Origin of the sequence: Micromonospora sp. NPDC047620, assembly GCF_043205005.1 — a bacterium.
In the GTDB taxonomy this organism is placed as follows: Bacteria; Actinomycetota; Actinomycetes; order Mycobacteriales; family Micromonosporaceae; genus Micromonospora.
Map to the genome: position 1 here is coordinate 55154 of NZ_JBIDDG010000006.1, position 57671 is coordinate 112824.

Here is a 57671-nt window from a genome sequence, read left to right on the forward strand (position 1 = left end):
TTCGCCGGGCTGCCCAAGGTGGACGTGCACCTGATCGCGTACGACACGCGGGCGCTGGACCTGACGCCGTGGGTGCACGACCCGTTCGAGGTGCTGCTGCGCACCAACCTGGGCGGCGGCAACGACGGCCCGGTCGCGATGGCGCTGGCCCGCCCCAAGATCGTCGAGCCGAGGAACACGGTCATGGTGTGGATCTCGGACTTCTACGAGTTCAACCGCTCCCAGCCGCTGTTCGACGGCATCGAGGCGGTGCACCGCTCCGGGGTGCGGTTCATCCCGGTCGGCTCGGTCAACAGCTCGGGCCAGCAGAGCGTCAACCCCTGGTTCCGGCAACGCTTCAAGGACCTGGGCACGCCGGTGATCTCCGGCCACATCCGCAAACTCGTCTTCGAGCTCAAGAGCTTCCTCACCTAGGAGAACGAACCCCTCATGTCCGAGATGCTGCGTGCCCCCGCCGAGGTCAAGTACGCCGAGGAACTCGACTACCTGGAGTCGGTCGACACCGACCCGAAGCCGTTCTCGTGGCGGCTGAGCCCGCGGATGGTCCGACTGTTCATCCTCGGCTCGGAGCGGGCCGACGGGCTCGACCGGGAGATCCCGCAGAAGTGGTTCGGCGACCGTACGTTCGTCGAACGGAGCATCGTGACCCTGGCGTCGGACCGGGGCCTGCTGCTGATCGGCGACCCGGGCACCGGCAAGAGCTGGCTCGCCGAGCTGCTGGCCGCCGCGGTCTGCCGCAACTCGACGCTGGTGGTGCAGGGCACCGCCGGCACCACCGAGGACCACATCAAGTACTCGTGGAACGTGTCGATGGTGATCGCCAGGGGCCAGTCCCGGGAGTCCATGATCCCGTCGCCGATCATGACGGCGATGGAGCAGGGCGTGGTCGGCCGGTTCGAGGAGCTGACCCGCTCCACCAGCGACGTGCAGGACGCGCTGATCTCGATCCTGTCGGAGAAGTACGTCTCCATCCCGGAGCTGGACCACGACAACATCGTCTTCGCGAAGCCCGGCTTCTCGATCATCGCCACCGCGAACAGCCGGGACCGGGGCGTGAACGACCTCTCGTCCGCGCTCAAACGGCGGTTCAACTTCGTCCGGATCCCCGTGGTGACCAACAAGCGCAGCGAGGCGGAGATCGTCCGCTTCCGCACCGAGGAGCTGCTGCGCCGGCACCAGATCACGCTCGACGTGCCGCCCACCCTGCTGGACATCCTGTTGCAGAGCTTCGCCGACCTGCGCGCCGCCGCCTCCTCGGCGACCAGCGACGACGAGAAGCTGGAGTCGGCGCTGTCCACCGCCGAGCAGATCGGCGTCCTGGAGGACGCCATCCTGCACAGCCAGTTCTTCGGCGACCGCACCCTGCGCGCCGCGACGCTGGCCGGGTCGCTGGTCGGCTCCCTGGCCCGGCGCAGCCCGGAGGATCTGGCGATCCTCAACAAGTACCTGCACGGGGTGGTGGAACCGCGCGCCAAGCAGGACGGCGGCCCCTGGGAGGGCTTCCTCGACGGCGGCCGCCAGGCCATCGCCTCCCTGTCGTGACCGCGCCCACCGAGGCCGGGCCGTTCGGCGAGCTGCGCCAGCAGCTCACCGCCGCCGCCGCCGCCTTCGCCGACAGTCCGGGCGCCGTCGCCGACATCCTCGCCGGCATGGTCGACGACGTCGACCGCGCCCTCGGCGAGGAACTGGAGATCTTCCCGGTCTGCCACCACTCGCCGGCGTCCGCGCTGGCCATGGTCCGACGGCTGCGCGCCAAGCAGCCGAAGGTGATCTACCTGGAGCTCTGCGAGGACCTCCAGCCGCTGTTGGGCGAGCTGCGCAACTGCCGCCTCCCGGTGGCGGTGCAGGCGTTCGCCTCGGAGTTGGAGGGCTTCCCGGCCGACTGGGGGCCGCTCAGCGTGGTCGCGCCGATCACCGAGGCCAGCGCCGAATACCAGGCCATCGCGTACGCGCTGGAGACGCCCGGGGTCGAGCTGGTCCTGGTGGACCGCTCCACCGACCACGTCTTCCAGTGGCTGCCCCGCCCACCCGGCACCGCCGACGACGCCCCGGCGGGCGGGGACGTCGAGCCGACCGCGCCGGTGGAGGAGGAGGCGGCCCTGCACGGGGACGCCGTCGGGGTCGAGATCGGGGACCTGCGGCCCCGCTTCGCGGAACTCGAGGCGTACCTGCTGCACCACGGCAAGGTGCGGCACTGGTCGGAGTGGTGGGACCAGTACGTCGAGCAGCCGCTCGCCGACGCCGACCACGACACCTACCGGCAGGTGATGGTGCTGATCGGCAGCCTGTTCCGGCGGCTGCGCCCGGCCGGGGCGGACCGGCGCGACCGCGACGAGGACCGGGAACGCCACATGTGGACCCGGATCCGGGAGCACCTGGCCAGTTCGGGTGCGGATCCGGCGGAGTGTCTCCACGTCTGCGGGGCGTTCCACGCCGCCAGCCGGGTCGAGCAGTTCGGGCTCCGCGCCGACGCCCCGTTCGAGATCACCCCGCGCACCGGCACCCGGTGGCACTACGGCTTGATCCCCTCCAGCCACTCCGCCATCGAGGCGCAGTTCGGGCTCGCGGCCGGGTCGGTGTCGATCGCCGCGGCCACCTGGACGAAGGCGGTCGCCCGGTCCGGGCTGTCGCCGTTCCAGCTGGAGGGGCAGCGCGGCACCCGCACCCGCACCGGGCGTCGCCGCGCCGCACCGGCCCCCGCGCCCGCCGCCCCGGTCGCCGACCGGCTCTCCGGCTATCTCGCGCGGCCACCGGCGGTGCAGGGCCTCGACGAGGCGGAGCTGCGGGGCTGGTGCGTCGACATCGTCCGGTTGGCCCGGCGCAACGGCTACCTGGCCAGCACCGCCGACGCCATCGCCGTCTTCGAGACCTCGATCCTCCTCGCCGGCCTGCGCAACCGGGCCCGTCCCACGCCGTACGACTTCGCCGACGCGGCGGTCACCTGCATCGAGAAGGACGTCGTCCCGGGGCGCCGGGACGTCCGCCGGCTCTGCGAAATCTTGTTCGGCGGCGACCGGATCGGCCAGGTGGGCTACGAGGCCCTTCCGCCGCTCGCCCGCGACGTCCACGACCGGCTCGCCCCGCTCGGGCTGGACCTGGAGAAGCGCCCGGTCCAGCGGGCGCTGCTGGACCTGCACGCCGACCCCGGGCTGGCGCCCTGCTCCGACCTGCTCTGGCGGCTGCGGCACCTGCTGCCCCCCGACGCGGTACGACCCATCATGGGCGAGCGCCGGTTGGGGCACCGCTCGATCCAGGAGAGCTGGGACCTGGCCCTCGGCCGCCACCAGCGGGCGCTGATCGAGCTGGGCTACGAGGGCGTCACCGTCGAGCAGGTGCTGGAGCAGCGGCTGCGGCGCGCCGTCCGGGGCCCGAACGCCACGGCCTCGGTCGCGCTGGAGGCCGTCGAGGACGCCGTACGACTGCTCGACAGCCCGCGCCTGGTCGACGAACTGGGCAACCGGGCGGTGGAGCTGCTCGCCGCCGAACGCACCGTCGACGACGCCCCCGAGGTGCTGCGCCGGATCCGGCGGCTGCTGGCCCACCATCGCGCCACCGGGCCGCTGCCGGCCTGGTGCGAGGCGTTCGTGACCACCGGGTACGCCCACTACTGCACGCTGCTGCCCACGGCGTTCGTCGACGAGGGGAGCGGGGTCCGGCAGGTCGGCGCCATGCTCGGCTTCCTGTTCGGCATGGAGAGCCTGGCGCTCTCCCTGGGCTGCGACCGGTCCCAGCTCGAACTCGCCGTCGCGCAGTCCCACCCGGAGGCGCCGGCCAAGGTCGCGCTGCTCTGGGTCGCCCGGCACCAGCTCGGCCTGCTGTCCCTGGCCGAGCTGCGCCGGCGGTGCGCCGACCTGCTCGGCAACCCGCTGGTGGTGCCCGCCTTCCCGCAGTACCTCAGCGGCTTCGTACAGGCCCTGGAGTCGGTGCCGGGGCTCGCCCCGTTCGTCGTGGAGGTGATGTCCTCGGCGTTCGCCCGGCTGCCCGACCCGGTCCTGCTGCCCTGGCTGCCCACGCTGATTACCACCCTGCGCGACCACGGCCCGGAACTGGTGCCACTGCTGGTGCGGGAGGCGGGCCGTACCTTCCCCGCGTCGCTGCCCGCGCTGGACGCCTGGGTGCCGCCGTGGTCGGCGTCGGCGTCTCCGCCCGCGCCGGCGGTCCCCGCCGTCGCGTCCGGTCCGGTGGCCACCCTGCTGTCCGGCCACCCGGAGGCCGTCGACGCCGTCGCCGCCCTGCTCGGGTGCGACGGCGGGTGGCGCGAGGAGGCCGCCGCCGCGACCGCCACCCCGCCGGGGCTGGCCGCCCTGCTGGCCGCGCATCCGGCGACCGCCGACGCCGTGACTGCGCTGCTGGCGGGCGCGCCGAGCTGACGGAGAGCCGGCGGGACGTCCGACCTGCACGACGGGCCGAGGGGCTCGTCGGCCGCAGGCCGGGCTACCGCCGGCGAGCTGGGTCGGGCCGGCCCCGGCATCGGCGGCCGAGGACCCGGAGAGCGGGCGTGGCTACCGGAGATCGGGCGTGGCTAGCTGGGGTCGCCGACCGGGGCTGTCCCGGGATCGGTGGTTCCGGCGACCCGTGACTGGTCGGTCTGCGCGGCCGGGTCAGCATGCGACCGACGAAGCGCGACGAGCTCCGGATCGTCGTGTACGTACACCCAGTAGTCGGAGCCGGTGGAGAGCCCGAGAGCCCGCATCTTCCGGCGGACGGCCATCTCGTAGTCGGCGGAGTACGTCGGGTCGGACGGCCGGTCGTCGGCCGGGGCGCTGTCGTCTGTCATGGGACCGATTCTCGCCGCACTGGTGAAATCACCACGCTGACGGTCGTCAGCACATCCACAAACGATGATGTGGCCCCACCGTCGACGGTCGGGTCGCCGAATCGCCCACCGGCTGTCGATCCGGGCTCGCCTCGTTCGTATGGAGGATGAGAGGCCGGCGGTGGCGCCGGCCGTCGACGCGAGGAGAAGCCATGAAGCAGTACCTGCTCAGCATCTACCAGCCCGGCGGCGAGGAACTGGTGGACCCGGAGTTCCTGGCCGGGGTGATGCGCGAGCTGGGCGCGATCCGCGAGGAGCTGGAGGCGTCCGGATGCTGGGTCTTCGGCCAGGGACTGCACGCGCCGGAGACGGCGACCGTGCTGCGGCCGTCCGACGGTGACGTGCTGGTCACCGACGGGCCGTTCGTCGAGGGCAAGGAGTACCTCGGCGGCTTCACCATCATCCGGGCGCCCGACCTGGACGCCGCGCTGACGTGGGGCCGCCGGTACGCGCTGGCCACCACCCTGCCGATCGAGGTGCGCCCCTTCCAGGGCGAGGACTGAGCGTGTCGGACGTGGAGGCGGCGTTCCGCGCGGAGTACGGCCGCGCGGTCGCCGTCCTGGTCCGCCTCCTCGGCGACATCGACCTCGCCGAGGAGGCGGTGCAGGAGGCGTTCACGGTGGCGGTGGCGCGGTGGCCCGAGACGGGGCCGCCGCCCAGCCCGGCCGGCTGGATCATCACCACCGCCCGGAACCGGGCGATCGACCGGCTGCGGCGGGAGGCGTCCCGGGCCGACCGGCACGCCCAGGCCGCTCTGCTGCACACCCACGACGTACCGGCCGGGGAGGGACCCGTGCGCGACGACCGGCTCCGCCTGATCTTCACCTGCTGCCACCCGGCGCTCAACCCGGCCGCCCGGGTCGCGCTGACCCTGCGGCTGCTCGGGGGGCTGACCACCGCCGAGATCGCCCGGGCCTTTCTGGTGCCGGAGGCGACGATGGCCCAGCGGATCGTCCGGGCCAAGGCCAAGATCCGCGATGCCCGCATCCCGTACCGGGTGCCGGGTGACGCCGACCTGCCGGACCGGCTCTCCGCCGTGCTGGCCGTGCTCTACCTGATCTTCACCGAGGGGCACACCGCCAGCTCCGGGGACCGGCTGGTCCGCGACGACCTGTGCGCCGAGGCGATCCGGCTGGGCCGGCTGCTGGTGGAGTTGATGCCGGACGAGCCGGAGGCGCTGGGGCTGCTGGCGCTGATGCTGCTCACCGAGGCGCGCCGCCCCGCCCGCACCACCGCCGACGGCGTGCTGGTCCCGCTGGGCGAGCAGGACCGCCGCCGGTGGGACGCCGGGCTCGTCGCGGAGGGGCAGGCCCTGGTCCGCCGGTGCCTGCGCCGCGACCGGCCCGGTCCGTACCAGATCCAGGCCGCGATCGCCGCCGTGCACAGCGACGCGCCCAGCGCCGCCGGCACCGACTGGGCCCAGATCCTCTTGCTGTACGACCAGCTCACCGCGTGTGCCCCCGGGCCGGTGGTGGCGCTGAACCGGGCCGTCGCGCTGGCTGAGGTGGCCGGGCCGGCGGTGGCGCTGGCCGCCGTCGACCGCCTCGACCTGGCCGGCTACCACGTGTTCCACGCCGTCCGGGCCGATCTGTTGCGCCGACTGGGCCGGGCGGGGGAGGCGGCCGAGGCGTACCGGACGGCCGCGGAGCGGACGGACAACGCGGCCGAACGCGCCTTCCTGGCCGCGCGGGCGGTCGCGGCACGATCCGCCGTATAGCGCCGCCCGCCGGCGGTCGCCTCGGCTCGCCAGCGCGCTTCCGGGCCGCCGGGGCTGCGCTGCGGGGCCGCCGGGCCGTGCTGCGGGCCGCCGGGGCAGCGCTGCGGGGCCGCCGGAGCGTGCAGCGGGCCGCCGGGGCAGCGCTGCCGGGCCGCCGGACAGTGCTGCGGGCCGCCGGCGGTCGCCGGGCACCGCCGGACGGCCGGGCGGCGGTGCCCGGCGTTTGCCCGCTCCCGGGGCCGGGAACGCGGGTTTCCCGGCAGCGCGGCGCCCCGACGCGCCGCCCGACGAACGGACGCCGACGGCCCATGACGTACCGCCCGGCAGTCACCACCGCGGTGCCCGACCTGGCCGCCCTCACCCTCGGGGTCGAGGAGGAGTACCTGCTGCTCGATCCCCGGACGGGGGAGAGTCTTCCGGTCGCCGACCGGGTGCTCGCCGCCCTGTCCGGGACGGCCCGGGACCAGAGCCGCCAGGAGTTCCGGCACAGCATGGTGGAGATGGTCACGCCGGTCACCGCCGACCTGACCGAGCTGCGGGCCTACCTGGTGGCGCTGCGCCGTTCGGCCGCCGACGCGGCCCGTGCCGCCGGGGCCCGGCTCGTCGCGGTCGGTGCCACCCCCGTACACGAGCCGCACCGGACGGTACCGGACAAACCTCGCTACCACGCCATGTCCCGCCGCTTCGGCCCGGTCGCGCACGATCCGGCGGTCTGCGGCTGCCACGTCCACGTCGGGCTGCCCGACCGCGAGCTGGCCGTCCAGGTGTGCAACCACCTGCGCCCGTGGCTGCCGGTGGTGCAGGCCGTCACCGCCAACTCGCCGCTGCACGACGGCCGCGACACCGGGCACGCCAGCTGGCGCTCGATGCAGCTGGAACGCTGGCCCAGCATCGGGCCGACCCCGCATTTCGAGTCGGCCGCCGACTACGACGCGACCGTGGACGACCTGATCCGCGCCGGGATCATGCTCGACGCCGCGATGGTCTACTGGTACGCCCGCCCCTCCACCGCGTACCCCACGGTCGAGATCCGGGTGGGCGACGTCTGCCCGGGCGTGGACGACACGGTGCTCGTCGCCGGCCTGGTCCGGGCGCTCGTCGCGACGCTGGCCGACGACGTCCGCGCCGGGGTTCCCGCGCCCCGGATCCGGGACTGTCTGGTCTCCGCCGCGCACTGGCGGGCCGCCCACGACGGACTGGAGGGCGACCTGATCGACCTGCGTTCCGGCGGCGCCCGCCCCGCGTGGGACCTGGTCGACGACCTCGTCGCCACCGTCGCGCCCGCCCTGGCGCGTCACGGCGACCTCGACCACGTACGTGACCAGGTGGCCCGGGTGCGCCGGGACGGCAACGGTGCCGCCCGGCAGCGCCGGGTGATGGCCCGCACCGACAACGACGTACGGGCCGTCCTGGACCACCTGGCCGCCGAGACCCTCGCCTGCTGAAGCCGCCCGACCCCGGGTGCCGCCCCGCCACCGGGCACCGGCGGCGCAGGGTGGCGCCCCCACACCGAGCGGTGGTGGTGACCGGTGGAACGCCACGGGTGTCACCATCGCCGGGTGACACCCATGGCGTTCCACTCGTGAGGGCACCGGCCGGGCTCGACCCAGGCCGGGTTGGCGGTGTCTACGGTGCTGGCCGCCGGGGTGGCGCCGCCGGGTCGCCTCCACCGAGGCCGGGTCGAGGGGTCGGAGGGGGTGCGGGCCGAGGCGGAGCGGGGCGTGCCGGTCAGCGGATGTCGTGGGACTGGAGCCACAGCTCCAGCAGGCCGAGCTGCCACAGCTTGTTGCTGCCGGCGGTGGCCCGCGCCCGGTCCGGCTCGGCGAGCAACTGGTCGACGTACTCACGGCGGAACAGGCCGCGTTCCCGGGCGGCGGGGGCGGCGAGGGCCTCGGTGACGAGCTGCCGTACGGGGCCGTCGACGTTGCGCAGCGCCGGCACCGGGAAATAGCCCTTCGGCCGGTCGACCACCTCGGCCGGCAGCACCTCCCGGGCGATCTCCTTCAGCACGCCCTTGCCGCCGCCGGCCACCTTGTGCTCGGGCGGGCAGGCCGCCGCGAGGGCGACCAGATCCTGGTCGAGGAAGGGCGTGCGCACCTCCAGGCCCCACGCCATGCTCATGCTGTCCACCCGCTTCACCGGGTCGTCGGGGAGCATCAGGTGGGTGTCCAGGCGCAGCACGGCGTCCAGCGCGGTGTCCGCCCTGCTCGCCGCCAGGTCGGCGGCGAGCAGTTCGCGGCTGGCGTCGCGGTCGCAGGCGTACGCGGGGCTGACCAACCGGCACAGTTCGGCGTGGCCCCGGTCGAAGAACGCGTCGGCGAAGGCGTCCGCCGCGCCGTCGCGGGGCACCCGGGCGAGGGGCTGGTGGTAGCCGTAGCCGGCGAAGACCTCGTCGGCGCCCTGCCCGGACTGGGCCACCTTGACGTGCCGCGCGACCTGCTCGGACAGCAGGTGGAAGGCGACCACGTCGTGGCTGCCCATCGGCTCGGTCATCGCGTGGACGGTCCGGCGTACCGCCGGGACCAGGTCGTCGTCGGCGAGCCGGATGCGGTGGTGGTCGGTGTCGAAGGCGCGGGCGACGAGGTCGGAGTAGTGGAACTCGTCGCCGACCTCGCCGCCGCGGCTGTCGAAGCCGATGCTGAACGTCTGGAGGTGGTGCTGCCCGGCCTCGGCCAGCAGCGCCACGATCATGCTGGAGTCCAGGCCGCCGGAGAGCAGCACGCCGACCGGGACGTCGGCGACGAGCCGCCGTCGGACCGCCGTGCGCAGCGCGCCGCCGATCGCGGCCCGCCAGTCCCGCGCGTCCATCCCGCCGTGGGCGGGGTCCCGGGCGTAGTCGGGCCGCCAGTAGACGTGCTCGCGGCTGCGCCCGTCGGCCTCCACGACCCGTACGGTGGCCGGGGGGAGCTTGCGCACACCGCGCAGCACGGTGCGGGGCGCCGGCACGATCGAGTGCCAGGACAGGTAGTGGTGCAGCGCCACCGCGTCGATCGTGGTGTCCACGTCGCCGGCGCGCAGCAGCGCGGGCAGGGTGGAGGCGAACCGCAGCCGGCCGGGGGACTCGGCCAGGTACAGCGGCTTGATGCCGAGCCGGTCGCGGGCCAGCACCAGCCGCCGCCGCTGCCGGTCCACGAGGACCACGGCGAACATGCCGACCAGGTGGTCGACGAAGCGTTCGCCCCACTGCGCGTACGCCGCCAGGATCACCTCGGTGTCGCCGGTGGAGTGGAAGGTGTGCCCGGCCTCCCGCAGCTCGTCGCGCAGTTGTGGGTAGTTGTAGACGCAGCCGTTGAAGACCAGCCCCAACCCGAGGTCCTCGCGCACCATCGGCTGGCCGCCCGCCTCGGAGAGGTCGATGATGGTGAGGCGGCGGTGCCCGAGGGTCACCCAGCCGTCGTTCCACAGGCCCTCGCCGTCGGGTCCCCGGGACCGCATCGCCTCGGTCATCCGGGTCACCGCGTCGGCGTCGGGCGTCGACCCGTCGAACCTCGCCTCGCCACTGATGCCGCACATCGTCAGCGATCACCGGCCTTCCGGGGGACCGGACCCACCGTCACCACTCCCGTCGGCGTCGCAGGTGGCGGACCACCCGTTCGCAGGGGCCCGGTTCCGTCGCCAGGACGGGCGGCTGGGCTACCCGACCCCGGCCGGGTCAAACGCCGGCGAGTGGCCCGGGCCGGGGCGGCGCCGGGTCCGTCGGCGGCCGGTCAGTCGCGCAGCGTACGCAGGATGCGGGCGAGCTGTGCCCGGTCGGCCGGCGCGAGGCCGCCGAAGAGGTCCTCGGCGGCGGCCCTGCGGGCGGCGTGGATGGCCTTGCCGGCCCGCGTGCCCTCCTCGGTCGGGGCGACCAGGGTGGCGCGCCGGTCCGCGGGGTCGGGTCGGCGTCGCACGAGGCCGCGCGCCTCCAGGTCGTCGACGACCTCGGTGGCCGAGCGCGGGGCGATACGGAGGTGCTCGGCGAGCGCGCCGGGCCGCAGCGCGCCGTGCCGGATGAGCATGCCGAGCGCCCGGGACTGGCCGGGCGTGACGTCCCACGGCGCGAGCGCCTCCCGGGTGCGGTGTCGCAGCCGCCGGGTCACCGCCCAGAACGCCTCGGCGAGGCCGTCCCCGACGTCGTCGGTGTCTCCGGTCACGGGAATACGGTAGCAGGGGGAGCTGTTGTTCCCTCATGTTGAGGTAACCTCAGCATCTCCGACGTGAGGGAGTACCCCTTGGAACCCCACCCCTCCGGCCGCGACCGCGGCCCCCGCAAGGTCAGCGCCGCCGAGAAGGCACAGGCCCGCCAGGTGTCGCTGCGGCGCATCGGCGGGCTGTTCGCCCGGCACCGGGGCGCGCTCGCCACGGTCACCGCGATCATCGTGGTGTCCTCGGTGCTCGCCATGGCCTCCCCCTTCCTGCTCCGCGCCGTGATCGACCGGGCCCTGCCGGAAGGCGACCTAGCGCTGCTCGTCTGGCTGGTGGCCGGCATGGTCGCGGTCGCCGCGGTGACCTCGGTGCTCGGCGTCCTCCAGACCTGGATCTCCACCCGGGTCGGGCAGCAGGTCATGCACCGGCTGCGCACCGACGTCTTCACCCACCTGCAACGGCAGTCGCTGGCGTTCTTCACCCGCACCCGCACCGGCGAGGTGCAGTCGCGGATCACCAACGACATCGGCGGCATGCAGAGCGTGGTCACCTCCACCGCCACCTCGATCGCGTCCAACCTGACCACCGTGGTGGCGACCGCGGCGGCGATGGTCGCGCTCTCCTGGCGGCTCTCGCTGGTCTCCCTCGTCGTGCTGCCGCCGGCCGTCTGGCTGACCCGCCGGGTCGCCCACCTGCGCCGCGAGATCACCGCGCGACGCCAGCGCGAACTCGCCGACCTCAACGTCACCGTCGAGGAGGGGCTGTCGGTCAGCGGCGTACACCTGGCGAAGACCCTCGGCACCGGCCCGGCGCTGGCGGCGCGCTTCGCCGCCTCGTCGGCCCGCCTGGTCGACCTCGAGCTGCGCTCCGAACTCGCCGGCCGCTGGCGGATGGCCTCGATGAGCGTCGTCTTCGCCGCCATCCCGGCGGTCATCTACCTCAGCGCAGGCCTGCCCGGCGCCGCCGGCACGCTCAGCATCGGCACCCTGGTCGCCTTCACCGCGTTGCAGGGCGGGCTGTTCCGGCCGCTGATGGGCCTGCTCAACGTGGGCGTCTCGGTGACCGCCTCGCTGGCGCTGTTCGCCCGGATCTTCGAGTACCTGGACCTGCCGGTCGAGGTCGACGACCCCGCCGAGCCGGTCGACGTCGACCCGCGCCGGGTCCGGGGCGACCTGCGGTTCACCGACGTCACCTTCAGCTACCCCGGCAGCGACACCGCCGCCGTCGCCGGGATCACCCTCGACGTGCCGGCCGGCACCGGCCTCGCCCTGGTCGGCGAGACCGGCTCCGGCAAGAGCACCCTGGCCGCGCTGGTCAGCCGGCTGCACGACCCGACGAGCGGCCGGATCACCGTCGACGGCGTCGACCTGCGCGACCTGCGCCTGGCCGACCTGGCGGCGATCGTCGGCGTGGTCAGCCAGGAGACCTACCTGCTGCACACCACCGTGCGGGAGAACCTGCGCTACGCCCGCCCGGACGCCACCGACGCCGAGATCGAGGCCGCCGCCCGCGCCGCCCGGATCCACGACCTGATCGCCGGCCTGCCCGACGGGTACGACACGGTCGTCGGCTCGCGGGGGCACCGTTTCTCCGGCGGCGAGAAGCAGCGCCTCGCCATCGCCCGCACGCTGCTGCGCGACCCGCGCATCCTGATCCTCGACGAGGCCACCAGCGCGCTGGACACCGAGACCGAACGCGCGGTGCAGCGGGCGTTCGACGAGGTGGCCCGGGGCCGCACCACCATCACCATCGCCCACCGGCTCTCCACCGTGCGGGACGCGGACCGGATCGCCGTGCTCGACCACGGCCGTGTCGTCGAGTCCGGCACCCACGACGACCTGCTGGAGCGCGCCGGCCGCTACGCGACGCTGGCCGCCTGACGGCCGGGGCTGCGGTCGGCGGTGCGCGCCGGCATCCGACCCCGGGCCGCCCGCGCGGCCGCTGGACGATCACAATCAGGCGGTGCAGCGTCGGGGGTGGACATGGGCCCTGCTCGTCCTCGTGGCCGTCGTCGCCGCGGCCGGGACCGCCTGGGTCTGGTTGCGGTACGACTTCGAGAAGGTCAACTGGGCCTGGGGCGTGATCGCCGGTGTCATCGCCGTCTACGTCGTGCTGGACCAGGTCCTCACCAACCGGCAGGCCGGCTCGGCAGCGGCGGCGGTCCACCGCCGGGCGGCCGCGGACGAACTCTTCGAACTGGTCCGGCGCGAGCCGAGCGACGAGGCGCTGCTGCGGGCGGTCGACGAGCCGTACCCGCTCCCGGTGACCTGGCGCACCGCCGCCGAGCGGCTCATGCCGTCCTGGCGGGCCATCGGCCGGTCCAGCGAGGCCGGTCCGATGGACCTGTCCGGCCGCCACGGGACACTGTGGAGCCGCTACCGGAGCATCCCGTCCGGGCGGTTGCTGGTGCTGGGACCGGCCGGATCCGGCAAGTCGGTCATCGCCCTGCGGATGGCGCGTGAGCTGCCGCCGCACCGGGACCCCGAGGCGCCCGTGCCGGTGCTGCTGCCCGTCGCGTCGTGGGACCCGACCGTGGAGACGTTCCGCGACTGGCTGGTGGACCGCCTCGCCCGGCGGTACACGCAGCTCGCACCCCGCCATCCCCGTCGCGTGGCGGTGCTGCGGGACCTGGTCGAGACGGACCTCGTCGTGCCCGTGCTCGACGGCCTGGACGAGGTGCCCGAGGATCAGGTGACCGCCTGCCTCGAGGAACTCAACGAGTTGCCCACGCAGCGTTTCGTCCTGACCTGCCGGACGTCGGTGTACGAGAGGTACCTCGACCAGGGCGAGAAGGTGCGCGGCGCCGCGGTGGTGGTGGTCGAGCCGCTGGTTCCGGACGAGGTGGCGGAGTACCTGGTCGACGCCGCGCCCCTGCACCAGGCCGGCAACTGGTCGACCGTCGCGGCGCGCATCGACGGCGACCCGGAACTGAGCGGGGCGCTGGCCACGCCGTTGATGGTGGCGATGGCCCGCAGCGCGTTCGACCAGCCCGGCACCGACCCCCGGGACCTCGTGCCGCTGGCGGTCAGCCGGGGGCGGGGCGCCGTGGAGGACGAGCTGCTGTCCCGGGCGGTCGACGCCGCGCTGCGGTCGCGCCGGGGCGCCCAGGGGCTACGCCGGTGGGAACCGGACCGGGCCCGGCGTTACCTGACGTTCCTGGCCGCGCACCTGGAATCGCTCGGCGTCCGCGAGTTCCGCTGGTGGCAGCTGCCGGCCGCGCTGCCCCGGTTGTTCTGGGCCGTCGTCGGCGGCCTGCGTACCGGGCTGGCGGTGTGGCTGGTCCTCGCCCTCGCCGGGGAGGCGCTCCGGTCGGTGGCCGGGATGGTCGCCGACCCGGGCACCCGCGAGCTGCTCACTGCTCTCGCCGACCACCCCGCCGACCTGGGGGTGGCGGCCGCCGCGGTGGCCGTGCCGGCCGCCGCGCTGGGCGGTGGCGCCCGCGACCCGGGCAGCCGACCCACCCGGGTGGTGTTCGTCGGCGGCCGGGGCGCGCTCCGCGAGGGGGTGCTCGACGGGCTGCTCCGGGGAGCGTTCTGGGGGTTCCTGACCTGGTTCGTGCTGTGGCTGTTCACCCCGCCACCCGAGCTGGCCGCCGCGACGGGCCGGCTGCCCGGGCTGACCGGATGGCCGGTCGAGCTGCGGGCCGCGGTCGTGCTCGGCGCCGTCTGGTTCGTCCTCGTCGCGGTCCGGTCCGCGCTGCGGGTAGACGTCGCCGCCCCGGCCGCGGAACTCGGGGCCACCGGCGTGGTCGAGACCGTCCGGGCCGACCGCGCGGCGACGATCGCGTCGGTGGTGCCGAGCGTCGCCGCCGGGTTTGTCGGTGTGCTGGCCGGCTCCGCGCTGCTGTGGGTGACCGGCCTGCTGCCCCGGCTGCCCTCGCCGCAGGCCCTCGGCTACGCCGGGCTCGGCGCGGGGCTGGGCTGGTGGGTGCACACGCGCGGGGGCGGCGCGTGGGTCCGGTTCTGTCTGGCCCGGATGGTGCTGGCGGCACGCGGCCGCCTGCCGCACCGGCTGCTGGCGTTCCTCGGCCACGCCGAGACGGTCGGTCTGTTGCGGCACGGCGCCGGGGCGTACCGGTTCCGGCACGGCCGTCTGCAGAGCAGGCTGGCGGCGGGCTCGCTGGCGGGGCGGCGGGGCGGCCGGCCGCGCGAGGAGTTCGGCGTCGAGCTGGCCCGGGCGGGGTTCTGGCCGGAGGCGCTCGGCGTGTTCGCCGCCGTCACGCGGGCCCGCGCGGCGAACGTCGGGCCGGCCGACGACCTCACCCTGGCCGCGCTGCGCAAGGCGCTGCTGGTGGGCGCCGCCGCCGGGGAGTGGAGCCGGCTGGGGGACCTGTTGGCGTCGATGCCGGCGCCGCTCGCACGCACGGGTGCGACGCCACCGGCGGCGCAGCGTCGGCGCGTCTCCGAGCTGGTTGCCGCCGCCGCGCCGCTGGCCGAGCTGCGGGCCGCCGGCGACGCGCTGCTGCGTGGGGAGGACCAGGCGGGCGGGCCCCTGTCCGCCACCTGGGAGTTCCTGGCGGTCGTCCGCTACGCGGAGGGTGACGTCGACGCGGCTCGGCAGCACCTGGAGCGGCTGCTCGCGGCGGAGAGCGACGACGCCCCGCGTCGGTCGACGCCCCTCGGCGCGGGAATGCTGGCCCGGATCATGCTCGACGGGGACGGGGACACCGGCGCGGCCCTCGCCCTCTGCCACGAGCAGCTGTTCCTGGCCGACTGCCCCGACGACTCCGACGACCGCACCGATCCGCTGCTGCTCGTGCAGACCTGGAGCTGGTCGGTGGCGGTGGTCCGGCGCGTCGTCGACGAGCGGGCGGAGGTGCGTGACCGGCTCCGGGCGGTGCTCGCCGAGCGGCGGGCCCGCGGGCGGCGGATGGAGCTGGGCCGACGGGAGCTGGCCGAGATCGGCTTGCAGGCGTGCCACGCGGTGGTCGGCCACCCGACGCTGGGGGCGCCTGCGGTGGCCGCGGCCCGCAGGCTGGTCGACGTGTTGTCCGCCCCGGACATCGCCGCGCGGACCCTGCGCCGGGGCGCCCCGATGTGGCACGACGGCTGACCGGTCGGCGGGCTCCTGCGGCGTCTCAGAACAGTCTCGTAACGTGTTTCATTATTCCGCGACGACCGGGTCCAGGTGGCGGTAGACGGTGGCCCGCGAGACCCCCAGCGCGGCGGCGATCTCGTCCGCCGAGTGGCTGCCGGCGGCGTGCATCCGCCGGGCCGCCTCGACCTGCTCCGGGCTCATCGCCCGCGGCCGGCCGGGCCGGCGTCGGCCGCTCGCCGCGTCGCCACCGTCCCCGGCCGCGCCCGGGTGGTCCCTGGGCGGCGTGCCGTCCAGCAGGCGGTGCACGCCGTCGAGCATGTCCGCCCGCAGCACCTCGTCGGGCACGTCGGTGAAGAAGACGATCGGGTCGCTGCACATGGCGACCGCCTGCACCGCCCGGACCCGCTCCCGCCGCCCGGCGTCGGGCCCGGCGATGAGGTTGTTGGCGCGCATGGCGATCCGCATCAGGCGGTGGTACGTGTCGCCGCGCGTGATGAGGGCGATGTCGTGAAAGAGCATGCCGAGCGGGCGGCGGTGGGTCAGCATGGTGTCCACCCAGCCCTCCAGGACCGTCCGGCGAGCCCGCTCGGCCGGCCCCGCCTCGGCCGTGTCCAGCAGCGTCTCCAGGTCGGCCACCAGCGGCTCGACCAGGGCCGTGAGCAGGTGCTCCTTGGTGGGGAAGTGGTAGAGGATCGCGGCCTTGGTCAGCCGCAGCCGCTCGCCGATCTGGCGCAGCGAGGTGCGCTGGTAGCCGTGCTCGGCGAACAGGTCGAGCGCGGCGCGCAGGATCCGGGTGCGCGTGTCGTCGGGTGCCTCGACGGTCATGCCGGAAAGCGTAGCCGCGTCTGACCGGTGGGTGACACCACCGTTGATGCGGCTGACCGACGGTCAGTACAGTGGGGGCGGTCGGCATCGCCAGTGGCAGGAGGGGTCATGCCCGTCATCTCCATCGACAACCTCGTCAAGACGTTCGGCAGTGTCCGGGCGCTCGACGAACTGGACCTGCGGGTCGAGGCGGGGGAGGTGCACGGCTTCCTCGGCCCCAACGGCTCCGGCAAGTCCACCACCATCCGGATCCTGCTCGGCCTGCTGCGCCGCGACGCGGGCGACGTGCGGGTGTTCGACGCCGACCCGTGGCGGGAGGCGGTCGCCCTGCACCGCCGGCTGGCGTACGTGCCGGGCGACGTGAACCTGTGGCCGAACCTCTCCGGGGGCGAGGCGATCGACCTGTTCGGCAAGCTGCGCGGCGGGCTCGACCGGCGCCGCCGCGACGCCCTGCTGGAACGCTTCGACCTCGACCCGACGCGCAAGTGCCGCACCTACTCCAAGGGCAACCGGCAGAAGGTCGCGATCGTCGCGGCCTTCGCGTCCGACGTCGAGCTCTACGTGCTCGACGAGCCGACCTCCGGGCTGGACCCGCTGATGGAGGCCGTGTTCCAGGACGAGGTCCGCCAGCTCAAGCGCGACGGCGCCACCGTGCTGCTCTCCAGCCACGTGCTGGCCGAGGTCGAGGCGCTCTGCGACCGGGTCAGCATCATCCGCGACGGCCGGGCCGTCGAGTCCGGCACCCTCGCCGAGCTGCGCCACCTCACGCGTACGGCGGTCACGGTCGAGACCGCGCGGCCGGCGACCGGCCTGGCGGCCCTGCCGGGCGTCCACGAGGTGCGCGAGGTCGACGGCCGCATCCACCTGGAGATCGAGCCCGCCCACCTCGACGAGCTGCTCGGACACCTCGTCCGCTTCGGCGTCCGCGCCCTGACCAGCGCCCCGCCCACCCTCGAGGAGCTGTTCCTGCGCCACTACGGCGACGAGCGCGCGGCCGTCGCCGCCAACGGTCACCGGGCCGGCACCGAGCGGCAGGCGGGCGCCCGATGAGCGCGTTCACCGGCACCGGGCGGCTCGCCCGGCTCGTGCTGCGCCGCGACCGGGTCCGGCTCGCCGTCTGGGTGCTCGGCACGCCCCTGCTCGGCTACGCCCTCGCCGGCAGCGTCAAGGAGTTCTACCCGGACGAGGCGTCCCGGGTCGGGTACGCCACCACGTCGGCGTCCAGCCTGGTCGCCCGCGCGTTCAACGGCCCCATCGCCGGCACCGACCTCGGCGCGGTGGTGGTCGCCGAGACGTACGTGACGCTGGCCCTGCTCGCCGCGCTGCTGAGCACCTTCGCGGTGGTCCGGCACACCCGGCAGAACGAGGAGACCGGCCGGGCGGAGCTGCTGGGCGCCTCCGTCGTCGGCCGGTACGCGCTGCTCACCGCCGCCCTGCTGGTCGTCGTCGCGGCGAACGTGCTGGCCGCGGCCCTGCTCGCCGTCGCCCTGGCCGGCGCCGGCCTGCCGCTTGCCGGGTCCGTCGCGGCGGCGGCCGCCGTCGGCGGCGTCGGGGTGTCCTTCACCGGTATCGCCGCGGTCACCGCCCAGGTGTCGGTCACCTCCCGGGGCGCCAACGCGCTCGCCGCCGCGACCGTCGGGGTCGCCTTCCTGCTCCGGGCCGCCGGCGACGTGCTCGGCGAGCAGACCGACGGCGGCGTGCGCGTGGTCAGCGCCTGGCCGTCCTGGCTCTCCCCGATCGGCTGGGGCAACCAGGTCCGCGCGTTCGGCGGCGAACGGTGGTGGGTGCTCGCGCTGCCCGTCGCGCTGCTGGTCGCCGGCGTGGCACTCGCCTACGCCCTCGCCGAGCGGCGGGACGTCGGCGCGGGGCTCGTCGCGCCCCGACGGGGGCCGGCGGCGGCCTCGCCCCGGCTGCTCAGCCCCGCCGGGCTGGCCTGGCGGTTGCAGCGCGGCGCGCTGCTCGGCTGGGCGATCGGGGTGGCGGTGCTCGGGTTGTCGATGGGCATCGCCGGGGACGAGTTCAACGCCATGATCGAGGAGAACCCGGCCGCCGCCGAGGCCATCAGCGCGATGGGCGGCGGCGCGAAACTGATCGACGCGTACCTGGCGGCGATGCTGGGGTTGTTCGCGCTGACCATCGGGGCGTACGTCGTGCAGGCGCTGTTGCGCACGCGCGGCGACGAGGCCGGCGGCCCGCTGGAGGCGATCCTGGCCACGGCGGTCAGCCGCACCCGCTGGCTGACCACCCAGGTGGTCGCCGCCACGCTCGGCGCGCTCGCCCTGGTGCTGCTGGGCGGCCTCACCACCGGGCTCGGCTACGGCCTGGTCACCGGCGACCCGCTCGGGCAGACCGCCCAGCTGGGCGGGGCGGCGCTGGTGCGGCTGCCGGCCCTGCTGGTGGTGGTCGGGGTGGTGACGGCGCTGTTCGGGCTGCTGCCCCGCTGGTCGGTGGCGCTGTCCTGGGCGGCGCTGATCGGGTTCCTGCTGCTCGGGCAGCTCGGCGCGGTGCTCGACCTGCCGCAGGCGGCGCTGAACCTGTCCCCGTACACGCACGTGCCGTCGGTGCCGGCGGTCGACCTGGCGGCGCTGCCGCTGGTCGTGCTGACGGGGGTGGCGGTGGTGCTGCTCGCGGCCGGCCTGGCCGGCTTCCGCCGCCGCGACGTCCCGAGCTGATCCTGTGCGGAGACGCCCCGGGCGCCCTCGAAGGGAGCGGGGCGTCCGGAGGTGCTCCCCGGTTCGGGCGGGCGGGAGTTGGCCGACTGCATGAAGTAACGTATCCGTTACCTGTCGTAGTCAGCGTTGGGTCGGTGCGAGATGCCGGTGCAGAAGCACGATGACCGTCCGGTGGAGCGGCCGTCGGGTCTGGTCCCACCGGCCGTCGCGCTCGACGGCGTGACGGAACTGCGGCTGCACGGGGTCGGTGGCACGACACCGGAGAACCTGCTCGCCGACGTGGCGCCGCAGCTCGTCTCCGGCGACGGGGTGGCCGGCTTCTTCCGCACCGCCGACGTCAAGGGGCGCCACGTCGAGGCGTACTCCTGGGGCGGGCTGACCTCGCGCAGCGCCACCCGCGCGCTGTGGTTGCTGCTGCTGCCGTTCACCCTGGTCAACGTCGCGGGCTGGATGTGCACGCCGACGGCATGGCGTGGTGCCGTGCGGTTCCGGGTGCACCGCGCGGTGGTCCGCTGGGCGGCGCTGGGCCTGACGGTCAACCTGCTGCTGCTCGTCGCGATGACCACGATGGACGTCGTCGCCTACCAGTGCGGCGCCCGGGCCGCCTGCGCCGACCGGTGGTGGCTGCGGTGGCTGCACACCGACGGGTTCGTCGACCATCCGGCGCGCCGGGTCCTCGTCGGCGCCCTGGTGCCGTTGCTGGTCGCGATCGGGCTGCTGGCCCTCAGCGGCCGGTCGCTGTCCCGCTACGAGCAGGTGCCGCCGCCGCAACGGGGCGAGTCGCTGCGGGCGATGAGCGACGTGACGCCGGCCCGGCCCGGGGTGGGCCTGGCCGACCCCGACTTCTGGAACGGCGGCGGCAGCGTCGCCCGGCTCGCGCTGCTGCACCTGGGCGCGGCCTGCGGCTTCGTCGGCTGGATCACCGTGTACACCGCCCGGTCGATCCCCCTGGCGGCGGGTGTGGTGCCGGCGTACGACGGATTGGCGACCCTGGTGACCTGGCTCGCGGCGGCGGCCGGCCTGGGCGCGGTGCTGCTGCTGACGCCGGCCCGGATCGGGCGGGCGGCGGCGCTCTCCGTCACCGGGCTCGGCGTGCTGGCGGTGACCGGGGCGGTGGTCGTCGCGCTGGCACAGCCGGCGGTCGCCCCGCCCGGGGCCGGCCGGTGGGCGCCACTGCCGGGCATGCAGACGGCGGTGGACTGGACGTACGCCCTCTGCCTCGGCGCGACGGCGGCCGTGCTCGCGTCGGCCGCCGTCAACGGGCACCGGCGCGGGGCGTTCCGCTACGCCGGCCCGTTCGCGCTGACCGTGCTGGCGGCGGTGGTGCTCAACGCGGTCGGGGTCGGCACGATGATCCGCGTCGCCGACCTGCTCGGCACGGTGTCCAACCCCGGCACCGGCGACGGCCGCCCCGACCGGCTCTACGTCTACGACATGGTCTACGCCCTCACGCCCTACCTGACGCTGCTGCCGATCGCGATCGTGGTGGGATTCGCGCTGGTGCAGGCGGTGGTGCTGTGGCGGGCGGCCGGGCCCGACCGCCGCCGGCGCATCCACGACGAGTACGCCGCCCTGTCGACACCGGAGCCGCCGAGCGCCTGGGACGCGTCCGCCCTGAACGAGCCGGCGCGCCACACCCGAGCGTGGCCCGGCGGCTGGACCGCCCGGATCGCCCGGGGCCGGCAGTTGGCCGTGCTGGCCCGGGACGTCGACCTGTTGTTCAGCCTCCTGACCGTCGCCGCCCTCGCCGTCTTCGGGTACGTGCTGGTCGTCGCCGCGGTCCACCACTCGCTGCCGTGGGCGCCGCGCGGCGCGCTCACCGTGTCGACCTGGCTCGCCGCCGGGGCGCCGGTGGCGGTGCTGACCCTGATGCTGCGGGGCTGGCGCGGGCTGGCGGACCGCCGCCACCTCGGCGTGCTGTGGGACATCGGCACCTTCTGGCCCCGCGCCTACCATCCGCTCGCCCCACCGTCGTACACCGAGCGCGCCGTGCCGGACCTGCAACGCCGGCTGTGGCGCGTCCACGACCACGGCGGTGCGGTGGTGCTGGCCGCGCACAGCCAGGGCACCGTCATGGCGGTCGCCGCACTCCTGCAGGAGAAGAGCCGGCCGCAGTGCGAGGGCCGGCCCGCCGGCCACGTCGCGCTGGTCACCTTCGGCAGCCCGCTGACCAAGCTGTACGCCTGGGGCTTTCCCGCCTACTTCGCCGACGGCGCGCTGGGCGCGGACCGGCCCACGGTGTGGCGATGGCGGAATTTCTACTACGAGACCGACTTCATCGGCGGCCCGATCTTCCCCGACGACCCGGCGAACGACGTCGACCAGCTGCTCACCGACCCGCCGACCGCCTGGTACGTGCACGGCCAGCAGCCACCCGTCCTCGGCCGTCACTCCGGCTACTGGACCGACCCCCGCCTCTGGGACCTGGTCGACCGCTACGCCGCAGAACTGCCCCTCCCGCCCGCGCGGTCGCGGTAGCCCGGGCCGGCGTCGCCCGTGGCCGCGCCGCCCCGCCGGACCGGCTGACGCGGGGCCGCCGGTGCGCGCACCGGACGTCGGCGGGTCAGGTCAGGTGCACGGTGACACCTGATGCCCGCAGATCCGCCACGATCTTCTCGTCCGCGGCGCCGTCGGTCACCAGCGTGTCCACCGCGGCGGCGTCACAGATCTTCGCGAAGGAGTGGCGGCCGAGCTTCTCGGAGCCGGCGACGACCACCACCTGCCGCGCCCGGTTGACCATCAACGCGTCGATGCCCGCCTCACTCTCGTCATGGCAGGACGTCCCCTCGGTGGAGAACCCGTCCACCCCGAGAAAGAGGACGTCCAACCACAGGGACTGCATCACCATGCTGGTCAGCGGCCCGGTCAGCTCGTACGACTGGGGCAGGGCGACCCCGCCGAGGATGACGGTGCGCAGGTACGGCCGCAGCACCATCTCGGTGGCGATGTTCAGCGCGTTGGTCACCACGGTCAGGGCCGGCCGGTGGGTGGCCTGGGTCAGGTCGGGTCGCGCGGCGAGATGACGGGCGGTCGCCGACGTCGTGGTGCCGCCGTTCAACCCGACGACGCTGCCCGGTTCGACGAGTTCGGCGGCGGCTGCGGCGATGCGTTCCTTGGTGCTGTCGTCGCCGCGGTAGCGGTAGCGGACGGGCAGGTCGTAGGCGACGGAGCTGGCCACGATGCCACCGTGGGTACGGGTCACCAGCTGCTGCTCGGCCAGAGCGGTGAAATCACGGCGGACGGTCGCCTCGGAGACCCGCAGCGCGTTGGCGGCCTCGACGACGGAGAGCCGCCCGCCCTGCGCGGCCAGGATCTCCAGCAACGCCTGCAGCCGGCGGGAGCGGTCCGCCATCCCGCCCGACGCGGTGGCCCCCGTCGTGGTGTCGGTGGAGGTCACTTGACGGCTCCCGCCGTGAGACCGGCGACCAGGCGCTTCTCGACCGCGGCGAAGAGGAGGACCACGGGAATGATGCTGACGACCGAGACGCCGAAGACGTAGTGCCAGGCGGAGTCGTACTGGCCGACGAACTTCGTGATCGCCACCGACAGGGGCTGGTTCTCCGCCGTGGTCAGGACGACCAGGCTCGCCGCGAACTCGTTCCAGCAGGCGACGAAGGTGAAGATGATGGCGGTGACGATGCCGGGCCACACCAGGGGCAGGGTCACCCGGCGCAGCGTCTGCAGCTTGCCGGCGCCGTCCATCATCGCGGCCTCGTCGATCTCCTTGGGTATGCCGGAGAAGAAGCTGTGCATGATCCACACGGCGAAGCTCAGGTTGAAGGCGGCGTTGACGAGGATCATCGCGAGCCAGGTGTCGTCCAGGCCGACCGCCAGGAACTGCCGGAACAGTCCCGGCGCCAGCACGGTCGGCTGGAGCATCTGCGTGGCCAGTACCAGCAGGAGGAAGACGCCGCGGCCGGGGAACCGGTGCTTGGCCGTGTAGTAGGCGGCGGGCAGGGCGACCGCGAGCACCAGCAGGGTGCCGCAGACGGAGATGACGAGGGTGGAGACGAGGTTGTACGGCAGCGGCGTCTCCGGCGTGGACCACATGGTGGCGTAGTTGGACGGGATCCACTCCGTCGGCAGGTAGGTGGGCGGGATGCGCAGGATCTCCGCGTGCCGCTTGAAGGACCCGACGAGCATCACCAGGTACGGCGCGAGGAACACCAGCGCCACCACCGCGCCCGCCGCCGTCTTGAGCCACCGCCGGCCGCCCCGCCTCCGGGGTCGGTTGCCCCGGCGCGCGCCCGCGGCGCCCGCGCCTACCTGCCGGTCGGTCGTGTCTGGGGTCGTCGTCACCACGGCTACTCGTCTCTCATTGGCCGCAGAGCCGCCAGGTAGATGCCGATCACCGCGAGGACGATCAGGAAGTTCACCACGCTGAGCGCGCTGGCGAGGTCGACCTGACGGTCCTGCTGGATGTACTTGAAGATCAGCGTCGTCGTGGTGTCCGCGTCGTACCCGGGGATGCTGCCGGTCATCGTGCGCAGGATGGGCAGGGAGTTGAACACGTTGATGATGTTGATGAGCACCGCGACGGCGATCGCGGGCCGCAGGGTGGGCAGGATGATGCTGCGGTAGACGCGGCCGGGCCCGGCGCCGTCCATCCGGGCCGCCTCGACCACGTCCTCGGGCACCATCTGCAACCCGGCGAGGAGGGTGTAGGTGGTGAACGGAAGGGACACGAAGACGGCCACCACCATGGACACCACGAACGCGGGCACCGGTCGACGGGTGAACCCGAACCCGGCGTCGAGGATGCCGAGGTCCACCAGGAACTGGTTGACGATCCCGTAGAACGGGTCGAGGGCGTAGTAGAAGACGGTGGAGGTCATGACGACGCTGGCCGCCCACGGCACGATCACCGCCAGCCGGACCAGGCGCCGGCCGGGGAAGGCGTGGTTCAGGAACTGGGCCAGGGCCAGGGAGATCAGCAGCGTCGCCACGACCACACCGATCACCCAGATCACGGTGTTGCCGAACACCCGCCCCAGCGCGGGGGCGTTCAGCAGCGCGGCGTAGTTGTCCAGCCCCGCCGGGCCGCGGTCGACTCCGGCCTGCGAGACGTCCCGCGAGGACGTCCACACCATGTAGGCGGCGGGGAACAGGACGATCGTGACGATCAGACCCAGCGCGGGCAGCAGCCAGGGCAGGGCCGTCGCCAACTGCCGGTGGGCCGCTCGCGCGGACCTGCCGGTCGGCGCCGGCGCCTGCCTGGTCTGCTCGCTCATCGTGTCCTCGATCGGAATGCGTACGGGCGCCGCACCGTCAGGCGTCGGCCTTGGCCTGGATGTCGCTCAGTACCGCCTGCGGATCCTTGCCCTGCCCGATCTGGCCGATCTGGCTCTGGATCGCGCCCTGCGTGGCCGCCCAGCGGGAGTTGGTGCTCGGGTAGAACCGGGCGCCCGGCAGGACCTGCAGGAAGCTGGCGATCTCCTTCTTGTCCTTCAGCGCCTCGGCCCCCGACTTGGTGGTGGGCAGGAAGCCCTCGGTGTCGACGAACTTCTTGTAGACCTCGGCGCTGTAGAAATGGTCCAGGAACGCCTTGACCGCCTCCCGCTTGCTGCCGTCGTTCTTGAACGCCATGAGGTGGTCGGCCACACCGAGGGTCATCGGCTGCCCGTCGCGGGTCGGAATCGGCGCGGTCCCGTACTTGAGGCTCGGGTTCTTCTGCGCGATCTGCCCCACCGTGGGCGGCAGCCCCACGGCCATGGCGATCTTGCCCTGGATGAACACGTCCAGCATCGGGGTGCGGTCGCTCGCGCCGGGGTCGGGCTGGGTCAGCCCCGCGTCGATCATCCGCTTCATGAACTGCACCGCCTCGAGGTTGCGGGGGCTGTTCGCGGTGATCTTGTCGCCCTCGTTCCACGAGCCGCCGTTGCCGAAGACCCAGATCGACGTCTCCGCTTGGGCCTCCTCGCTGCCCAGCGGCATGCCGTAGCCGTAGACGCCGGCGTTGAGCCCCTTGATCTTCTGCGCGGCGTCGTACAGTTCCTGCCAGGTCGCCGGGGGCTTGGCCACGCCGGCCCTGGTGAACACGTCCTGGTTGTAGAAGAGGGTGCGGGCCGAGGCGATCATCGGCAGGCCGTACATGGTGCCGTCGATCGAGGCGTTCTTGGCGAAGGAGTCCTGGAAGTCGCTCAGGGTCTCAGGGGAGAGGACCTCGCTGGCCGGGTAGAGCAGGTCGTCGGCGGCGAAGCCGGAGAACGCGTCGATGTTGAGGATGTCCGGCGCGGAGTTCGCCTGCACCTTGGTGCGGATGACGTCGTTGATGTTGTCCCAGGACTGGATCTCGAGGTTGACGGTGATGCCCTGGTTCTTGGCCTGGAAGTCGGCGATGATGCCCTCCCAGAGGGCCTTGGTGCCGGTGCTGTAGCTGGGGACGAGCAGCGACACCGTCTTGCTGTCACCGCTCGCCTCGTCCTTGCCGCCGAACCCGCAGGCGGTCAGGGCCAGGCCGGTGATCGCGAGCGCCGCCGTCGTACGCAGGAATCGTTTCACTTCTGCCTCCACAAGGGACGGAACGTGAACAGCCGTGATCAGACGCGCGTGGTCGCGGCTCGTTCCTGACTGGTTAGCCCATGAACCTCTCACGATCGTGCTGTAGCAGGGATTCTGCGATGCTCGCCGATGAGCGTCAAGACCAACCGCTCACGATTCGGTCACGGTCGATGCGCGACGGACACCGACGCCTGTGGATCCCGCTCGCCGGCCACGACCCGGCAGAAGTGGGCGACCGTGACGGCCATCGCCTCCCGTGCCGGTGCCAGACGACGGCGCGGATCGACCAGCTCCGGCTGACTTCGGTACGGCGCTGAACGTCGCCTTCACCGCCGGCGTGCGTGGCACCCTGGCGTGGCAGCCCACGACGCACCTCGTCCGCGCGAAACCGCGCGGTCTGGCAGGGATCCGAGCGTAAATGGCCGCCACCCCGTTCAGCAATGCTGTCCGCACGATCCGCGCATGAGCGCCCAGACATGGCGGACTGCCCCTTGCCATCGATGAACGTTTGATTGACACTGCTCAACAGCCATGGCAAGTAGGCAAGTTCGATCAGGCTCCGTCATCGAGGAGTGATCACTGTGGTCCCAACGCCTGAGTTCAATCCGTCCCGTCGTGACCTGCTCCGATCCGGTGTCGTGCTCGGCGCCGCCGCCGGCCTCGGCGGCGCCGTCGGCGCCCCCGCCGCGGCCGACCCCGCCGACGCCGCGCCCGAGCGCGGAAACGGCGAAAAAAGCATGACCAATGTGCCGTTCGAAGGCTTCGACCAGGTCCGCGTCGGGCTCATCGGTCTCGGCGAACGCGGCGGCGGCCAGGACCTGCGGTTCGCCGCCGTCTCGACGATCACCGCCGTCTGCGACATCCGCCCCGAGCGGGTCAACCGCACCGTCGGCCGGATCATGCGGCAGGGTTTCCAGGACACCGCGCCGGTCGGCTACTCCGCCGGCGAGGAGGACTACCTCAACCTCCTCCGCCGCGACGACATCGACCTCGTCTACATCGCCACCCCCTGGGAGTGGCACTACCCCATGGCGAAGGCGGCCATGGAGCACGGCAAGCACGTCGCCGTCGAACTGCCGATCGCGCCGTACCTGGACCAGATCTGGGACCTCGTCCGCACCTCGGAACGGACCAGGAAGCACTGCATCCTGCTGGAGAACGTCAACTACTTCCGGCCCGAGATGGCCATGTTCAACATGGCCCACCGGGGGCTGTTCGGCGACCTGCAGCACGCCTCCGGCGGGTACGTCCACGACCTGCGCTGGCCGTACCTGTTCGGCGGCGCCTACCACCCGGAGCACTGGCGGCGCCGGTGGCAGACCAAAATGAACGCCTCGCACTACCCGACCCACGGCCTGGGGCCGGTGTCGGCCACCCTGGGCATCAACCGCGGCGACCGGTTCGAGGAACTGATCGCGGTCGCGTCCCTGCCCAAGGCGCTGGCCCTCTTCCGCGAGGAGGACCCCCGGGTCGGCTCCGACCACTCGTCGTGGGACGACGCCCCCTACATCTCCGGCGACCGGCACACCTGTTTCGTCACCACCACCAGTGGTCGCTTCATCCGGATCGAGCACGACGTCAACTCGCCGCACCCGTACAGCCGGGAGACCACGCTCACCGGCACCCGAGGGTCCATCGAGGTCGACAACGCCCGGATCTACCTCGAGTCGCTCGGCCACACGAACCACACCTGGCGGAGCGGCACCGAGTACAACACCATCCTGCGCCAGCACGACCACTGGTTGTGGCCGACGCTGGAGCAGTTGGCCAGCCAGTACGGCGGCCACGGCGGCGGCGACTTCATCTCCATCTGGCGCCTGGTCCAGACGATGCGGCTCGGCATGACCCCCGACATCGACGTCTACGACTCGGCGGCCTGGTGTTCGGTGATCCCGCTCAGCCACGAGTCGTTGAAGACCGGCCGGATGCACCCGGTCAAGGTGCCCGACTTCACCCGCGGGCACTGGCAGGAGGCGCGGCCCACGTTCGACCGGCCGAGGCCCGCGGACCCCTGGCTCGACAAGGAGTAGCTCCTTCGACGCAACCGGCGCCGCGCCGGCCGATCACCGGCCGGCGCGGCGCCGACGAGCGTGAACGGCCCGGACCCGTGCCCACCGGCCCAGCCCGCTGGCCGGCGCCGTCCTGGGTACTGCCGAGCAGTGCCGCGGCGAGCAGGGCGCAAAGGTCTTTGTGACATGCGGGTTTCTTGAGCAGGCAACAATGCGTCCCGCACCCCTGCCGGCCCCGGCGAACCGGCAGGACGAACTGGGCCACAACGACAGTTGACGACTTGGCGGTCAGCCGGCGCCGGCGGTCGGCGGATCGCTCGACGGTTCGCTCCGCGGCGCGGCAGGCCCCTGGCCCTGACGGTCCTTCGCGCCGCCCGAACCGCCTTCCTCGCGGCGGGTGTCGTCGTGGCGCAACCGGTGGCCGAGCAGCTCCTCGATCCACTGGGCGGCGGCCTTCCGCATCGCCGTGATCTCCTGAAGCGCCCTCGCCAGCTCGTCCTCCCTTCCCTGCGCCGCATGGTCGGCGGGGAAACCCTCGACGTGCTTCTGCAGGATCGTCATCCACCTCTGGCTGAGTTGCTCGGCGCGGCGGGCCTGTCTGAGGTGCACGTCGAGTTCGTGCTCCAGTTTCAGTCGCGCCTCCGCGTACGGCAGGAGGGCGGCCTTGACGCGGTCGTCGAGCTGCACCCAGGCGTCGGGCTCACACGTGAGCTCCCTGCCGTTGCGGGTGTAGGACCACGGTTTCATCGCGCGCAGCCTCTGTTGCAGCTCCTCTTCCAGGTCCCTCGCGGCGTGGGGTGGGAAGCTGCGGGAACGCTCGGCCGCGAACCGTTCCAGTCTCTGGGTCGCGTGCGGCATGAAGGACTGGGCGTGCCAGCTCAACAACTCGGGATGCAGTCCCTGCGACGACCACGTGAAGGTGGCGTGCACGGTGAAGGTGAACAAGTAGCCTCGGGCCGGCACCGCGATCGGCTCCGCCCTCCGTTGTACGACGACGCGGCCGGGCGCGGGCGGATCCGGCGCCGGGGCGAGTTCCAGCTGCTGGAGTGTGGCGTGCAGCCTCTTCCAGCGCTTCTTCGACCACTCGCCGACGTCCCTGCCCGCGTCCCACGCGGCCTTCAGCGCTCGGCTGCCGCGTTGTTTCCAGCCGTCCGGAGGTGTCGACTCGGTGCTGGGGGCGTCGGTCATGTCAGCCCTCCCTCGTCGCGGATTCCCTCTGAGCGGGTGGCCAGGCTGGACGGCTCCTTCGGTGTGCTCGCTAGGCGGGGCAGGCTCTGACCGACGAGTGTCATGCCACGGAGCGGCATCACTTCGTCGCCGGTGACGTGTCGATGATCCGTCCTGAAGCTAACAAGGCGGCGGCCGGACTGGCCGCCGTCACGCCGAGGTGACGACGGCCGATTCAGATATTTTGACAAGTGCGACTGTCCGGGCATTTCTCCCATACCGCCCGACGCCTCTGGGCGGCATGTCAGCGAGCCCCGTCCCGCTGCTCCGAGAGCTCATCGGCAGCGGGGGTCGCCACCACCCGCTGACCTGCCCCTAGGATCGTCGGCATGCAGGAGGGCCGGTGGACGACCATCACGCCGTCGCAGTTCACGCACGAGCGGGAGGCGTTGGCGCACGTTCAGGTGTTGCTGCCCGACACCGAGCCCTACCGCGCCTGGTCGAACTTCACCTTCACCGCCCAGACCGGCCACCCCTACGAAGTGGACCTGCTGGTGGCCGGCCCGGGCGGGCTCTACCTCATCGAGATCAAGAGCCTGACCGGCCGGCTGACCTCCAGCGGCTCCAACTGGATCCTGCACGGCCCGAACAGCACCCGCACGTTTGACAACCCCCTGCATCTGGCCGACGCCAAGGCCAAGAAGCTCAAGTCCCTGCTCCAGGTGGCGGCGAGCCAGCGCAAGGGCCCGCCGCTCAAGATCCCGTTCGTGCAGGCGGCGGTCTTCCTCTCCAAGCCCGGCCTGATCGTGAATCTCGCCGAGCACCACCTGCACGGCATCTACGGACCGGAGGCGGCCCCCGGTCACCAGCCGGGTCCGCTGCCGGCGATCGGCTCGCTGCTCCAGCGCCCCCCGCAGGACGAGCGGCAGCGCGTCACCAAGGAGATGTCGGCCGCACTGCCGGAGCTGCTCAAGGCCGTCGGTATCGCCCGCAGCCGCAAGCACTACCAGATCGGGTCGTGGGAGCTGGAAACCCGCCCGTTCGACCTGGGCCCGACGTGGCAGGATCACCACGCCCGCCACCGAGACCTTGAGCGCGAGCACCGGCGGATCCGGATCTACCTGGTCGAACGCAACGCCGTGCAGGCCGAGCGGGCCAGCATCGAACGCGCCGCCAAGCGCGAGATGACCGTCCTGCACGGCATCAACCACCCGGGCATCGTGCGGGTCGACTCGATGGAGTCGCACGAGGCCGGGCCGGCCCTGATCTTCCGGTACGACCCCCGCTCGATCCGGCTGGACCACTACATGGCTCAGTACGGCGACCGCCTCGACGCGCTGAGCCGGCTCGCCATGATCCGTCAGCTCGCCGAGACGGTGGCGTACGCGCACCGCCGCCGGCTGCACCACCGGGCACTGTCTGCCCGCAGCGTGCTCGTCAGCCCGGGCCGCAGACGCCGGGGTGGCAGCGAGGACGAGGCCTGGCTGACCCCTCAACTGCAACTCAGCGACTGGCAGGCGGCGACCCGGGGCGCTGACACCGCCGGCGGCAGCAGCGGCGATCCGGTGACCCTCTCCTCGCACGCCGCCTCGCACATCGAACGTTCCGCCGAGGCGTACCTCGCGCCCGAGCTGACCGCCCCGAACCCCGACGCGGTCGCGATGGACGTGTTCGGGCTGGGCGCGCTGGCCTACCTGATCCTGACCGGCGAGCCCCCGGCGACCAAGCGCCCCGAGCTGCTCTCCCGGCTGGCCCGGGACAACGGGTTGCGGGCCGCCGCCGTCGCCGACGGGATCAGCACGTTCGCCGACGAGCTGATCCAGGCGGCCACCGCCCCGGTGCCGGCCCAGCGGCTCACCACCGTCGCCGAGTTCGTCGAGATGCTGCAGGTGGTCGAGGACGAGCTGACCGCCCCGCCGCCCGCCTCGGTGCACCCGGAGGAGCCGGAGCCCGAGCAGGTCGACCCGCTGGAGGCGCGCCGGGGCGATCGGGTCGGGGAGTGGACGATCACGAAGAGCCTGGGGACCGGCTCGACGTGCCGGGCGTTCCTCGCGCACAACGATCGCACCGGCAAGGACGAGGTGCTCAAGGTCGGCCTCTCCGACGAGAAGGGTGCCCGGCTGGCCCACGAGGCCCGGGTGCTCGGCCCGCTCACCGACTCCCGGGTGATCCGGCTGGCGCGACCCGAGCCGCTGCAACTCGGCAGCCGCACCGTCGTCGTGCTGGAGCACGCCGGTGAGCTGACGCTGGCCCGCAAGCTGCGCGACGACGGCCGGCTCACCGTCGACGAGCTGGAGACCTACAGCGACTATCTCTTCGGTGCGCTCGACTACCTGGAGGGCGAGGGCGTCTACCACCGCGACATCAAGCCCGACAACATCGCCGTCCGGATCCGCCCCAACCGCACCCGGCAACTGGTGCTCTTCGACTTCTCCCTGGCCGGTGTGTCGGTCAAGGAGATCGCCGCCGGCACCCCCCGCTACCTCGACCCGTTCCTCGGCATCGCCGCCCGGCAGGTCTTCGACAAGCATGCCGAGTGGTACGCCCTCGCGGTCACCCTGCACGAGATGGCCTCCGGCGAGCTGCCGGTGTGGGGCGACGGCGGCACGGAGCCGCAGCTCACCGAGGGCCCGCCGGTGCTGGCCGTGGAGGCGTTCGACCCGGCGATCCGCGACGACCTGGTCGACTTCTTCCACCGGGCCCTGCACCGGAACCACCGGGAGCGGTATCCGTCGCTCAAGGACATGCGCGACGCCTGGCACGAGGTGTTCCGCCGTTCCGACGCGAGCACCCCCGTCGGCACCGACCATCCTGACGTCGAGGCCGACGAGCCGGACGAGAACGCCGCCGAGGCGGCCCGCGACGAGGCCGCGTCGAGGGCGACCCGGGCCACGGCGCTGGAGGCCGCCGGCCTCACCCCGCGCGCCGTCTCCGCCGCCCACCGGCTCGAGGCCACCACCGTCGGCGAGCTGCTCACCGTGGCGAACAAGCTCGCCACCCTTCCCGGCCTCGGCGCGCGGACCCGCAAGGAACTCCAGCGCCGGGTCAAGGAGTGGCGCAACCGGCTGGGGGAGCGGGAGACCATCCCCACCACCCCCGCCGCCCGGAAGGCGGCCAGCGCCGAGGTGGCCACCGAGACCACCGCCGGGCACGGCGACGCCGATCTGGTACGCGTCGGCCTGGACGCCATCGCCACGCTGCTGCTACCGGCGAAAAACGGCCGCAACGGCACCGAGATCGAGGGCACCCGCCTGCTGCTGCACCTGCCCGACGAGTCCGGCGCGCTGCCGGCGCTGCCGCACTGGCCGCAGCAGCCGCAGGTCGCCGCCGCGCTGGGCGTCACCTCCGGCCGGGTCGCGCAGATCCTCGGCAAGCAGCGCAAACGCTGGCACGACATCCCGGTCGTCGGCAGCGTGCGTACGCAGATCATCGAGCTGCTGCGCGACGGCGGCCGGGTGATGGGCGTCGGCGAGATGGCCACGGCGCTGCTCGGCAGTCGCGGCTCGGTGCGCACCGGCGACGCGCTGCGCCGTGCGGTGGCGCTCGCCGCGGTGCGGGCCGCCGTGGAGGTCGACGCCCTCGCCGACGACCCGCGCCTGCTGCTGCGCCGGCACGGCGAGCGGCTGCTGGTGGCCCTCGAGGCGGGCGAGGACGACGCCCCGGACACCCCGGCCGCGCCGGCTCTCCTCGACTACGCCGACGCCCTCGGCAAGGCCGCCGACAAGCTCGCCGCCAGCGAGGTGCTGCCGAGCCCGGCGACGGTGCTGCGTACCCTCGCGGCGGTGACCGCGCCCGGCGGGGCGGCAGACGCGATCGACGACCGGCGTCGGGTGCTGCTCGCCGCCGTGGCCTCGGAGCGGGCCGCCGCGACGGCCCGGCTGGAGCTCTACCCGCGCGACCTCGACCCGGTCCGGGCGCTGCGACTCGCCCAGGCCGGCGTGGTGCCCCCGGCTACCGGCCCCGACCGGCGTGGGCTGACGCCAACGCAGGTCGCCGACCGGGTGGCCGCGCGGTTCCCGGAGCTGGACCCGCTCCCAGGGCACCCGAAGCTGGACCGGCTGCTCGCCGAGGCCGGCTTCGAGCTGCGCTGGGACCGCGACCGGTACGTCCCGCCGCCGCCCCGCAACGCCTCGTCCTCGATGTCGATCATGCAGCGCCGCCCGTCGGCGACGGCGGCGCCGAGCCGGTGGACGGCCGAGTCGCCGGAGCTGGCGGCGGCGATGCGAGCCGAGGAGCGGCTGACGGGCGCCAGGTCCGTCGGCGGCTTCCGCGCCCTGACGGTACGCCTCAACCGGTACGCCCTGGCCCGGGAGGAACTGGTCCGGCGCTTCGACGCGCGGCCGGTGAACGTGGCGGCCCGTTTCCTGGCGCACCTGCACGCCCTGGTCGACGCCCGACCGAAGCCGACCTGGGAGACGGTGCTCGGCGCGGACGTCGCGGAGCCCGGCTCTCGGGCGGCGATCAAGCTGGGCGAGTACGTCGAGCAGGCGTGGCAGCTCGCCGCGCCGGAGCTGCGCGCGGAGTTGCGGGCCGGCGAGGGGCCGGTGCTGCTGCACGACGCGGCGGTGCTGGCGCGTTACCGGGCGGTGGACCGGCTCTACGAGCTGGCCGACGCGGCGCGTGCCGGGGCGGGCGACGTGTGGTTGCTCTGCCCGATGGAGGACCCGGCGTTGCTACCGAAGCTGGACGGCGCGGTGGTGCGGGTGGGCGACAACGAGTGGATCGCCCTACCGGACGCCTGGGTCGTCAACGCCCACCGTAGCGACCTCGCCCGGAGTCACGCGAGCTGACGGCAACGTCACCGGGCCGTCGCTGTCAGATATCGGACGGGCGCGGCTCCGGTGTGCTCTGCGAAAATGGGCGTCGCGCAGAAGGAAGTCGACCTCGTATTCGTAATCCTTCCCACGGTGGGGAGCCCATGTCAGCTCCGGTGCAGCCGCCCCGAACCAGTCGTCCGGTGTGATGAACTGGCGCGACCAGATTCTCGACCCGGACTCGCTGGATCTGGATGCCTTCGTCAGGGCCACCTACAGCTTCGCGGTTCCCGCCGGAGCGGATCTGCGCCACGCCGCGGTGCAGATGCTGCGGATCCTGACGCAGCGCTCGCAGCGACTCGAGCGTCGCTATCGGAGCACCGATCCCGAGGTTGCCGGGGCCGTCATCCACGTGGGCCCGATCTCGGACTGGACCGACGTCACTCTCGCGCTGCCTCTCGCGCACGCCGCCCCGAACGAAGGGCTGGCCCACCTCTTCCAGCTCCTGACCAGCGCAGCCGAGTACAGCTACGCAGATGGTGTGTGGCTGCAACGAGTGGACCTGCCCCGGCCCTTCCTGTCGGCTGTGCCCGGTCCACAACTCGGTATCGACGGAATCCGGTCGATCGTGGGCGTGCAGCGCCGGCCCCTGCTTGCCCTGGAGACCGGGCCGCGCACCCAGCCTCTCGAACAGTCGGTCCTCGACCTCTACCGTCAGGCGCTGGTCGCCGGCGCTGATCTGCTCGTCGACGACATGCTGTTGGGTGATCCGCCGTCGCCGACGCTGAGCCTGCAGCACCGCCTTCCCCGGCTCGTCGAGCTGTGCCAACGCGCGGCGGACGAAACCGGTAGGCCGAAGGCGTATGTGACCTGCCTCGCCGGCACTCCGAGCCAGATCCTGCGCAAGGCGGAGTGGGCAGCGGCGAACGGGGCCAAGGGCTTCGTGGTCAACGGTTTCACCCAGGGGCTGGGCACGCTCGAGGATCTCAGCTCGCACAGTTTCGGTGTGTGTCTGGTGGCGACGAACATGGGCTCCGGCATGGTTTCCCGCCCGTCTGCCGGCGGGACGCACCGGGTCGGCGTCGACGAGCAGGTCATCTCCAAGCTCAGCCGGCTCGCGGGCGCGGACGCGGTCCACACGGGGACGACCGGCGCGGAGTGCTTCGACATCAACTGGAGTGACGCCGTGCGGGCACTGGCGCAGCCGCTGCACGTGCCGGGCCGGCGCATTCCGGGTGCCTTCAGGGTGGCCGAAGGCGACCTCCAGATGATCAACATTTGGCCGAACATGAGAGAGCTGGGCGCCGACACCATCTTCGAGATCCACTCCGGGATCCTCGGGCATGGCGACATCCGGGCTCGTACCCGCCGGTTCGTCGAGCTGGTGACCGGGTTGACGGACGTCGCCGACAACGACTCCGCGTTGGCCGTCTACCGCTCGCTCGCGGCTCGGGACCAGGTGCTCCGGTCCGAGCTGGATGCCGTCGACCTGAAGCGGTGGTGACAGATGGCGAATCCGCTGCGGGGCCTGTTGCACCAGGACCCGAGCCTTGCCGAGCCGATCAAGGATGCCACGGCACTCGCCGCCAGCCTGGCGGCGATCTCGGTGGCGATCTTCATCGTGCTGCCAACGTTCCAGAAGATCATCCAGCTTCAGCGTGCCCCGGGCTTCTCCGAGTTCGCGGATTCGCGGCGCGTCCTGCGCGGGCTGCACGCCCTCGCGTTCGCCAGCGGGCTCTTCTCGGCCAGCGTCGTTCTGGGAATACCCGGCAGACACTTCCCCTGCAAGCTGGTGCTCTACGGGCAGGAGGGCATGACGACGCTGGCGACCCTCCTCTTCTTCGTGGCCATCTATGTGGTCTGGCGGTCCTCGGTGCGTTCGTTCAACGAGCAGGCCGCCAGGCGAGGACGAGGTGATTAGTTGACTGAGGGCCACGTCCATGTCGCGGCCGGCGTGCACCGCAGCTTCGCCGATCTGCGGACGGTGCTGGCCGGCGCAGGCCGCGGCCCGGTGAGGGTGCGATATTGCCACCAGCCCAACATGCTCGCGAGCCTGGCGGTGCTGACACCGTGCGTCGCAGCCCCGATCGCCGCGTCCTGCGCCGGCCGTCCAGGGGATTGCGCCGTCACGTGGGTTTCGGTCGACTACGACGCAGCCGACGACGAGCAGTTGTTCAGGGTGCGGCTGCCACGCACCCATCCCGTTCCCGGCACCCGGATGACCCCCGCTCTGGGCCGGCGGTGGGCCGGGCGGCGGCTGGCGTCGAGCATCGCGTCCTCAGCGGCGCTGTCACGCGTGCCGGAGCTGGAGCAGGAGGTCGTCAATGCCGCCCTCGCGCTGCGGCACGATCTCGCGGGCCGGGGTTGGGCGGTCACCTCGCGCCGGACATGCCGCCGGCGTGTGGCGGAGGGGTTCGCCGCGCTGCGCCACGCACTCGGCAGCCACCGCCGGCTCACCGACGCGCTGGCAGGCCACAACACCTGGATGGTCGAGCAGGTTTTCGGCGTTTCCGCCGCCGTTCGCAGCGGTACGGACTGGCTGCTCGCGCGGGCGAGGTGGCGGCTGCGGGCGCTGCTGCTCGTCGCGGGCGATCGCCCAGACCTGCTCAAGGCGGGTACGTGGCGGGTCTGTCCCCGATGCCACGTCCGGTCCCGCATCCAGTTCCGCTTCGGCACGTCGGACATGGGAGTTGTCGGAAGTTCGTGCCTCGGATGTGGCCGGGTCCTCGGGCCCGCCCCGCTCGACCTGACGGCCACCGTCGATTCACCGGCCGGACCTTGCCCGGAATACCTGCTTCCGGTGCAACTGGACGATGTTCTGGAACGGTTGGTCGAACCGGGCTTCGATCTGGCTGTCCATTACCCCGGGTCCTTCGTTCACCTGGCGGCGTCACGGGCGGCCCTGCTGCCGCTGCTGAACGGTGCTCTTTCGGGCTATCCCGAACCGGCACCCGACTGGTGTCCCACCCACTTGGAACTGACCTCGTTCGTCGATATTCTCCTCCGGGATGGCTTCTCGCCACGCCCGAAGGATGCCGACGACGCGAGGGCATTTCACCTGCTCTACAGGTCGTCCGCCCTGGTGTGCTGGAGCGTCCTGGCCGGATCGGCGACGGCCGCCGCTGCTGATCACCCGAACGGACCTGACGGTGAAGGGATAGCGACGTGACCGAAGACGATCTGGTGCGGCGTGCCGTGAAGTTGGTGCGGGAAAACCGCTATCTCACGCTTGCCACCTGCGGGGGCGGCATGCCCTGGGCGGCGCCGATCAACTATGTGATCGGGCCGGGCAGCCACCTTCACTTCTATTCCACCCCCACTGCCAGGCACTCTCGCCACATCGCTGCCACAAGGAGCGTCGCCGCCGCCATCTTCGACTCCACCGCAGTGGGGGACGACGTCGACGGGATGCAGTTCGTCGGTGAGTGCGCAGAGGTGACAGGTCCCGAGTTGGCGGCGGTGTGCGAGCACTACTTCGCCACGAACTTCCCCGACCCGCAGGTGCGGGAGTGGTGGTACAGGCCACCGACGGAGTTCGAGGGAGACGGCACCTGGCGTTTCTACCGCCTGGAGTTCACCGAGATCCACCTGATCGACGTCGAGTCGTTCGAGGAGACCAAGGTGGACGCCCGGGTCGAGGTGCCGCTGGCTCGCTTCCTCGACGCCCTTCGGGCCTGACCTCGCGTACGGCGACCGACAGGAGAGGCAACGGTATGTACGGCATCGACCTGTCGGACCGGCGCCGGTCATCCTCCGTTGCCGCTGTGCAGTGCGCGACGCAGCCCTGGGTGGAGGATCCGGCGACCGGGGGCAGTTTCATGCTGCTCCAGGTCGATCGTCTCTCGGGACTGTGGGTGGTGAGAAGCCGCTTCGGCCCGGGCACCGTCGTCGAGCAACACCTACACAGTGGCTCGGTCACCGCGGTCACCCTGGCCGGTTCGTGGGGCTACCCGGAGTTGGGCGTCCGGTGCGGGGCGGGTGACTATCTGGTGGAGGAGGCCGGCACCGTCCACACGCTGGTCGTCCACGGTGAGGAACGCGTGGACATCGTCTTCTCCATTCTCGGCTCGATCACCTACTTCCACCACGACGGCACCGTCTCGCGTATCGAAGACTGGCGGAGCGTGCTGGACGAGTACGAGGAGGGGTGCGCCTCGCAAGGCCTCCCGGCGCAGGTCATCGGCTCAAGCCTGCACAGACAGTGAGGGTCGTCGGCGGGGCGGGGCCGGTCATCCCATCGGCCGCGCCACGGCGAAGCGGTCACCGGTGATCTGCATGAGCGGATGCTGGCGACTGACGTCCATGACGAGGTCTGCCGAGATGGCGTCCGGGTCCGCCCACGCCGAGACGACGCTCGCCACGGCCACGTCGTGGTCGCCGAGCCCGGTGGCCACGTCCACGACGTCGCAGATCAGCACGGCGATGCTTTCCGCCACCCCTGGTGGATAGCCGGCCCTGGTCGCCAGGGGAGTGAGGCCGGCCGCCGCGAACTTGTCCGGCGCGTCCGGGGGAAGGGTGACTCCGGTGTATCGGTGACCGGCCAGCCGGACCGCGGACACCTGGGTGGACAGGGCGAGACTCACCGTGAGCTTCCGCGTTCGGCGCACGTTGGCGGTCGTCTCCCAGCCCGGCCAGAGAGCCACCGCGATCAGCGCCGGGTCCGAACTGATGGAGGTGACGTTGGTGGCGGCGCAGAGGTGCGGCGCCCCGTCGGCGCGGCACGAGCCGATGAAGTAGACCGGCCGAGGCCCAAGGAGCCGATGATAGGGATGCCGGGATGTCACCGGAAGCTCGCGCAGCATTCGAATCTCCGCTCTGGGCAGAGCCCGAGCCTGCCAGCCGCATCGTCGCCGGTCAATTAGTCGTCGGGTGGAGCCTGCGTGAAGTAGCAAACCCGACACGCCCATCCACCGTGACTCCGGGCGCATAGAATTGCGGTTCTGGACGGCATGGTCGGGGTGGTCGCGGTGGACTTGCTGGACGCGATCGTCGAGCAGCACCGACGTCGTGCGCGGGTGGACGATCGTCTGCCGAGCCTCGACCGGTCATGCCTGTCGTCGCTGATCGAGTCGTCCGTTCACGATCCGGCGGCGTCGGTGTGCGCGGTGCGCGGAGCCGGCGGCGTGGCTGCCCTGGCCTGGCCGACGGTGGAGCACTACCCGGCGGACAGCGACAAGCTGGCCTATTACGAGCGCGACACCGGCAGCGCTGCCGCACTGACTCTGCGGGAGACGGGTGGGCGGTGTTTCGACGCGCTGAGCCGGTTGTTGGAGCGCGTCGAAGCGGATTGGCTCGCCCACGGGGCGACGGGCGCCAACCTCCTGTGGCCGTGCCGCGAGGTGAGCATCGAGCCCGCTCTCGCCGAGCATGGTTTCGTGCGAGACGCCTGTATCGCCTTCAAGCCCCTCCAGGGGCCGGCCTCGGTGCGGAGCGGGATCGGGCCGGCGTTCACCGTCAGGGCGGCGGCCCCCGCGGACGAGCCAGTGCTCCTCCGCCTCCAGGAGGAGGTGCTGGCCGCCCACATCCCGCACAGCCCGTTCGCCCGCCGTGTCCCTGGCGTACGGGCCCGATTTCACGACCGGCTCGCGGAGATGTGGGATCGGGGGGCCGCGGTCGACGACGCGCCGCTCGTGCTAGTGCTGGAACATCGGGGCCAGATCACCGCGATGACGGAGTGTTTCGTGCGGCGGCAGGAGGTCGCCCTCGACATGGTGCTGCCCGCCGGGCTCTACGGCTACGTGAACACGTTCGGCGTGCTGCCGGAGTGCCGGGGCGGCGGAGCGGGCCGTCTGCTCGCGGAGTCCGTGGAGGCCTGTCTCCGGTCGTTCGGGGTGGAGGGGCTCTACCTCTACTACAGCTACTACAACAGCGGGGCCATGGCGTTCTGGTCGAAGCTCGGATACTCCCCGCTCTGGCACACCTATCAGCGGCGCGACCTCGCGCCGCCGGCCCGCTGACGAACGGCGAGGGAGCCCGGCAGCAGCGTGCCCACCTGCCGGGTCCGTAGCTGCCGGAGGCCGGCGAGCTGGACGTAGATCTCGCGCTTGTCGGTCGCCTGGCCGCGCCGGTCGAGGACGTAGCCGGTCAGCCAGATCCAGCCGGCGTACGTCGGCTGGTCGCACACCGAGACGACGCGGAAGGTCAGCGCGCGGGTCCCCGGCGAACTGCACCGAGGCCCGGCCGTCGACGGCGAGCAGGTCGCCGGGGGAGGGGCGCGCGATCACCAGCGGCCGGAGTTGCGGTGGTGCTCCTCCGGTGGCCGGCACTCCCGCGCGTGCATGGTCTGCCAGTCGCGCAGCGCCCGCTTGATCCGGTCGTTCTCCTGGCTGAGCAGCCGTACCGTCTCGTTGAGCATCGCCAGCTCGTCGGAGACCCGGGCCTGGAACTCGCGTACCTCATCGGGGTCGACGCCGCGCCGGCGCGCGGCGAACTCGCGGGTCCGCACCTCGTGCGGCGTCAACCGGCCCGGATAGCCGGCCGGGTAGGGCTGACCGCCCCGATACACCTGAGCCACGACGATCCTCTCTGCGGGCAGGCGGGAGCGCGCAGGCTCCGCGCGGTGGGTCTGGAAGGGCAGGTCGTCCGCGAGGGGGCCGCGGACGACCCGCCCGCTCGGCCGCCGCAGCTCGATTCAGCGGTACGACAGCAGAGCAGCCCGGAGGGTCGGGACGGGCACGGGCACCCGCCCCGACCAGGGGGATGCCTCTACTCCTTGTTGCCACGCAAGGGGAGAGGCGCTCACCAACTTAGCTGTCCCAGTCACCTGAGTCAAACGATGAGTTGTTGCAGGGTGTCGTTGCGTGATCGAATTGGTGTGCCACGCAGGGGGAGCCATGCCGATCACTGCCGACTACATCCGCATCGCCGACGAGATCATCGCCGATATCAGAGCGAAGAAGCTCAAGCCGGGCGACAAGCTGCCCTCAATCACGCAGCTCGCCGCGACACACAAGGTCAGCCCGTCCACCGTCAAGCAGGTCTACGTGCGGCTCGAAGCGCTGCGGGTGATTTGGCGCCACCAGGGCAAGGGCGTCTTCGTGAACGATCCCAAGCTCTGGATGCGGGAGCCGTAGGTAGCGGGCCGGCGACGGAAACAGGCCTTACGGGTTACCCCGTCCCGTCGATGGGACGGCTAGAGTCGTCGGGTGATCGACCGGAAGCTGCTCTTGTCCGACCTGCAGAAGCAGGTCAAGAACCTGGAAAAGGACCTGCGGGAGCAGGCCGATTCGGTCGAGGAGGTGCGCCTCCGCCTGCGTGGCGAGTACGACCACGCCTTCAAGGTCGGGCGCACCGCCGCCACCTGGACGGCCTGGCGCGACGAGCGCGTGACCCAGGTCGCCGTCGCCTGGGTGCTCGGCACCGTGTTCGTGCGGTTCTGTGAGGACAACCGGCTGCTGCCCGACCCCTACCTGGCCGGCTCGGGGGATCGGCTGGTGTTGGCTGAGGAGGCCGAGGCGCAGTTCTTCCGCGACCAGCCCGACAAGACGCTGCGCGACTGGCTACACCAGGGCTTCGACGCCATCGCCAGCACCCAGGCTGGTAGGTCGCTCTTCGACAAGCGGCACAACCCGCTCTACCAGATCCCGCTGTCGCATGACGAGGCCAAGAACCTGATCGGCTTCTGGCGCAGGCGCGGCGAGACCGGCGGCCTGGTGCACGATTTCGCCGATCCCGAGTGGGACACGCGCTTCCTCGGCGACCTCTACCAGGACCTCTCCGAGGCAGCCCGCAAAACCTACGCCCTGCTCCAGACGCCGGAGTTCGTCGAGGAGTTCATCCTTGACCTGACCCTCACCCCGGCGATCGAAGAGTTCGGTCACGACGTGGTCAAGATGATCGACCCGACCTGCGGCTCGGGCCACTTCGTCCTCGGTGCCTTCCACCGGCTGCTGAAGGAGTGGGAGCGGCACGCCCCCAACCGAGACCCCCACGAGCGAGTACGCCTCGCCCTCGACGCCGTCCACGGCGTCGACATCAACCCCTTCGCAGTAGCTATCGCCCGCTTCCGCCTCCTCGTCGCCGCCCTCCGCGCCAGCGACACTAAGACACTGTCGGACTCTGCCGGCTCGGTCTTCCCGATGCACCTAGCCGTGGGTGACTCGCTGATCAAGCACAGGGCGGGCACGCTGTTCGGCGACGATCCGATGACCGAATTCGCATATGCGAGCGAGGACATCAAGGACCATCCGGGCATCCTCGGCGTCGGCCGGTATCACGTGGTCGTCGGCAACCCGCCCTACATTACCGTCAAGGACAAAGGCCTCAACGAGGCATATCGGGAGATGTACGACGCCTGTTCTGGCAAGTACGCCCTGTCGGTGCCTTTCGCGCAGCGCTTCTTCCAGCTTGCCAAGCCCGGCGACCGAGAGGGCAAGAGTGCGGGCTACGTCGGCCAGATCACCGCCAACTCGTTCATGAAGCGCGAATTCGGCAAGAAGATGATTGAAAAGCTGTTCGCCGTCGAGGTCAACCTGACCCATGTCGTTGATACCTCGGGTGCTTACATTCCGGGCCACGGCACACCGACCGTCATCTTGGTTGGCCGCAATATCAACCTGAACCGGGCCGGCACGATCCGGGCCGTCATGGGCATTCGTGGTGAACCAGGAGTGCCCGTCAATCCGGCCGAGGGCCTTGTATGGCAGGCGATTGTTGATCAGCTCGACCGACCTGGCTCGTTGAGCGAATGGGTGAGTTCCGCTGATATTCCGCGAGTCGGCCTGGCCAGGCACCCGTGGAGCCTGTCGGGTGGTGGTGCGGATGAGGTTATGGGGCTCCTGAAAGCTGGGGCGAGGGTGCTCTCAGCCGAGCGTGTTGATATTGGCATGACGGCCCTGACTCTCGAAGACGATGCCTTTCTTGTTCCGCCTGGACTCGTTCGTCGAAGGGGATTCGGTCAGGATGTAGTGCCTGCAATTAGTGGCGACGATGTTCGCGACTTTCTAGCCGCAACTCCGCTTTTGACGCTGATGTCGTATGGAACCGATGGAACTCGACGCGATTTGTCGCCGTCGAGTCGACGTCACCTGTGGAACTTTCGAACAAATTTGATCCGGCGTCTTTACTTCGGGAAGGTGCCAAGCGAGCGTGGTCTGCGGTGGTTTGATCTAGGAATTTACTTCGCAAGCCGGCATCGGACGCGATGGTCAATTGCGTTTGCGTTCGTGGCTACACACAACCACTTCGTTCTAAGTAGAGGTCGTGGTGTTTTTAACCGGACGGCGCCAGTGATTAAGTTGGTCGAGGGGGCGTCAGAAGGCGATTACTTGCAGCTATTGGGTCTGCTTAATAGTTCAACCGCTTGCTTCTGGCTGAAGCAGGTCAGCCACAACAAGGGCGAAGGCGGCGGCGCTCGCGTCGACGCTGGCTACGCGGCAATGGGAAGTGAGGACTGGAAGAACCACTTCGAGTTCACGGGTACCAAGCTGCAGGAGTTTCCGCTGCCGTCGGCGTACCCCCTTGAACTGAGCCGGCAGATTGACGGCGCGGCGCAGCGGCTCGCCGCGGTGAGCCCGGCGGCGGTCGCGGCATCCGGGGTGCCTACCCGTGAGCGGCTGAGTGCCGCCGCCTACGAGTGGCACATGCTGCGTGGCGCGATGATCTGCTTGCAGGAGGAGTTGGACTGGCAGGTCTACTCGCTCTACGGGCTGCTGGACGAGGACCTGACCACCCCGGAAAGCGTCCGGCCGCAGATGCTTCAGCTCGGGCAGCGGGCCTTCGAGATCGTGTTGGCCCGCAAGATGCGAGACGAGGGCCTGGAGACGCAGTGGTTCGCCCGGCACGGGTCGACGCCGATCACGGAGCTGCCGGCGCACTGGTCGCCGGAGTACAAGGCGGTCGTGGAGCGGCGGATCGCGGTCATCGAGGGCAACCGCAACATCGGGCTGATCGAGCGGCCGGAGTGCAAGCGGCGCTGGGCCACCGAGGGCTGGGACGCGATGCAGGCGAAGGCGCTGCGCGGCTGGCTGCTGGACCGCTGCGAGGCGCGGGAGTTGTGGTACCACCACGTGGACGGGCTGGAGCAGCCGCGCCCGCTGACCACCGCGCAGCTCGCCGACGAGCTGCGCCGCGACGACGACGTGCTCGCCGTCGCCAATCTCTACGCGCCCGGTCAGGACCCCGGCAAGGTGGTCGCCGACCTGGTCGCCGACGAGCACGTGCCGCACCTGGCCGCGCTGCGCTACAAGGACTCCGGGCTGGCCAAGCGCGCCGACTGGGAGCACGTGTGGGACCTGCAGCGGCAGGAGGACGCGCTGCCCGACGAGGCGGCGAAGCGGGAGTTCCGCAAGCAGATCCCGGTGCCGCCGAAGTACACCTCGGCGGACTTCCTCAAGGGCAGCTACTGGAAGCACCGGGGCAAGCTCGACGTGCCCAAGGAGCGGTTCGTGTCGTACCCGGGTGCCAGCCGCGACGGTGACCCGTCGCTGCTGGTCGGCTGGGCCGGCTGGGACCACCGCGAGCAGGCCCAGGCACTGGCCACCCTGATCGTGGCCCGCGAGCAGGAGGACGGCTGGGCCGCCGACCGGCTGTTGCCGCTGGTCGCGGGGTTGCGCGAGATCCTTCCCTGGGTACGTCAGTGGCACGGCGAGTTCGACCCGGAGTGGGGCGCCTCGCCGGCGGACATCTACGCCGGCTTCCTCGCCGAGACCACCAACCGCCTCCACCTGACCGACGAGGCGCTCACGTCGTGGCGGCCCGTCAAGGCGACCCGTGGCCGCAAGGCGAAGGCATGACGGCTGAATCAGTGCTGCGCTGAAAGGCCGCCAGCCGGACGCCGGTGTCGGTACCACCGGCAATGACGCATGTGAGTTGGGGAGGGGACACGACGTGACCACTGAAGACACGGCACCCGTGCCGGTGTGGACGCTCGCGACGGAGGCCGTGAGCGTGCCGGATCTGTTGAGCGACGAGGGGATGACACCGGCCCGACTGGCGGAACTGAGAACAGTCCTGGCAACCCTTGCGGATGCCCCCATCGCCACGCTGGAAGCGCATCCAGTGTCAATCAAGCGCGATCGGAGCAGCGGGATTCCGCTTCATGCAGCGAGTCCGCTCGCTCAGCAGTTGTCGCAACTCGTGGCCCAGACAGCGAAGTCGGCTCCTCCGACGCTGAACGTCGCCGCTACCGGTGACGTGCTCTATCGGATGGTGGTACCGGCAAAGGTCGCCGCTCAGGTCGGTAAAGGACTTGTCCGGCCCATGGTTGCCAAGGCATCCGCAGGAGGTATTCGCGGCGCTCTGGTCAACTCCACCGGCGGCATCGCAGCCCAGGCCACGTTTGTGCCCGTTGCTGGCAAGGCCGCTGTCGCGGGTGCGGCAACCGGCTCGGCCACCACAGCCGGTGTGGCCGCGGCCAGCGCCGGAGCATTGACAGTGGCCGCGCCACTTGTGCTGATGGCCGTCGCAGTCGGCGTCAGCGCCTACGCTGACCATCAACGCCAAGAAGCGATCGAGCGCATCACCGACCTCCTAGAACAGTTGCACGAGGATAAACTCGAGGACGAACGCAGTGAGTTGGACGGTTGTCGGGACGCGATCGACAAGGCCACGTCGGTCCTCCTGGACCAGGGTAGAGTCGGCCTGTCGTTAGGACTGGATTCCTCGTCGTACGCGATCAACACGGCGATCGAACGAACCAAGCGTCGGCTCACAAAGTGGCAGGCTGCGCTAGTTGCGCTGCCCGATGGCCCGGTGGAGATCGGCGCCCTGACGAAATCCTTCCCCGGAATCAACGAGGAAGTCGGCGCATTCCGCGCGCACCTGGAGTTCGCGCGACTCGCTATTGCTCTCAAGCGCCGGGTGCTCGTGCTGCAAGCGGTGGAACACGCGCAACAGGCTGGAACGGACAACCCCTTCAAGAGCTTTATCGGAACATTGCGCGACGACGAGCGCCGCATCGACGAGCTGGAATCGGGCATCAACTCGGTCCTCCTTCGACTGTCGACCCTCGAACTGAAGCGCCCCGGTGGCTTCCGAAGCATCATGTTCACGCAGGGCGAGGTCGATGATCTACTCAAAGCCGCGTATCGCCTCCGCGCATTGGGTGATCGCCTTGACACGGGAGTCCGCCAGGCGGACGTCGAGATTGAGATCGAACGAAGTCGCGACGGATCGCTCGTCGTGTTCCCTGCCGTCGCTGCGTAGCCGGACGCCGCGCGCGAACTGATCGGCCACCTCGATCTCACCAAGCACCCTTGGGACGTCACTGGTGCACTCCGCGATCAGTCACCGTTGCGGTTTGGGGCCGCGACGTGCGCGTCACCGACGCGCCCGATGATGAGACGACTTTCAATCGTGGGGGTGTTCGGGTTGTCTGAAGAGCTGACTGTCGCGCGCTGGTGGACTGCGGCCGACGTGGACGAGGTGACCCAGATGCTGGCGTCACGCCGGGCCCGACTCTGGCAGCTCGCCGATCCGGCCGAGCTGGCCGCTTGGGTGTTCGCCGATCCCGATCCCGCGCCGGTCGACCCGGCCCCTGCCGATTTCGACGGCGACTGGACGGAGGGCCTGGATGAAGCGGGCCGGCAGTCCTGGGCGCTCGCCGGGTGGGTTGCCCGGACGGTGGTGCCCGAGGCGGCCAGGACTGCCGGCAGCCACTGGATTCTGTCCCGCCTGGACGACGGCGCGCCCACAGTGCTGCGACTGACCGTCGGGGTGCTGGAGATCCTCGGCCTGTACGAGAACGGCGAGGGCGTCTGGCTGCGGCTACACGGCGGGCCGGTGGTGCTGGCCATGGAGAGGGGCGTTGCGGATCTGGAGGAGTGGGGTCGGCGCGGCATCGAGCTCTCCGAGGACGGCACCAAGACCCTCGCCGACGAGAAGATGATGCTGCGCTGTCCGGACCTGGGCACGGCCCGCTGGCTGCTTCGGCAGCAGCCGGCCATCGCTGGGTTACGGCTGCTGAGCTGCTGGGTGGCCGCCGGGCCGTACTCGTTCGAGGGCCGATACCGGCCGGAGATCGTCGCGCGGGCATGGCGGGCGTCGGAGGCGCTGGTCGGCCACGGCATCGGCACGGTGGTGGGCGACAGCGTTGGTTTCGACCGGCCGTACCTCGGTGCGCAAGTGAGAGTCGGCCTGCCGGCACAGCGGTCGTTCGACGCGGACGCCTACCGGGCCGGCGTGACAGAGCACGACCGGTTGTGCCGAGCGTTGATTGAGCGGCTCGCCGGTGAGGGCGTGCGGGCCGGAGCGGGACTCCATGGCCTGCCGGTGGACCTGGCGTGGCGGGACTCGGAGGGACGGCAGTTCGTCGCCGAGGTGAAGAGCGTGGTCGGCGGCAACGAGGTCGAGCAGCTGCGGCTCGGCCTTGGCCAGATTCTCGAATACCGTCACCGGCTGGCAGCACGAGGCCAGCCGGTGACGGCAGTGCTGGTGGTCTCCCAGTGCACCGACCCGACCTGGCGGGAGATCTGCGCGGACAGCGGCGTCCTGCTCTGGGCCGGGTAGGGCTTCGAGCAACCCGGGGCTACTAATGGATCACGCCCCGGAGGCGTCCTGAAGATCGACCTTGAACATGAACGGTCGGCAGGACGAGCGAGCGGTTTGCGCGTTCACGATCAACAGCTCCGGGTCCGTGAGGGCCTTGGTGACCACCGCGAGGCGCCATCCGCCCTCCACTCGTGCCGCCCGCTCCTCGTTCGGCGTGAGCAGAATGACAGGGAGCAGGCCGCTGACGCCTTTGACCTCAACCTTTTCCACGTCACCGGCCGGCGAAGTGCAGGTCAGATCCCAGCCGAGGTTGTCCCTGCTGACATCCTTGACCACCCAGCCGCGCCCGTCGTAGTCGCGGGTCACGGTTTCCATGGCGGCCGCCTCCACCTGAGCGTTGGTGACGGGATTACCGAAGCCGGCGCCGGAGGAGGTCACCGTCACCTTCACGGGCTGTGGCGGCAGGTGCTCGTCGAGGGCGGCCAGCTCTTCCTTGGTGGCGAAGAGCGGGTTGCCCATCTGCGGTTGGCGAAAGACCTCCATGCCGCTGAGGCGCGAGTCGGACTTCAGCACGTGCCGCGGCACCGGGCTCGGCCTGAGCTGTACGTCCATCGGCGCGAAGTGCCTTGTCCTCTGCTGCTGATCCTCGTCGAGCCAGTAGTCGGGATCGTCGCCGGCGTCCTCTTCGTAGACGGGGCCGAGAATGACGCCTGAACCCCACAATCCCGGCTCCGGGTATGCCCCGTCCTTGCCGGTGACCCAGAACAGGACCCGCTGGCCCGGGCGGATCAGACCAGCTCGGTAGTTCGGGACCACCGACCAACTGGTGATTGTTTCTCCACCGTCCGCGAGGAAGCTGGTCAGGTCCCAGACCTGGGGGTTGCATTTGATCAGCCAGGCGCCGAGATTGTCGGAGGTCACGAGGTTTCTGGCAGTGCTGCCGGGGGCCGCAGCGGATCGCGCCTCCGATTCACCTGCCGCGTTCTCGACACGCAGTCGGCGTACCTCGTTCCACCAGATGCTGAAGTCGTCGCCAGAGCGGTTGAAGGGCCGTCGGCGCGCCATCCGGTGGAAGCCGCGGGAGGGCTCGGTTGGCTTACCGTCAGGTCCTTGCTTGACGACCAGAGCGGAGATCATCCCTCGGTTTTCCGCGTCTTCGCGCTTCGACGCCTCTTCGAGGATGTACGGCATCGGCCCGCCGTGGTATGGAACCTGTAGGCCCTGTTGCGCCAGCAGTTCGCTGAGCTGCCGATAGGTGATCAGGGCATCTGTATCGCCATGTGAGTCCCGCGCGATCCCTCGCAGGATCTCTGTCGTCGCCTCGACGGCCCGATCGAACTCCGGCTCCCCAGCTCGCATTCGCTCATCCTGCCGTGTCGGGCTCGACGACGGCTGATCGCGCAATGACGGCTATCTGACTCGGCGGTCAGATCAACTACCCTGCGGGAACCGATAGTGTCACCGCGAGCGTTGCTCTGATTTCGCGACGTGATTGCGGACGGACCATCGTATGGGGGTTCCGGATGGCACCGAGCAGACGGCGGGCGGTCCTGATCGGGGTGAACCAGGGCGGGCACGACGTGCACCTGCCCGCGCTGCGCTACGCGGAGCACGACGCCCAGGCGATCCGGGGCGTGCTGCTCGACGAGACAATCGGGACCTTCGACGACGGCGACGTCACCATGTACATCGGCGCCGACGCAAACTGGCGCGGCATCAAGACCAAGCTTCGCGAGCTGGCGCTGGACTCGGGTCCTTCCGACGTGCTGCTGGTCTACTTCGCCGGTCACGCGTTGGTGCCTGAATGGAGCAACCAGCTCGACGCGTATCTCGTCACGGCGGACCTCGACCCGGACGGCCTCCGACGTGAGCCGGACAACGGACTGCGGATGGCCTTCCTCAAACGCGACGTCTTCGAGACCTTCGCAGGCGCGTCCTTCCTCATTCTCGACTGCTGTCAGGCGGGGGCCTACCTCGACGCCGACCTGCGCCACACGGAGGCGATGCAGACCTACCGCACCCAGGTCGACCGGCACAGCGCCCTGCTCGCCTGCCGTAGCGGCTCGGCCGCTCGGGAGAGCGAGGAATACGGCCATGGGGTCCTGACCCATCATCTGCTGCGCGCGCTCCGCGGTGCGGCCGCGGACGACAGCGGGCGCGTGTCGTTCGGGCAGATGGCGACATTCGTGGCCGAGCAGGGGATCGAGCCGCCGCCGGTCCAGCTCGTACAAATGTGGGGTCCGACCACCGTGCTGGCGCAGCCGCCGGTTTCCCGACACGACCGCCAATCGCTCAGTTCGCCGGCCAACCCGGGCACCACGCGGCCCTGCAAGAGCCCGCTCGAAGACCAGTCCAGTTCCATCCTGCAGCTACTCGGCCGGGTGTTCCGGTCGGAGACCCGCCCGACCCAGCCGCCGCAGCAGACCGGCTACGCGGACCGGGTCGAAATCATGCGGTACGCCCTGGGGGCGGAGTCGGTGGCGGCGGTGGAGTTCTCCGGCGTGGCCATCCGTGTGGTCAATGCGACGCCGCGCTTCGACAAGGAGGAGCTGCGGCCGTTGTTGGAGCTCAGCTCCGCCGATGCCATCAAGTATCGGACCGGGATGCCGGGCCACATCGTCTCGAACGACGCGGGTCGGCGGGTCCTCTGCGTTCCGCTCCTTCACGAGGACGACAAGGTCCTGGCGTTGACCCTGGTCGACCCAGCCCCCGCGCTGCTCGACATGGGAGAGCCGCTCGCCGTGATGCTGCGGGCGATGTGCGACGCCAACTTCCTCGGCGACCCGCTCCAGGCCGAGATGCGGGTGATGACCGCGCTACGTACCGCCTTCGGCCGGCTGCCCCTAAACCTCTACGAGTACGCCTTCAGCCTCTACCAGAAGCTGGTCGGCTCCATGTTCATGGTGTTTCAGCCCGTCGTCGAGCTGGCCCTGCGGCCGACGGGGGTGAGCATCCAGAGCTTCGAGGCCCTGGCGCGCCGTGGAGACCACGAGACCCGCGCTCCGCTCGGCGCCCTGCAAATGGCGTACGCCTGGGGAGACCGCTTCATCATCGAACGGGACGCCCTTCTGCTCACCAAGGCGATCCACTCCTACGCAGCCGCGGACGCCGCGACGTCGTATCAAGGCACGAAGCCGCTGTCAGTCAACGTCGCGGTCCGCTCGCTGCTCAGCGACGCGTACCTGGCCCAGGTGAGCAAGGCCCTCATCGAGGCCGACATGAATCCGCGGACCCTCACGCTGGAGATTTCCGAACAGGACGCGATCGAGCCCGGGCCCGGTGAGCGATGGCTGCAGGAGCCGCTCGTCTACTTCCACCGCCGGCTGACCACCCTGGCGCGGGACCTCCGGATCACCTTCGCCGTCGATGACTTCGGCGTCGGGTACGCCTCGCTGGCCCGGATGGCGGAGCTGCCGCTGACTCAGATCAAGGTCGACCGGGCGGTGCTCCACCATCCCCTGGTCATGGAGGAGCTGGCGCTGGTGGCACGGGTGGCCCGGCACGCTGCCGACCTCGGGCACGCGCACACCCCGCGGCCCGTCATCGTCGAGGGCTACGACGACGCCGCGCCGGTCAGCCTCAGGCAGATCTACGACCTGGGAATCCACCACGTGCAGGGCTTCTTCTGCGGGAACACGGCGTCGACGTCGCTGCATGACCTGGATGAGTCGGTCCGTGAGCGAATCGCCAGCCTGGTGAGAGGTGAGAAATGACGAGCATCAAACTGATGTTGCCGGCCGAGGTCTTCGACGAACTCGACCTGCCCTACGAGGGCGTCCGGGACGTCTCGGCGGTGACCCTCGCCATCGAGGGCGTCAGCGTACTGGCGAACCTCGCCACCCTCGCGACGCTGCAGCCACAGTTGGGGGCCCTGGTCGCCGGGATCCGCAACTGGCGGCTGCGGGATCCTCGGCCCTCGGTTGTCCTGACGGTCAAGGGGCCGGGCATCGACCTGAAGATCGACCTGCCGCGCAACGTCAGTCGGGCATACCTGCTCGATCAGCTTCGTCCGCTTCTCGAGGCCGACGACTGACTACATCCCTGGGGATGGTTCGGCGTCGATTTCCGGTAGGGTGGCGCCTCCATGACGTACGAGGGATGCGACGTGAACAAGCCCGGCAGTGTTCTCGTCGACCGGCTAGCCAACGGGCCGTAAGGCCAACAGCGCCGAACAGTTGATTTAACCTGGCGGAGATCACGAAGCGGTCCTGGACGGACGCGGGATCGTCTACGGACAACTACCGCTCTAGTCGATCAACCCCCGCACGGCGCTTGCAAGGCTGGCGAGTTTCTCGTCAGCGCGATTGCGGCGGTGTTTGACCCATTCCTTGCCCTCGGCGGCAACACCTTCGAGGACGTGCAGGGTGAGACTGAGCCCGGCGGCGTCCAGCGACAGTTCAGTGATCTTGGTTGCGTTCTCGTCGTGCTGGAGCGTCCCGTCGTCGGGATCGCTTACTCGAACGGAGATGGGTTCACCGTTGAACAATGTCAGCTCGAAGGTCTGCTGTCGGGTGGCGATGCCGTCGATCCGTACGGCGGCGACGGCGTCGAAACGGTAGTTGAGCCGTTGAGTGGTGTGGCTTGCGGCGGTCTCGAAGTCGAGATCGATGTTGACCTGCCGGACGCCGTCGTCGGTGAGCAGGAACAGCAGCAGACGGTATCGGGAGTACCGCCACGGTCCCTGCGGATAGCGGGCCTTCTTGCAGGAGGGTGCTGGGGCCTCGATGAAGGCGTGTGCGATCACGTGGCTGGGGCGGAGTCGGTATTGCTGCATCGCCTGGTCGACCAGGACTTTGCGGTCGCTCTCCAACCAGGTGGCCATCTCGGTGTCTGACGGCTTGTCGGACAGCTTGTCGCACCATCGATTGAAGGCCGCCCGGCGGGCAGTGTCTTTGTCGTGGCGTTCCGCTTGGTCGTCGGCGACCCGACGTCGCTCGGCGACGATCCGGAACGACGAGCGCACCGCTGGCACTGCGGACGCCACCGCGAGCAGGAACCAACCTGTGCCGGACAAGGGGGCGCTGGTCACAACGGCAGGGAAGGACCAGAGGCTCCCTCCGGCAAGGAGAGCCAGTCCCCCGACGTGGAGGGCCTTGGTCCGGGCGGGGGTGCGCAGTTGCTGACGGTACGCCGTCAGCGTGTCCCGTTCCCATCGCCCTCGGACATCGCTCACCAGGTATCGGACGAGCCAGGCGACTCGTTCGGCCTCGATGCGCTGTTCACGGTAGAGCTCGACCACCTCGTCGCGGAGGTGCCGCCGGATCCCCGCCGTTTGATCGAGCCAGTAGGTTCGGTCGGTTCCTTGCGGCACGTACCGGCGGAAGTAGCGGTCGAAGAGCCGGTCGACCTTGCGGGCGAAGCCTCCCGGTGGTGCTTCACGTCGCCGCTGCTGGGGCGGACGGATCTGTGCTTCTTTCGCGCGCAGCCGTGTCCCGCGGTAGTACCGATCCGCCCCTCCGACGCAGAACGCGGCCAGTCCGACCAGGCCGGCGAACAGGCCGAGGAACGGGTCGAGCGTGTCGCGGGCCGCCACCAGCACGATCATCTGCACCACGGCGAGGGTGAACAGGGCCGCACCGGCGCCGGCGCGTAGCCAGTCGAGGAGCGGAACAGCAGCGGGTTGCACCGGTAGGGTCCGAGGCTGGGCGGGTGTGGGGTGAAAGAATTTCCAAACGCGGTTGAATCGGTCGTTTGCGGTACGCTGCGAGTCCGCAAGGGCGACGGACTTTCGCCATATCTCTTCTTGCATTGCGCCTTCGAGCAGCGCCTCGAGGTGGCCGTAGATCCCGTCGCGTTGACGCTTGTTCAGCGCATCGATCTCCTTGACCACGAGATCTGTCTCGGCGGCGCGGACGGGGGCCAGGAGGCGGATGATCACCTTCAACCCTGCGGTCCATTCGTCTTGCTCGTCGAGGTGGGGCAGACTGGCGCAGATGGCGGTGAGGCGATCCAGTTCCTCGGGGGCGAGTTGGCGCAGGGTGCGTCCGCTCAGCAGGGCGATGAGCCGGTAGAACTGGACCTCGGTGGTGACATACCCGCCGGCAACCGCCTCTTCGATGAGCGTGCGCGCCTGATCACGCACTCGCGCGTCGAGATACTTTAACGCGAAGGCGAACTGCTCCTCCGGGCTCGCGTTCGGCGGCAGACGGTAGAAGTTGATGTCACCGTGGACCACCCCTGCCTGTACGTCGACGTGCGCATCTCCTTGTGCGACGTTGGTCGCGGTCGGGGCCGTCATCACATGCCCCGGACCACGGCGACGATCGCCGCAAGCCGTGCTGCCAAGTCGGCCACGTCGGCTACCAGGCCCCGCAACCGCTTGAGCGCGACCATCAGGCCACTCTTCCTTTCGGATGTGCCCGCCGAGACGCATTCGGTTGCCGCATCCAGTTCCACCTCGGCAGCAGCGTAGGTCTCTTCGTCTAACTGCCCGTCGAGGTGGGCCTGCTTGAGGCGGGTTCGCAGGTCTGTGAGGCTCGCTGCCAAGTCGATCGGCCGCTCGGTGCCAGCGCCGACGGCGACGTTGCCGTAGATCTGCCCGGCCTGTACCCCGACCTGGGCGTTACCGGTGGCGACGTTGCGGTTGCTCATGCGCACGGTTGGGCTCCCGTCCCGGTCCGCATAGCCTGGTCGGCCGGTCGGACCGTCGTTGATAAGTTCTGGCGCTAGTGCGGTCGCGAACGCGGCGGCGTGACGTGCGGCCCTCGATTGCCAATTCTGTTCGTCGCTGGCTGCCTTGCTGCCGTCGGCGTGGTCGCTGATGCCACGTATGACCACCACGGGCAGGGCCCGGTTGAGGTGTCCCGCTTGGGCCACGCCGGCCGCTTCCATCTCGATCGCCACGGCGTCGTTGTAGTGCTCGCGGATCCAGCGGGCCTGTTCGGATATCCCCGAGTCCTGCACCACTTCTCCTGCGGCGATCGGCCCGAAATGAACGTGGGGTGCTGCGTCCGCAGGAAGACTGCGATGCCAGGCGGTGGACCTGGCGACGTGCTGGGCGATCTGGTCGGCCTCATGGGGAATTTCCCACGCCTTTGGTCGGGCCTTCAGACCGTCGTCCTCGCTGGTGCCACCGTGGTAGGCGTAGATCTTGCTGGCGACGACGACGTCGCCGAGCCGGATGTTGGGCCACAGACCACCGGCGACTCCCACGAACAGCACAGCCGCCGGGGAGAACTCAGCCATCGCCCGCTCCGCGAGCACCGCAGCCGGATGATTGCCCTTGCCGACCAGCCCTAGGGCGACTCGGCAGTCGCCTTGGTCGATCCGACCGACCTCGAAGCGGGTGCCGGCCGGGTGTCGGCGTACCCGTAGGTCGGTCAACTGGTCGCGGACCGCTGCGTACTCGAGGTTCAGCGCCGTGAGGATCACGACGAGACCGCTGTTCGTGCTCACGCTGTCTCCTTGTCTGCCTGGCCACGAGGTCGGGTCATCGGAGGGTGAAGTGTCGTGCGGGGTCCCGGGCGAAACAGCCGAGCGGGACGCCCCCCTTCGGTCTTGCGACTCGGACCGGCGGGGACGATGAAGCCGTCTACGCTCTGCACTTTCCGGTAGAAGTTCCGCGGATCGAGCGTCACGCCCCACACCGCTTCGTAGACGGCCTGAAGCTCCGCGATCGTGAAGGTCGGACCACAAAAGGCGGTGGCGAGCGCCGACCGCTCCAACTTCTCCCGCGCCCGGCCGACACCGTCGGTCAGGATCTGCTCATGGTCGAAGGCGAGCTGTGCGTCACCGGACAGCGCCTGCGCCACCGGGGTCCAGCACGCCTTGGTTGCGTCAGTGCCAGCAACAGGCTCGGGTAGCCGAGGGGCGATGGCCAGGTAGACCGCGGAGATCACCCGCCCTCGCGGATCACGATCCGGCGCACCGTAGATGCCAAGTTGTTCGAGGTGCAACTGATCCGGCCCCAAGCCAGCCTCCTCGGCAAGCTCTCGATGGGCGGCCGCCACGAGGTCTTCCTTCTCGTGGCTGAGGAAGCCGCCGGGCAGGGCCAAGGCACCCTGATAGGGCTCAACCCCACGCTCGATCAACAGCACATGCAGGCCGGATTCCCGCAAGGTGAGGATGACGAGGTCAACCGCAAGAAGTACGGGCGGTGGAACCCAGCGATCGTCAGACATAGATCAACGATAGACTTAGTGTCACTCTGACAGTAAGACCGCTGAGTGTCGGATTTCAGCCTCGCGCACTCGGGTTGGCTTCTAGGTTCTGGCCCTCTTTAGTTGATCGATCGGTGCCGCTGTCGTGCGCGGCGTCCGCTGTGTACGGTGCTGCCGGTGCGTTGACGGTTCGCTGATCGCGTTGTTGCCGCATCTGGGGCAGGCGGTAGTGGAAGGGGTGGAGGCGACCGAGAACCGTGTGCGGGTCCGGGCGAGGTCGGCGCGGATGGCCGGATGCTGTCCGGGCTGTGATCAGCTGACTCGGCGGGTGCACCGCCGTTACCAGCGGCGCCTCGACGATGTCGTGGTCGGCGGGCGACAGGTCGAGCTGCTGCTGCAGGTGCGGTTGTTCGTCTGCCAGCAGCCCGATTGCACCGTCACGAGGTTCGCCGAGCAGATCGACGATCTGACCTACCGATACGGTCGGCGAACCCTGGCAGCGCAGCATGTGCTGCAAGCCCTTGGCCTTGCTCTGGCGGGGCGCCCGGCTGCCCGGCTGGCGGCCAGCCTGGGCATACACGCAGGCCGCAACACGCTGTTGCGGCTGGTCCGCGCGATGCCGGAGCGGCAGGCCGGACCGGTGGCGGTGTTGGGCGTCGACGACTTCGCGGTCCGGCGCGGGCATCGCTACGGCACCGTCTTGATCGACCTGGATACCCACCGGCCGGTCGACCTGCTGCCGGATCGGGAAACCGACACGCTCGCCGCCTGGCTGCAGGCACATCCAGGCGTGCAGGTGATCTGCCGCGACCGCGCCGGCGCCTATGCCGAAGCCGCGCGTCGTGGCGCCCCACACGCGATCCAGGTCGCAGACCGATGGCACCTCTGGCACAACCTCGCCCAGCACGTCGAGAAAGCCGTCGGCCGCCACCAGCGCTGCCTCGCCCCACCACCCCCGGAGCCCGCTCTGCCTTCAGCAATCGACCCAGACACCGTCGCCGCTCACGCTGAGGCCGCAGCGCGGGAAGGCCGGCTGGCGCAGCGCACCCGTGACCGGTTCGATCAGGTCCACCAACTCCTCAACGACGGCCACGGCATCAAAGCGATCGTCCGCACGCTCGGCCTGGCCCGCGAGACCGTCCGCCGCTACGCCCGCGCCACCAACGTCGAAGACCTCGTCGCCACCGCCCGCACCGGCGCCCGCACCAGCATCCTCGACCCCTACCTCGAGCACCTCCACCACCGCTGGGCCGCCGGCTGCACCTCCGCAAAGACCCTGTTCCACGAACTGCGGGCACTTGGCTACCCAGGCAGCTACAGCGTGCTCCGCGACTACCTGCGAGTCCTCAGACCGCTCACCCCAACCCCGGCCGCTGCACCTCGCCCACCCAAGGTGCGCCACGTGGTCAGCTGGCTGCTACGCCACCCGCAACGCATGCAACCCGAGGAACAGGCTGGCATCGCCACCGTCCGAGCCCGCTGCCCGCACCTGGACCACCTCGCCGAGCACATCGCCGCGTTCGCCGTGATTCTCACCCAACGCCGCGGCCACGAGCTCGACGCCTGGATCACCGCCGTCACCAACGACGATCAACCAGACCTGCAGTCGTTCGCCGCCGGACTGCAACGCGACTATGACGCCGTCCGCAACGGCCTCACCCTGCCCCACAACTCCGGCCCAGTCGAAGGCCACGTCAACCGCATCAAGATGCTGAAACGCCAGATGTTCGGTCGCGCCAACTTCGACCTGCTCCGCAAGCGAGTGCTCCACACCACCTGACCAGCAGGGACCAACATCGATCAACCAAAAGGGGCCAGAACCGGCTTCTATCGAGGCTTGACTACTCTCAAGGGCCACGCACCCCGATGAGGCGCTGACGTCGAACAGGTGCGTTCCGCTCAGCTTGAGTCGGGTGCAGGGACGAAGCGGACCCGCCCGTGGGCGAGGTCGGGGTGCGCGGTGTATCCGGCATCTCCCCACGACCGGCTGTGTGAATGTGTGCTGTCGCCGTTGGCCCACCAGGCGGCATGCCGGTAGGCAGAGGGCGGTAGTCCTCCGGGCACCAAATCGTCGAGCTGCTCAAGGCTGTAGGTCACCTCACCGCTCTGCCGACGGAGGTGATCACGCAGCGTGTTGTACTTCGACATGTCGTCCTCCGGTGACTGCCGATGAGGCTGCCATGCGCAGGCGTCGATCCCGGCGGCGAAGCTCCGCAGACCCGGCAGCGGCTGATGGGCGGGCAGCCTCACCCAGCGGTGGGCTCGGACGTGTTGAGGACGTCCAGGATCGCGGCGGCGACCTGCTCGATGTAATCGATCGTCTGCGTGGCGCCGGCCCCATCGATCGGGCGCTTCCGATTGGGACCCTCAGGATCCTCGTCGTACTCGTGGGCGATCTTGTGGCGCCGCTGCACGATATGCCGGAGCTGCTCCTGCACGTCCTTGCCCGTGCAGGTGACCCCGTCACCGCTCTGCTCCGTAAGCACCCGAGCCACCCGGTCCCAGAAGCCCTTCACGTCGT

41 protein-coding genes and 2 pseudogenes (2 of these 43 running past the window's edge) are annotated in these 57671 nt (G+C 70.9%); 26 read left to right on the plus strand and 17 right to left on the minus strand.

Annotation, left to right across the window (positions count from 1 at the left end; all coding sequences use genetic code 11):
• The 3 genes and pseudogenes from ACGF5C_RS08940 to ACGF5C_RS08950 all read left to right on the plus strand — a co-directional run.
• Positions 1–414, plus strand: a pseudogene (locus ACGF5C_RS08940) (VWA domain-containing protein); its annotated part reaches 729 nt to the left of the window's first position; the annotation flags it as partial.
• A gap of 15 nt (positions 415–429) precedes the next feature.
• Positions 430–1542: an AAA family ATPase gene (locus ACGF5C_RS08945; RefSeq protein ID WP_350679214.1), complete on the plus strand. Its 1113-nt coding sequence runs from the start codon at positions 430–432 to the stop codon at positions 1540–1542.
• Positions 1539–4370 (plus strand): hypothetical protein, encoded by a 2832-nt coding sequence (locus ACGF5C_RS08950; protein ID WP_393298556.1) that lies wholly within the window; start codon positions 1539–1541, stop codon positions 4368–4370. The genes ACGF5C_RS08945 and ACGF5C_RS08950 overlap by 4 nt, the downstream gene beginning before the upstream one ends.
• 152 nt (positions 4371–4522) lie before the next feature.
• Here ACGF5C_RS08950 and ACGF5C_RS08955 read toward each other — a convergent pair whose 3' ends face one another.
• Positions 4523–4777, minus strand: coding sequence for a hypothetical protein (locus tag ACGF5C_RS08955; RefSeq protein ID WP_393298559.1), 255 nt, complete (start codon positions 4775–4777; stop codon positions 4523–4525).
• A 191-nt stretch (positions 4778–4968) separates the two neighbouring features.
• Between ACGF5C_RS08955 and ACGF5C_RS08960 the strand changes: the two genes are divergently transcribed.
• The 3 genes from ACGF5C_RS08960 (at position 4969) to ACGF5C_RS08970 (ending at position 7978) form a co-directional block, all read left to right on the plus strand.
• Positions 4969–5319 carry a YciI family protein gene (locus ACGF5C_RS08960; RefSeq protein WP_393298562.1) on the plus strand — a complete coding sequence of 117 codons (351 nt, stop codon included), beginning with the start codon at positions 4969–4971 and terminating at the stop codon, positions 5317–5319.
• A gap of 2 nt (positions 5320–5321) precedes the next feature.
• Positions 5322–6533 carry an RNA polymerase sigma factor gene (locus tag ACGF5C_RS08965; RefSeq protein WP_393298565.1) on the plus strand — a complete coding sequence of 404 codons (1212 nt, stop codon included), beginning with the start codon at positions 5322–5324 and terminating at the stop codon, positions 6531–6533.
• Between the two features lie 308 nt (positions 6534–6841).
• A complete protein-coding gene (locus tag ACGF5C_RS08970) occupies positions 6842–7978 on the plus strand; it encodes a glutamate--cysteine ligase (protein ID WP_393298568.1) in 1137 nt (378 codons plus the stop codon).
• Between the two features lie 283 nt (positions 7979–8261).
• On the opposite strand, the gene ACGF5C_RS08975 is transcribed toward ACGF5C_RS08970, so the two are convergent.
• Together ACGF5C_RS08975 and ACGF5C_RS08980 are read right to left on the minus strand one after the other, a co-directional pair.
• Entirely contained in the window at positions 8262–10046 is a 1785-nt protein-coding gene (locus ACGF5C_RS08975; RefSeq protein ID WP_393298571.1) for an N-acetylglutaminylglutamine amidotransferase, read from the minus strand.
• A gap of 194 nt (positions 10047–10240) precedes the next feature.
• Positions 10241–10666 (minus strand): MarR family winged helix-turn-helix transcriptional regulator, encoded by a 426-nt coding sequence (locus ACGF5C_RS08980; RefSeq protein ID WP_393298574.1) that lies wholly within the window; start codon positions 10664–10666, stop codon positions 10241–10243.
• Positions 10667–10744: 78 nt separating this feature from the next.
• Here ACGF5C_RS08980 and ACGF5C_RS08985 point away from each other — a divergent pair, with 78 nt between their 5' ends.
• Together ACGF5C_RS08985 and ACGF5C_RS08990 are read left to right on the plus strand one after the other, a co-directional pair.
• The gene (locus tag ACGF5C_RS08985; protein WP_393299142.1) at positions 10745–12538 is read left to right on the plus strand and encodes an ABC transporter ATP-binding protein; all 1794 of its coding nucleotides are present in this window, start codon (positions 10745–10747) and stop codon (positions 12536–12538) included.
• An 82-nt stretch (positions 12539–12620) separates the two neighbouring features.
• Positions 12621–15710 (plus strand): NACHT domain-containing protein, encoded by a 3090-nt coding sequence (locus tag ACGF5C_RS08990; protein WP_393298578.1) that lies wholly within the window; start codon positions 12621–12623, stop codon positions 15708–15710.
• Positions 15711–15761: 51 nt separating this feature from the next.
• Here the strand turns inward: ACGF5C_RS08990 and ACGF5C_RS08995 are convergent, their stop codons facing one another.
• Positions 15762–16520 (minus strand): TetR family transcriptional regulator, encoded by a 759-nt coding sequence (locus ACGF5C_RS08995; RefSeq protein WP_393298581.1) that lies wholly within the window; start codon positions 16518–16520, stop codon positions 15762–15764.
• 108 nt (positions 16521–16628) lie between these two features.
• Between ACGF5C_RS08995 and ACGF5C_RS09000 the strand changes: the two genes are divergently transcribed.
• From ACGF5C_RS09000 to ACGF5C_RS09010, 3 genes are all read left to right on the plus strand, one after another.
• On the plus strand, positions 16629–17570 hold the full coding sequence (locus ACGF5C_RS09000) for an ATP-binding cassette domain-containing protein (RefSeq protein WP_393298584.1): 942 nt from the start codon (positions 16629–16631) through the stop codon (positions 17568–17570).
• Positions 17567–19192 (plus strand): ABC transporter permease, encoded by a 1626-nt coding sequence (locus ACGF5C_RS09005; RefSeq protein ID WP_393298587.1) that lies wholly within the window; start codon positions 17567–17569, stop codon positions 19190–19192. Before ACGF5C_RS09000 ends, ACGF5C_RS09005 begins: the two co-directional genes overlap by 4 nt.
• 147 nt (positions 19193–19339) lie before the next feature.
• Positions 19340–21670 carry a hypothetical protein gene (locus tag ACGF5C_RS09010; protein ID WP_393298590.1) on the plus strand — a complete coding sequence of 777 codons (2331 nt, stop codon included), beginning with the start codon at positions 19340–19342 and terminating at the stop codon, positions 21668–21670.
• Between the two features lie 85 nt (positions 21671–21755).
• On the opposite strand, the gene ACGF5C_RS09015 is transcribed toward ACGF5C_RS09010, so the two are convergent.
• Genes ACGF5C_RS09015 through ACGF5C_RS09030 form a run of 4 tightly spaced genes read right to left on the minus strand, consistent with a single transcriptional unit; the run spans position 21756 to position 25693 of the window.
• Complete coding sequence (locus ACGF5C_RS09015) at positions 21756–22544, minus strand: DeoR/GlpR family DNA-binding transcription regulator (protein ID WP_357461752.1); 789 nt, start codon at positions 22542–22544, stop codon at positions 21756–21758.
• Positions 22545–22585: 41 nt separating this feature from the next.
• Entirely contained in the window at positions 22586–23491 is a 906-nt protein-coding gene (locus ACGF5C_RS09020) for a carbohydrate ABC transporter permease (protein ID WP_393298593.1), read from the minus strand.
• Positions 23492–23496: 5 nt separating this feature from the next.
• Positions 23497–24423, minus strand: a complete 927-nt coding sequence (locus tag ACGF5C_RS09025; RefSeq protein ID WP_393298596.1) for a carbohydrate ABC transporter permease — start codon at positions 24421–24423, stop codon at positions 23497–23499.
• Positions 24424–24460: 37 nt separating this feature from the next.
• Positions 24461–25693, minus strand: coding sequence for an extracellular solute-binding protein (locus tag ACGF5C_RS09030; protein ID WP_357461747.1), 1233 nt, complete (start codon positions 25691–25693; stop codon positions 24461–24463).
• 581 nt (positions 25694–26274) lie between these two features.
• Here ACGF5C_RS09030 and ACGF5C_RS09035 point away from each other — a divergent pair.
• A complete protein-coding gene (locus ACGF5C_RS09035) occupies positions 26275–27723 on the plus strand; it encodes a Gfo/Idh/MocA family protein (RefSeq protein ID WP_393298600.1) in 1449 nt (482 codons plus the stop codon).
• A 267-nt stretch (positions 27724–27990) separates the two neighbouring features.
• Here ACGF5C_RS09035 and ACGF5C_RS09040 read toward each other — a convergent pair whose 3' ends face one another.
• Positions 27991–28890 (minus strand): hypothetical protein, encoded by a 900-nt coding sequence (locus ACGF5C_RS09040; RefSeq protein ID WP_393298603.1) that lies wholly within the window; start codon positions 28888–28890, stop codon positions 27991–27993.
• Positions 28891–29258: 368 nt separating this feature from the next.
• On the opposite strand from ACGF5C_RS09040, the gene pglW reads away from it, so the two are divergent.
• The 6 genes from pglW (at position 29259) to ACGF5C_RS09070 (ending at position 37828) form a co-directional block, all read left to right on the plus strand.
• The gene (gene pglW, locus ACGF5C_RS09045; RefSeq protein ID WP_393298606.1) at positions 29259–33659 is read left to right on the plus strand and encodes a BREX system serine/threonine kinase PglW; all 4401 of its coding nucleotides are present in this window, start codon (positions 29259–29261) and stop codon (positions 33657–33659) included.
• Positions 33660–33831: 172 nt separating this feature from the next.
• Positions 33832–35127, plus strand: a complete 1296-nt coding sequence (locus ACGF5C_RS09050) for a RuBisCO large subunit C-terminal-like domain-containing protein (RefSeq protein WP_393298609.1) — start codon at positions 33832–33834, stop codon at positions 35125–35127.
• 3 nt (positions 35128–35130) lie between these two features.
• A complete protein-coding gene (locus tag ACGF5C_RS09055) occupies positions 35131–35544 on the plus strand; it encodes a hypothetical protein (RefSeq protein ID WP_393298612.1) in 414 nt (137 codons plus the stop codon).
• Positions 35545–36792, plus strand: a complete 1248-nt coding sequence (locus ACGF5C_RS09060) for a hypothetical protein (RefSeq protein ID WP_393298614.1) — start codon at positions 35545–35547, stop codon at positions 36790–36792. It begins immediately after the preceding gene.
• Positions 36789–37301: a pyridoxamine 5'-phosphate oxidase family protein gene (locus ACGF5C_RS09065; protein ID WP_393298617.1), complete on the plus strand. Its 513-nt coding sequence runs from the start codon at positions 36789–36791 to the stop codon at positions 37299–37301. Before ACGF5C_RS09060 ends, ACGF5C_RS09065 begins: the two co-directional genes overlap by 4 nt.
• A gap of 35 nt (positions 37302–37336) precedes the next feature.
• Entirely contained in the window at positions 37337–37828 is a 492-nt protein-coding gene (locus tag ACGF5C_RS09070; protein ID WP_393298620.1) for a 2,4'-dihydroxyacetophenone dioxygenase family protein, read from the plus strand.
• Between the two features lie 24 nt (positions 37829–37852).
• Here the strand turns inward: ACGF5C_RS09070 and ACGF5C_RS09075 are convergent, their stop codons facing one another.
• Complete coding sequence (locus tag ACGF5C_RS09075) at positions 37853–38425, minus strand: flavin reductase family protein (protein ID WP_393298623.1); 573 nt, start codon at positions 38423–38425, stop codon at positions 37853–37855.
• A 165-nt stretch (positions 38426–38590) separates the two neighbouring features.
• Here ACGF5C_RS09075 and ACGF5C_RS09080 point away from each other — a divergent pair, with 165 nt between their 5' ends.
• A complete protein-coding gene (locus ACGF5C_RS09080; RefSeq protein WP_393298626.1) occupies positions 38591–39580 on the plus strand; it encodes a GNAT family N-acetyltransferase in 990 nt (329 codons plus the stop codon).
• Here the strand turns inward: ACGF5C_RS09080 and ACGF5C_RS09085 are convergent.
• Positions 39547–39850, minus strand: a pseudogene (locus ACGF5C_RS09085) (hypothetical protein). The gene ACGF5C_RS09080 and the pseudogene ACGF5C_RS09085 overlap by 34 nt on opposite strands.
• The gene (locus ACGF5C_RS09090) at positions 39844–40137 is read right to left on the minus strand and encodes a DivIVA domain-containing protein (protein WP_393298628.1); all 294 of its coding nucleotides are present in this window, start codon (positions 40135–40137) and stop codon (positions 39844–39846) included. Before ACGF5C_RS09090 ends, ACGF5C_RS09085 begins: the two are co-directional and overlap by 7 nt.
• Before the next feature lie 319 nt (positions 40138–40456).
• Between ACGF5C_RS09090 and ACGF5C_RS09095 the strand changes: the two genes are divergently transcribed.
• From ACGF5C_RS09095 to ACGF5C_RS09110, 4 genes are all read left to right on the plus strand, one after another.
• Positions 40457–40696 (plus strand): winged helix-turn-helix domain-containing protein, encoded by a 240-nt coding sequence (locus tag ACGF5C_RS09095; RefSeq protein ID WP_393299146.1) that lies wholly within the window; start codon positions 40457–40459, stop codon positions 40694–40696.
• Between the two features lie 72 nt (positions 40697–40768).
• Positions 40769–44356, plus strand: coding sequence for a BREX-2 system adenine-specific DNA-methyltransferase PglX (pglX, locus tag ACGF5C_RS09100; protein ID WP_393298631.1), 3588 nt, complete (start codon positions 40769–40771; stop codon positions 44354–44356).
• Between the two features lie 94 nt (positions 44357–44450).
• Positions 44451–45767: a hypothetical protein gene (locus ACGF5C_RS09105; protein ID WP_393298634.1), complete on the plus strand. Its 1317-nt coding sequence runs from the start codon at positions 44451–44453 to the stop codon at positions 45765–45767.
• A gap of 165 nt (positions 45768–45932) precedes the next feature.
• Positions 45933–47069: a hypothetical protein gene (locus ACGF5C_RS09110; protein ID WP_393298637.1), complete on the plus strand. Its 1137-nt coding sequence runs from the start codon at positions 45933–45935 to the stop codon at positions 47067–47069.
• Between the two features lie 30 nt (positions 47070–47099).
• Here the strand turns inward: ACGF5C_RS09110 and ACGF5C_RS09115 are convergent, their stop codons facing one another.
• Positions 47100–48410 carry a protein NO VEIN domain-containing protein gene (locus tag ACGF5C_RS09115; protein ID WP_393298640.1) on the minus strand — a complete coding sequence of 437 codons (1311 nt, stop codon included), beginning with the start codon at positions 48408–48410 and terminating at the stop codon, positions 47100–47102.
• Between the two features lie 275 nt (positions 48411–48685).
• Here ACGF5C_RS09115 and ACGF5C_RS09120 point away from each other — a divergent pair, with 275 nt between their 5' ends.
• Both ACGF5C_RS09120 and ACGF5C_RS09125 read left to right on the plus strand, forming a co-directional pair.
• The gene (locus tag ACGF5C_RS09120) at positions 48686–50764 is read left to right on the plus strand and encodes an EAL domain-containing protein (protein WP_393298643.1); all 2079 of its coding nucleotides are present in this window, start codon (positions 48686–48688) and stop codon (positions 50762–50764) included.
• Positions 50761–51084, plus strand: a complete 324-nt coding sequence (locus tag ACGF5C_RS09125) for a hypothetical protein (protein WP_393298646.1) — start codon at positions 50761–50763, stop codon at positions 51082–51084. The genes ACGF5C_RS09120 and ACGF5C_RS09125 overlap by 4 nt, the downstream gene beginning before the upstream one ends.
• Before the next feature lie 213 nt (positions 51085–51297).
• Here ACGF5C_RS09125 and ACGF5C_RS09130 read toward each other — a convergent pair whose 3' ends face one another.
• From ACGF5C_RS09130 to ACGF5C_RS09140, 3 genes are read right to left on the minus strand one after another with little or no spacing between them, the layout of a single operon-like run.
• Positions 51298–53289 (minus strand): hypothetical protein, encoded by a 1992-nt coding sequence (locus ACGF5C_RS09130; RefSeq protein ID WP_393298649.1) that lies wholly within the window; start codon positions 53287–53289, stop codon positions 51298–51300.
• Positions 53289–54446, minus strand: coding sequence for a purine phosphorylase (locus ACGF5C_RS09135; RefSeq protein ID WP_393298652.1), 1158 nt, complete (start codon positions 54444–54446; stop codon positions 53289–53291). The genes ACGF5C_RS09130 and ACGF5C_RS09135 overlap by 1 nt, the downstream gene beginning before the upstream one ends.
• Positions 54443–55171 carry an NUDIX domain-containing protein gene (locus tag ACGF5C_RS09140; protein WP_393298655.1) on the minus strand — a complete coding sequence of 243 codons (729 nt, stop codon included), beginning with the start codon at positions 55169–55171 and terminating at the stop codon, positions 54443–54445. Before ACGF5C_RS09140 ends, ACGF5C_RS09135 begins: the two co-directional genes overlap by 4 nt.
• Positions 55172–55352: 181 nt before the next feature.
• On the opposite strand from ACGF5C_RS09140, the gene ACGF5C_RS09145 reads away from it, so the two are divergent.
• Complete coding sequence (locus ACGF5C_RS09145; protein WP_393298658.1) at positions 55353–56930, plus strand: ISL3 family transposase; 1578 nt, start codon at positions 55353–55355, stop codon at positions 56928–56930.
• A gap of 466 nt (positions 56931–57396) precedes the next feature.
• Here ACGF5C_RS09145 and ACGF5C_RS09150 read toward each other — a convergent pair whose 3' ends face one another.
• Positions 57397–57671, minus strand: partial view of a restriction endonuclease gene (locus ACGF5C_RS09150; protein ID WP_393298661.1) — the 3' portion only. 991 nt of this gene lie beyond the right edge of the window; 275 of the gene's 1266 nt are visible here — the last part of the coding sequence; its start codon lies off the right edge, out of view; its stop codon occupies positions 57397–57399.

Excerpts from the sequence above, each read along its gene's own strand:
- ACGF5C_RS09055 (WP_393298612.1), top strand. The coding sequence starts at position 35,131 with ATGGCGAATCCGCTGCGGGGCCTGTTGCACCAGGACCCGAGCCTTGCC.
- ACGF5C_RS08945 (WP_350679214.1), top strand. The coding sequence starts at position 430 with ATGTCCGAGATGCTGCGTGCCCCCGCCGAGGTCAAGTACGCCGAGGAA.
- ACGF5C_RS09000 (WP_393298584.1), top strand. The coding sequence starts at position 16,629 with ATGCCCGTCATCTCCATCGACAACCTCGTCAAGACGTTCGGCAGTGTC.
- ACGF5C_RS09095 (WP_393299146.1), top strand. The coding sequence starts at position 40,457 with ATGCCGATCACTGCCGACTACATCCGCATCGCCGACGAGATCATCGCC.
- ACGF5C_RS09075 (WP_393298623.1), bottom strand. The coding sequence starts at position 38,425 with ATGCTGCGCGAGCTTCCGGTGACATCCCGGCATCCCTATCATCGGCTC.
- ACGF5C_RS09130 (WP_393298649.1), bottom strand. The coding sequence starts at position 53,289 with ATGACGGCCCCGACCGCGACCAACGTCGCACAAGGAGATGCGCACGTC.
- ACGF5C_RS08970 (WP_393298568.1), top strand. The coding sequence starts at position 6,842 with ATGACGTACCGCCCGGCAGTCACCACCGCGGTGCCCGACCTGGCCGCC.
- ACGF5C_RS09040 (WP_393298603.1), bottom strand. The coding sequence starts at position 28,890 with ATGACCGACGCCCCCAGCACCGAGTCGACACCTCCGGACGGCTGGAAA.
- ACGF5C_RS08975 (WP_393298571.1), bottom strand. The coding sequence starts at position 10,046 with ATGTGCGGCATCAGTGGCGAGGCGAGGTTCGACGGGTCGACGCCCGAC.
- pglW (WP_393298606.1), top strand. The coding sequence starts at position 29,259 with ATGCAGGAGGGCCGGTGGACGACCATCACGCCGTCGCAGTTCACGCAC.
- ACGF5C_RS09050 (WP_393298609.1), top strand. The coding sequence starts at position 33,832 with ATGAACTGGCGCGACCAGATTCTCGACCCGGACTCGCTGGATCTGGAT.
- ACGF5C_RS09070 (WP_393298620.1), top strand. The coding sequence starts at position 37,337 with ATGTACGGCATCGACCTGTCGGACCGGCGCCGGTCATCCTCCGTTGCC.
- ACGF5C_RS08960 (WP_393298562.1), top strand. The coding sequence starts at position 4,969 with ATGAAGCAGTACCTGCTCAGCATCTACCAGCCCGGCGGCGAGGAACTG.
- ACGF5C_RS09005 (WP_393298587.1), top strand. The coding sequence starts at position 17,567 with ATGAGCGCGTTCACCGGCACCGGGCGGCTCGCCCGGCTCGTGCTGCGC.
- ACGF5C_RS08955 (WP_393298559.1), bottom strand. The coding sequence starts at position 4,777 with ATGACAGACGACAGCGCCCCGGCCGACGACCGGCCGTCCGACCCGACG.
- ACGF5C_RS08995 (WP_393298581.1), bottom strand. The coding sequence starts at position 16,520 with ATGACCGTCGAGGCACCCGACGACACGCGCACCCGGATCCTGCGCGCC.
- ACGF5C_RS09125 (WP_393298646.1), top strand. The coding sequence starts at position 50,761 with ATGACGAGCATCAAACTGATGTTGCCGGCCGAGGTCTTCGACGAACTC.
- ACGF5C_RS09025 (WP_393298596.1), bottom strand. The coding sequence starts at position 24,423 with ATGAGCGAGCAGACCAGGCAGGCGCCGGCGCCGACCGGCAGGTCCGCG.
- ACGF5C_RS09015 (WP_357461752.1), bottom strand. The coding sequence starts at position 22,544 with ATGGCGGACCGCTCCCGCCGGCTGCAGGCGTTGCTGGAGATCCTGGCC.
- ACGF5C_RS09140 (WP_393298655.1), bottom strand. The coding sequence starts at position 55,171 with ATGTCTGACGATCGCTGGGTTCCACCGCCCGTACTTCTTGCGGTTGAC.
- ACGF5C_RS09115 (WP_393298640.1), bottom strand. The coding sequence starts at position 48,410 with ATGCGAGCTGGGGAGCCGGAGTTCGATCGGGCCGTCGAGGCGACGACA.